We start from the raw sequence: 47909 nt of genomic DNA on the forward strand, positions 1-47909 counted from the left end.
ACGACACCCAGTCCCACCCTCGATCGACGAACAGGCCGATCATGGCAGCCCGGACAACTGTTCATCAGCGGTTTGCGAATTTCCCAACGGAGTCCGTGATAGCCGACAGGGAGCAAAGCGCGAGGCCCGCCGACCCCTCGTGTCCCCCTCTTGCGCTACTCTCCGGCGATGCCAAGCATTGATCGATCTATCGTTCGACACTGGCGGGGCGCGACAGTTGCAGGCATTGTCCTCAGCGTCGTCGCACTGGCCGGCTGCGGTCCAAGTGGTGCCTCTACGGGTCCGGCCGGAGCGGCGTCCCCGCCCGCAAATGCCACGAGCAAGGCGTCGGCGTCGGCACCACCGGCGACAAGCCCTGCCGCGAGCTCGGCGGTCACACCGCTGTCCTTCAGCTACCACGCGCTCGGCACGCAGGAGTACATCGACCAGACGCTCTCCATCAGCAACGACGGACGGACGAGCGTGGTGCCAACCCTGGCGATCACAGCGGTGGACAGCACGGGGAAGGATCTGCCTGACGTGCGGGTCACCACCGCCTACGGGAGCGACCGAGGCAGCCTCGTCGTCCAACCCGGCGGCGGCTACGACGTCCTGGCCTTCAGTGGAGCCAGCGCCAGCCAGGTCGCCGATGTGAAAGTGACCGTCAAAGAGCTTGTCCCGACGGATTTTCCGGCCGATGCATCCGATGTCAAGGCCCAGCCAGCAGACGCGGCCGGTCAGCCTATGAGCAAGTTCGATGCCTTCGACCAGGTCATTCTGAAGAACCCGAACAACACGGCGGTTTCGGTCCGCGTCGTCTATCTGGTCTATGACCAGCCGAAGCCCGGTTTGTCCCAGCAGGCGATTGAGGTGGTCCCGATCGGCGGGCTAACCACAGTTCCGGCCGGAGGCACAATTTCTGTGACTGTATCGGGAGACGCCAAGGCGTCCGTGGAGAAGTACTCAGGCGGTCCGGCCGTCAGCGTCAAGGTCTACTTCTCCCGATAGCCGGTCGCGCGGGGCCGCCGGATGCCGGCCCCGCGCCATCATCTGGGCGATGAGGGTGAATCACCGTCACGGACATGTAGTCTATGAACCATCGCAGTTCAGAGCCGGTATCCGGGCTCCTGCGGTCGGTAAAATCGACGAGATCCACCGACTCAACCCCCGCACCAGCACCGGCGCGGATGCCGCCGACCTGTTGAAAGACCTCACCGAACGCATCCGGGCGACGTTCCTCTACGCCGGTATCGACGTCACCGACACCCCGCTGTTCACCGGCGTGCGCGGACAACAGCTCGCCGCCCGCGCCAGCCTGATCGACACCGGTGCACTGCCGCTTCGCCACGGCACCCGCGAACCGTTCCGCGAGCTGGCCGCCGCCATGGACAACGCCCTCGACCTCGACCAGCACCGCCCCGGCACGCTGCCCCGCCTGGCCGGCTACCTCCACGCCCGTACCGGCGGCAGGATCGGCAGCCTCTCGCGCCTCGTCCGCCAAGCGGCCATCACCACCATCCTGGACGGCACGCAGCGCATCACCCGCGCCGTCCTGGAGGACATCGACCTCGACTACCTAGCCGAAGAGCAGTACCGCCCCAGCCCGCACAGCCCCGCACGCAAAGCCACCGCCCGGCAGTGACACCGCACCCGCCGATCGCCTTCTATGGGCCGCCCGTCACCCCCGGCTGCCTGCGCATCCGGCCCCTGCCCGGCGAAAGCACCGCCTCCTACCTCACCCGCCTGGCACACGCCTACCGGCAGAGCCTGCCCCAGCTCCTCGACGCCCTCGCGATCGCCGTCGACGCGCAAGGGAAAGGCCTCGCCACCGTGCCCGGCGTCGAACTCCACCCCAACCGCAGCGCCCAGGTACGCATCGCGGCCCTCGCCCGCGTCCCGCACGCCCATCTCGCCCGGGCCCTGCCCCACTGGGAACCCGTGGCCAGCACCCGCCCGGCCCGGCCCGGCAGCGGCCACGAACTGCCCCACATCAGCTGGCAGCGCACCGCACGCCACCGGCAGCCACCCATCACCGCCTGCCCCGCCTGCGTCCTACACCACACCCGCGGCGCCACCCGCACAGCCTGGGCCTACACCCCCGACCACCAGCGCCTGTGCACCCGCCACCACACCTGGCCCACCACAGGCGAGCACAACCACATCCTCAACGTCGCCGAGCTGCCCGAACTCCAGCCCGCACAACGCGCCCACCAACGCCTGCTACGCCGCCAAGGCGCGGACCTCGCCTGGAGCTGGGCCCAGACCATCACCACCCGCTGGTACGACCACCAGCAACACGCAGCCCCAAGGTGGCGGCGACGCGCCACCGCCCTGGAAAGGACCAACCCCGAACTGGCACCCACCCACGGCTCATGGGCACTCCTCGCCCGGCCCGCCGTCACCTACCCCGAAACCGTCACCCTCGCCCGCGCCCTCCACCACCACCGCCTGCTCCTCACCCCCGACAACCACAACAGCCCCCGCCGCCACACCCACCCCACCGTCACCGCGTTCCTCCACCACACCCAGGCACGACCCAGCACGGCATCACCACGCCGCACCGCCCACCGGACGGAAGCACGCTCCGGCACCAGACTGAACCCGACCACCTAACGGGCTCTCACCGAAACCGCCACATCCGGGAAACCTCTCGAAGAAACAGCAACCCCCTCACCACACCCGCGAAACCACCAGCCCAACACCCACCGGCTTCTCCACGAGCAACACCGAACACCCGCCAGAGCCGACCCACCCCAACCCGCAACTTTCTCAACCAACCCGCGAAACCCCAGGCCAACCATCACCCCAACCCGCACACCCACCGCCACCCCATAGCAGACCCGCCATCACGTGCCAGGTGCCACGGTCCACGCTGGCCGCGTGCACCCGGACCAGGACCTCGTCGCGGCCGATGCCCGGTACTGCGATGACCGCGCAACGGAGCACGTCCTCGGGAGCGGCCCCGTACCGGTCCTGGACGACCGACTCCATGGTCTGCCCGGCGGCCACCGTCGCCGCGGTCGGCCCTGACAGCTGTTCGGCTTGCATCACGACGCTCCGAAGATGACTCGTCCGAGGACATGATGCCCTCGCCCTTACGACGTAAGGTTGGGCCTTACGCAGTAAGGTGTCAAGCCATCGAGCGGAGCGAACGGAGACCGACATGACTGCACGGCGGGAGCCGCCCCGGACGCCCCGCACCCCGCTCACCCGCGCCAAGGTGCTCCAGGCAGCCGTCGCACTCGCCGACGAGAGCGGGCTGGCGGCCGTCACAATGCGCAGGCTCGGCGAGGCGGTCGGGGTGGAGGCGATGTCCCTGTACACGCACGTCGCGAAGAAGGGCGACCTGCTCGACGGCATGATCGACACGGTGTTCGGCGAGATCGACCTGCCGACCGCCGGAGCGGCCTGGCAGCCCGCGATGCGGCAGCGGGCACTCTCCGTCCGCCAAGCCCTGTCCCGACACCGCTGGGCCATCGGCCTGATGGAGACGCGGGCCACTCCGGGCCCCGCCACGCTGCGCCACCACGACGCCGTCCTCGCCTGCCTGCGCACCGCCGGCTTCTCGATCGAGCTGGCCGCGCACGCGTACTCGGCCATCGACAGCTACGTGTACGGGTTCGCGCTGCAGGAGCGCGGCCTGCCGTTCGACTCCCCGGAGGAGACCGCCCAGGTTGCCGAGGCGATGCTGGCGCGGTTCCCGGCCGGCCAGTACCCGTACCTGGCCGAAATGGCCACCCGGCACGTGCTCCGGCCCGGCTACGACTACGGCCACGAGTTCGAGTTCGGGCTCGACCTGATCCTCGACGGGTTGGCACGGGCCGTGGTTGACGCACCCGGTGCCGCCAAGGACATCGACCACGAGGGGAACACGCCGTGATCCTGCGGCAGTTCGCCCTCCCCACCGGGAGGTCGGGAGGCGTGACCGGGGCGTACACGGCCCGGGGCAACGCCCGCCTGGCGCACGGGTGGTCGACGCACCGGAGCTGACCGGCGACGGGCGCGTCCTAGGTCGGCTACGGACCGAGCGTGAGCCCGCTGCTGTGCACCGGTCCGGCGGCGGGGACGGCCCGTGACTAGCGCAGATGCCGGGCGAAGAACCCGGCCGCGTCCTCCCCTGCGAACTGCGGGACGCCCGTGTGCCCGCCCATATTGGCGTGCAGCGTCTTCTCCTTGGAGCCGAAGGCGTCGAACAGGTCCAGGGACGCCTGCCGGTCGTTGCCTTCGTCGTCCCACTGCAGCAGGACGTGCAGCGGAATGGTGACCCGGCGGGCCTCCTCGAACATGGCGCGAGGCACGAGGCTCCCGGCGAAGAAGCCGGCGGCCACGATGCGGGGCTCGACCACCGCCAACCGGATGCCGATGGAGATCACTCCCCCCGAGTACCCGACCGGGCCGCCGATGTCGGGCAGCGACAGGACGGCGTCCAGGGACACCTGCCATTCCGGGACCGACTTTTCGACGAGCGGGAGGACGAGGGCGTCGATGATCTCGTCACCGACCGGCTCGCCGGCCTCCATGACCCGGCGCAGGTCGGCGCGGGCCTGCTCGGCGGCGGCCCAGCGGGGCCGGTCACCGCTCCCGGGGAGCTCGATGGTGGCCGCGGCGAAGCCGTCCGCCGTACAGCCTCGGGCCCGGGCGACCAGCCGGGGGTACATCCTGCGCAGTCCGAGCGGGGGGAGGCCGAGCAGGATCAGCGGCACCGGTGCGGACGCGGACGCGGATTCAGGCGTCCACAGGACGCCGGGGATCTCACCGAGGGTGAACTCGCGCTCGAGGACGCCGTCGTCGAGACGCTGTTCAGAAGTGAATTGCATGGTCGTGCCTTTCGGGAGTGCACTGGAACGGCGCTCCCGGACGACGACCTATCGCCCGACCGTGACCCCGGAGGAGAGCACCCATGTCGATACTGCGTTCACGGGTACCACCTCCTCGTTCTCTCGCACGGCCTCCGGAAGGCTAGCAGACCAGCCTTCGATGACACAGACCTGCGTCCGCCAGGGCTCGGTGGCACCGGACAACCGGTGTCCCGTGTCATGAGATCTCGACCGTTACGATCTCGACCGCAGGTTTCGATCTCATCCGGTCGAGACTTCTGCTTCGCCACGCCCGGTCGCCGGGCCTTCGGTCCCGCCGAACCTTGCCGGTGCGGCGAACATCGGGTCGATGCCGGTCAGATCGCAGCTGGCCGCCCAGAGACGTGCCGCGCTCGTGGTGTCGGCCAGATGGCTCCAGAGGGGTTCGATCCTGGGCGTACCGCGCAGTCCGAACGCTCGGGGACTCAGCAGCTGGCCGCCGCGCACACCCGGGTCGAGCACGGCCCGGACCGCGGGCCATGCGGCGGCGTCCTTGCCCTGGACGACCAGGCCGAGCGGCAGGCGGCTCAACCGCTCGCCGGTGGTCCGGACGTGGAACGGCGGACGCGAAGGGGTGAGGGAGTCGAGCGCGCCACCGGGATGGACGAGCACGCTCAGTGTCGTGCTGCCGGCGGCACGCAGGCAGCGGTCGAGTTCGAGAGCGAAGAGCATCTGGGCCAGCTTGGAGCGCGCATAGGCGCGCTTGGGCCGGTAGTCGTGCACGCTCTGGAGATCGTCGAGGTCCAGGCGTTCGGACTTGGCCGCGAAGCTGCCGGTGGTGACGATCCGGCTCCCCGGGGTCGCCATGAGCAGAGGGGCCAGGTGGTGGGTCAGCGCGAAGTGCCCCAGGTGGTTGGTCGCGAACATCAGCTCGTGGCCGTCCCTGGTCTCACGGCGCGGCGGGTGGTCGAGCGCCACCCCTGCGTTGTGGACGACCGCGTCGAGGCGGTCCAGCCCGAGCGCGTCCACGGACGCCTTGAGCGAGGCGGGATCGGCCAGGTCCAGGGGCACGTGCTTCACCCTGGCACCGGGCACGCGCGAGCCGATGGAGCCGATCGCGGCCTCGGCCTTCGCCCAGTCGCGGCTGCCGAGAACGACCGTGGCCCCGGTGCTGGCCAGCTGCTCGGCGACGAAATACCCGATGCCCGCGTTGCCGCCGGTGACCAGGAAGCTCTTACCCCGAGCATGAGGCAGTCGGTGAACGTCCCATTGCTGGGCCTGGGGTACGGAGGGCATGGCGGGCTCCCGGAAGCTCGGAGTGGTCTCAAAGGAGAGCGGGCCCGCACCTTCACGGTCGGCCACGCCCGGTTCCTACGGTTCCGGGGGCCACTCACATCCCGCCGACAGGTCGCTGTCCCCACTGACAGCCGACCGACATCGCGCGGGCCCGGCGCGGCAACAGCCGCTGCCTCCCCCCGCCGATCAAGAACAAGTGGCAGAAACCCACTTGCCGCCAGGACACGTGCCGGCGCCCGGTGCCGGCTCCTCGGGTCAGGGTTGCAGCAGTCCCCAGTACAGGGCCCATGGGGCGAAGACCGCGCCTGCGAGCAGCAACACGGCGAGCCGGACCCGGGCCGCGGCCACTAGGGAGCGGCGGGCGGTGGTGATCGCGGTGGCGCAGGTGGCCAGAACGGCGACAGCGGCGAACAGCTGGACTGCCAGCCAGACCACCGGCCGTCCGAGGAGCACCGGTCCGGGCAGCCCGCCCGCGGTGACTGCCAGGAAGAACAGGTAGCCCGTGGCCCCGATCGTGGCCGCCGTGCCGGCCAGCGCCGCCCAGCGCGCGGTGCGCGGCAGCTCGGCGGGCCGGGGCCGGCCTCGCAGGCGGCGGAGCGCGCCGGTCAGCAGGTACCCCGCGAAGCCGACCAGGCAAAGGGCGGCCGAGACGGCTTGCAGCCAAGGCGCCTCGTACCAGGAGAGCGGGGCGAGCGGGCGGCTCGCGGTGTCCTGACGGGGTGCCGGGTCGACGGTGATCGGGGGCGCTGCGGCGGCCAGTCGGCCGATCCAGGCCGCCTCGTACTCCGCGTAGTCGGCGGGCAGCGCGATGGGCCGGTCGTAGCCGTCGGCGAAGGTGCGTTGCAGGTTGTGCCGGACCCCGGGAACGGTGCGGATGGTGTAGTGCGCATTGCCTCCCCGGTCGAGGGCCTGCCGGATGATCCGCTCGCTCTCGGCCGGCGCCGCCTCGCGGTCCAGCGCACCCCACTCGGCCAGTACCGGCTGGCTCACGCGTTGCCAAGCCGGCACCGGGTCGTAGCCGGCCTCCGGGAACAGGCCGGCGGCGGCCAGCTGCCGGATGGCACTGACCTGCATGGCCGGCAGGAGCGAGCCCGAAACTCCCGCGTGGCGCAGGTATCCGCCATAGGCCCAGGCCTGTTGGCGCGCCGGGGTGAGGCCGACGGCGCCGGCGGTGACCACGAAGGCCACGTCGCCGGAGCGGCCGGCCGCCAGTGAGACCACCCAGGCGCCCTCGGAGAGCCCCCACAGGCCCACCCGGGACGGGTCCGCCTCCGGCCGCGAGCGCAGCAGCCGCACAGCGGCGAGGGCGTCGTCGGCCAACTGCCCGTAGTCACGGTGGGTGGTGGAGTAGCCGGCGGTGCGCTTGTCGTAGACCAGCGTGGGGATCCCCTGCCGCGCGTACGCCTCGGCGGCGGGCCGCAGTTCGGCCACCGTGACCGGGCCGGCACCGCCGACCATCACCAGTGCGGGACGCCGGACGGCACCGGGCCGCGCGATCAGTTCGCCGTGCAGGACAGTGCCGTCGGCGCCGGCGAACGTGACCTCGGTTCGGGTCGGTCCGTCGTCGGCGCTCGCCCTGGGCACCGAAACCGCCAGCAGCGTGGCGACCAGCGCCCCGATCAGCCCCCATCGCCCTGCCCCGACCACTCCTTGGACCCCGATCACTCCTTGGACCCCGATCCGCACGCTGTCCTCCATCCCCCGCATCCGGCCCGCAATGGCCGCTGTCCGTCGGGATCCAAGCCTTCCGCCCCGGCACCGGCACCGGGATGGGGCCACCGCCCGGACTCGGCGTGGGGAAAGCCCCCGTCAGCACATGAGTGCCTGACGCTGTCGGGATCTCGGAAATCGGAGGCTCCACGGTGGAGCGCGTCCAGGAGCGCGGTCTGCCGCTCGGTCAGCTTCCCGTCGGCCCGCGCCGAGGCCGGCGGTGCGCAGCTGGAGCCGGACCGGATCGGCGCGGCGGTCGCGGCGGCAGTGGCCGAGCTGTTCCGTTCGGTGCTGGACCAGCCGGGGCCCGCCACTCCCCCGGCACTGTGAGCACCCGCGCCCTGTGCGGCGACGAGAAGCTCCGCCCACCGTTCCCGCTGTCCCGCGCCGACCGGTTCGGCGACGGCCTGGCGGCGCTCGCGGTCTTCGTCGAACGCGAAGGGTACGTCCGGGTTCCGCGCACTGACAGCGAGGGCGGGGGGACCCGGCCGGCAGGCACCACGCGAGACGGCGAGGAGGCGCTCGCCGGTCGGCTACGGCTCGGCGGGAGCGCTGTCGTCCCCGCCCCGGACCGCGGCGCCGAATCGCCACGACTCGATGTCGCGGTAACGGATTGGCCCAGGGCCACGGCCGATGTTACTGCCGACCAGGTGGAGACGCTCGGCCCGCCACGGTCGGCCCACGAACCCGATGAGCCCGGCCGCGGCCTGCGGCACGCTGGTGGAATCGTCGCGACGGGACCGTGCCAGAGTCAGATGGGGCCGCAGCGGACGGTCGCTGAACTCGATCCCGCAGGACCTGACCAGCTCCCGGACGTCGGCGGCGAGCAGGTGCAGTCCCTCCAGGTCCCCGTCGATCCCGCTCCACAGCAGTCGCTCGTCGAAGTGGCCTCCACCACGCAGGCCCAGGCGCAGGGCGGGGTGCGATGCCGCCCGGCCGGCCAGCACCGACCGCAGCAACGGCACTGCTGTGGAGGGCAGTTCGCCGAGGAAGGCCAGGGTGATGTGCCAGTCCTCGATCCGGTTCCACCGCAGCCGCGGGTACATGGCGTAAGCGGGCCGCAAGGCCCGGGCCAGCTCGACCTTGGCGTCGTCGGGCGGAGCCAGCGCCACGAAGACCCGCAGGGTCGAGGGCTCAGGGTGATCGTCCACGAGGGATTTCTAGCACCCCACCAGAACCAGCACCACGGCGCAGCCGACCGGCCGAAACCGCCGCCCCAGCCACTCGCGGCCTTGTTGAAGTGCGGTGAGACTGCCACCGTTGTCGCCGCACAACCATCAACCAGCCGGGGAAGGACCCGGGTTGGGACGGCAGATGGGAGTTCGACATGACGTTTCTCCGCTCACGCGTCGCGGCGGTCGCCGTCGCGGCGACGATCGGCCTCGGTGCATTCGCCTCGGGCGCCGCACAGGCGGTGGCCGCGCCTGCCCCGGCCGCGCGGACCGTGGCCGCCATGGCTGCGACTGACAACGGCGCCACCATCATCCAGGGCAACTCGGTTCTGCCGAAGGGTAGTTCGTGGGTCTCTCCGGACGGCCAGACCGGTGTGGCCATGCAGGGAGACGGTCATGTCGTCCTCTACCACAATGGCGTCGCGACCTGGGCCGCGAACTGGACCATCAACCGCGGCGACCACTTCGTGATGCAGGGCGACGGCAACCTGGTGGCCTACGACGCCTCCAACGCGCCGGTCTGGTGGAGCGGCACCAACGGACACCCTGGCGCCTACCTCGCGGTCCAGGACGACGGCAACCTGGTGGTCTACCAGGGCACCACGCCGCTCTGGTACCCGGCCCTGAACGCCGGCTACCCCCAGCCGTCCATTCCTCCGGTCCACTTCCCCCCGAACTGCCCGACCCCGGGCCTGCCGCTCGCCCAGCCCGGCTGGACCTACAGCCCGTCCTGCCTCGGCTACCCGTTCGCCAGCTGGCCCTACTAAGCGCCCAGTGACCCCGGTCCGGCCGTGACGGCGGGCCCTGCCCTGGCAGGGCCCGCCGTCCTCGCCCGTCCATGCGCCGGACGAGGACCCCGGTGCTCGGCTGCCGGTCGGAGAAGTGGTCCCGGACCGCCGGCCGGTCTGCACGACGTTGACACCGGCTTTCGTCACTCCGGTCAGAAGTAGCCGGCAGCGGACGTCAGCAGCTCGTCCCCGGTCAAGCCGCATCCTCCGCTGACATCACGGTGACGACCATCAACTGGCCATCACCCGCGGACCATCACGGCTCCGAGCACGGCGCGGGCCCCAGACATGCAAGGATCCGCTCATGCGACGGGGGATCAAGGACGCGCGTCTTCCACGGGACCGCCATTGGGCCGCCGGCATACCGCTGGCCGTCCTCGGCATCGGCCTGATCGGCACCATGGTTCACCTGGAGAAGCAGGCCCACGATGTCGAAAGCCGAGCTCTACGCGCCCGGGCCACGATCATTCGCACCGAGCAAGCCCAGGACCATCGGTCGAACCACGCCCGGTACCTGCTGAGGTTCGACCCGAGCACCCACCTGGCGCCTCAGTGGACGAGCGGCGGCAGCGTCACGGGCAACGTCGGCACCACCGTCGACGTGATCTACGATCCGTCGGAACCCACTCACCTCGAAGCGGCATCCGAACTGACCCTTGGGCGCTGGCTTCCGGCGGTCATGTTCGGAGGCGGTGGCGTGACCGCTCTGGGGGTCGCAGCGGTGGCGCTGCACGGTGCGCCGCGACGCAAGAGCTGACCTGTCGGCCTCTGGGCCCACCGTCGAATCCGGCGGTGGGCCCGGATGACGGCCGGCCACGACACGCCGCTCACCCACGGCGGCATCATTGCCTTCCTTCCCGCCGGCACAAGGGGCAGGGAAGGCGACCGGGGACCGGATGGGCCCGACGACTACGCGCGATCACCGGCCGGGTCGTACGGGGCGGACCGACCGGCGAGCAGGCGCAGGGCGTGGTCGGAGGGGCTGTCGGGTTCTGCGGTGGAGAGGTAGAGGGCTTGGTCGGGGTCGTCGGGGAGGGTGAGTGACTCGTAGGTGACCGAGGATCATCGCCGGGGTGTTGGTCAGGGTGTCCAGGACCCGCAGCAGTCCGGGCCGTACCCGTTGGGGTGGTTCGGGGCGTCGGCCGGTGGAGCCAGGCTTGGGTTTGGCCAGGTCGAACAGGTGGGCCCGCTCCGCGGGGTCGAGGCGCAAGGCGCGGGCCACGGCGTCCAGGACGGCGGTGGAGGCGTTCGGGGTGCGGCCGCATTCCAGACGGACGTAGTAGTCGACGCTGACTCCGGCCAGCCGGGCGACCTCCTCGCGGCGCAGGCCGGGCACCCGGCGGCGGCCGGCGTGCGGGCCCAGGCCCGCCTCGTCGGGTCGGATCCGTGCCCTGCGGGAGCGCAGGAAGCCCGCAGTTCCAGGTTGGGTCCGCGCTCCGGTGACGTGCTCATTCCTTCAGGCTAGGACGGTGTACGGGGCCGCGGGCCACGTGAGAGGGGGTCTGCGGGACCCCCGGTGGACCCGGGCTCCTGTACCGGCACGCACGGGGCCCGGGGTGGTGATCTCCTGGAATGCGGCACGACCCAACCGCTTCGAGAGGCATCTCCATGACCAAGCCCCTGATCGTCATCACCGGCGCCAGCTCCGGCATCGGCGCCGCCACCGCGCGTCTGCTGTCCGCGCAGGGACACCCGTTGCTGCTGCTCGCCCGCAGGCTGGAGAAGCTGGAGGAGTTCGCCTTGCCGGAGACGCTGTGCCGCAAGGTGGACGTCACCGACCGCGACGCCGTCGAGAATGCCGTGCGCGAGGCGGAGGAGCGGTTCGGCCCCACGGACGCCATCGTCAACAACGCCGGCGTGATGCTGCTGGGCCGCATCGGCGACCAGCCGGTCGACGAGTGGGACCGGATGATCGACCTCAACGTCAAGGGCGTGCTGTACGGCACCCGCGCGGTGCTGCCCGGCATGCTCGCCCGCGGCACCGGCACGGTCATCAACGTCAGCTCCATCGCGGGCCGCAAGACCTTCCCCAACCACGCCGCCTACGTCGCCACCAAGTTCGCCGTGCACGCCCTGTCGGAGAACCTGCGCGAGGAGGTCGCCGCGACCGGCGTCCGCGTGGTGACCATCGCCCCCGGCGCCGTGGAGACCGAACTGCTCTCCCACACCAGCGACGAGAAGATCAAGAGTGACTACGAGGTGTGGAAGGAGTCCGCGGGCGGCGCCCTGGAGCCGCAGGTCGTCGCCGCGGCCATCGCCTACGCCTACAACCAGCCGCAGAACGTCACCATCCGCGAGATCGTCCTCGCCGCCACCGGCCAGGAGGCCTGATCCGGGCCGAGCCGGACCGCCGGGCACGACGCTTTCAGTCACTGTCGGTTCGCGGTCAACCCACCCGCATCACATGAAGCTGCCCGAACCCGATCCCTCGCCCTGCCGCCGCTGCTGCTCGCGCTCCTCGAACCAGCGCTCGAGGTCCTCGTTCCAGCGAGCCGCGTTGCTGCCGTCCAGCTGACCGGCGAAGGCCCGGTAGGCGGCCGGCACCAGAGCCTCGCGGTCGGCGGGCTCCGCCGAGGCGATCGCCCAGAGCGCCTCGGCGGTGTCGTCGTCCAGCCCGGTGCAGGAGTGCGGTCCCCCGCCGGCGAGCACGCGCTCCAGTTCCTCATGGAAGATCTGCCGCAGCTCCTGGTCGGTCGGCCACCCGTGGCGCATCCCAGCCCCTCATCGACGTCGAACCCGAACTCCAGCCCTCCGGAGAAGACTCGGTTGCCCAGGCATCTGGTTCCACCTGTCCGGAGGGGGCCGGTGGCGGCGTGGTCGAGCTGGGCGTGCCCGGTCGACGGCCCCGTGGAACCGCGGCGTTGACTCGGCCGGGTGGCAGCGCTCCGGAAGCGGACCAGGCCCAAGCGGGAGTCCGGCTAGAGGTGGGAGGCCATCAGGTCGTGGTCCACCGTCAGGGTGCCGCGGTCCAGTGCGGGCAGCCCCAGGTGGTCGCAGATCAGCTTGGTGAGCTGCTGCTCGAAGTCCCTGCTCTCGTGGTCCAGTCCGGCCGCCGTGATGACGGGGGCCAGTTCGTTGGGCCAGTGCTCCCCTACGTGTTCGGGTCCCTCGTAGTCGATGCAGGACGAGGTCCGGCCGTCCTTGTAGTGGTAGGCCTTGGGTCCGTGGGCCTTGGCGATGCACGGGTTGGGGACGAACACCACCAGCTCGGCGCCCTGAGGACACAGCTCGCGGTAGTCGATGTCGTCGTAGTCGTCACGCGACGCATTGACCAGGTTGTGCACGATCACACCCCAGTCGCCGGGTGCCACGTCGTTGCCGTGGGCGAGCGGCGGCCGGTGCAACGCGACCAGTCCTTCCGCCATGGAGGCCAGGCTGGTTCCCCTGAAGTACACCAGGACGGATTCGTCGTCCCCGTAACGGTCTTCGCCCAGCCACGCGATGACGCCGCACTTGATCCAATCGGTCATGCCCGGCACCGTAACCCGAGCCGCCGACACACCCGGCTGCCTGTCGGCATCGTGGGTACGGTGGCGGCGGCGCGGTGTGGAGTGGGCGTAGCCCTGCGCGGCGGCCGGGACCGGCGCCTGGTCCGGCGGTCGACTATCCGTCCGCGACATGGATGACGACCTTGCCGCGCCGGTGTTCCTTCTCCAGCGCCTCGTACGCGGCGCGGGTCTGCGCGAGGGGAACGACCCGGTCGACCTGCGGGAGCAGCCGTTCGCTCGTGATCAACTCGCTGATGGAGTCGAGCCCGTCACGGTCCGGCTCGACGATGAAGAACACGCCGTGTGCGGCAGGGTCCCGGGCCGTGCCGGGGTCGGGCGGCGCGACGATGCTGACCAGGACGCCGCCCGGGCGCAGCACGGCCCACGACCGGGTCTGGGTGTCGCCGCCCACTGTGTCGAGCACGACGTCCACGTCGGCCACCTGGTCCTCGAACCGGCCGCCCGCGCAGTCGATGACGTTCCGGGCGCCGAGGCCGGCGACGAATGCGGCGTCGCGGGCCGAGGCGGTCGCGGTGACCCGGGCGCCCAGTGCGGCCGCGATCTGGACGGCGAACGAGCCGACGCCTCCGGCGCCGCCGTGGACGAGGACGTGCCGGCCGGGCTCCAGGTGGGCGTGGTCGACGAGGGCCTGCCATGCCGTGAGCGCCGCCAGCGGGACGGCCGCCGCGCTGCGGTGGTCCAGTCGGGCCGGCTTGGCGGCGAGGACCCCGGCCGGCACGCCGACGTATTCGGCGGCGGCCCCGTCCTGCAGGAACGGAATCAGTCCGTACACCTCGGCACCCAGCGCCGGGGCCGTGACACCTGCCCCGTGCTCGACCACGACGCCGGACACCTCGTGCGCGGGGATGACGGGCGTCCGGTCCCGCCCGGAACCGTCGAAGCTGTCGGTCCAGGTGGCGTCCCAGGAAAGCTCGCCCGTGGTGATGGAGGCCGCCCGGACCGCGACGACGACCTCACCGGGCCCCGGCTCGGGACGCGGCGCGCTCTCGTAGACCAGCTCTTCGGGGCCTCCGCGTCGGTGAGCGCGTACCGCGCGCATCGTGCTCATGAGGCCCTCGCTTCCGGATCGGGGCGGGGCCGTGCCGAAGGCCACGCCGTCACGACCAGCATCACAGGCAGCGCCGCAGCCCGGCATCGCCCATTCAAGGGATCTTCAGCGAACCACCGACCCATCCCACCTGAGAAGCCGGCTCGTGCGGCCGTACGCCTTGCGATCGGGGTGGTTGCGGGCGCGCTGGCGCCTGTCCTCGCACCCCGGGCGCTCCAACCGGTCCGGGCCGGTTTCCTCCCGCAGCTCCGGCTCCGAGCCCGTCTCGCCACCGATCGAACCCCGGTGCGTCCGACACGGGCGCAGGGAGGCGTTCGCCGTGCGGGCGGCGTCCAGTTGTTCCTCGGCCTCCCGTTGCAGCCGTTCCTCGCGTTCCTGGTGGCAGGGCCGGCAGCGGCCGCCGGGGCGGCGGGTCCACCTGCGGCTGCCGTACGCCCTGGGGCGGTCGGTGGTGCGTGCACGGCATGACCATTCCCCGCCGCCTACGGCGCCGCGCCGCAACCGTCCTGCTCGCGCTGTCCGCCCGCCGGCGGGCGGGCGGGGCCTGCTCAGGCCGCGCAGCGTGAAGGCCACGCTACGGGCGCGCTCCAGCCGGTCGCGGCGCACGGGCCGACGGGTGGTCACCAGGGGATCGGGCGGCCCTGGCGGAAGAATCCACCGGTGGGGCCGGAGTCGGGGAGGGTGGCGGCCCACAGGACGCTGGCGGCACCGGTGGAGACGGGGGCACCGCCGGCACCGCCCATGTCGGTGGCGATCCAGCCCGGGCAGACCGCGTTGACCAGCACGCCGTCGGAGCGGAGTTCACCGGCCAGGGTGCGGGTGAGGGCGTTGAGCGCGGCCTTGGAGACGCCGTACGCCGGGGTGCCGCCGCCCATGGACGCGAGGGAGCCGCCCTCGCTGGAGACGTTGACGATCCGCGGGTGGGCGGAGCGCCGGAGCAGCGGGACGAAGGCCTGGGCGACCTGCCAGGCGCCGAAGAGGTTGGTCTCCATGGTGCGGCGCACCTCGTCGAGGTCGACGTCGACGGCCCGGCGGCCCGTGTCGTAGTTGATCGCCGCGTTGTTGATCAGGACGTCGAGGCGGCCGAACTCGGTCTCGACCGAGCGTGCGAGTTCCAGGGCACCGGCGGCGTCGGTGATGTCGAGGGTGCGGGTCAGGAGGGTGCCGCGCAGGCCGCGGCTGCGGGAGAGGTCGGCGGCGGCGTTCTTGGCGGCCTGCGGGTCGCGGGCGCAGAGCAGCACGGTGTGGCCGAGTTCGGCGAGTTGGCGTGCGGTTTCGCGGCCGATGCCGCGGTTGGCGCCGGTGACGAGGGAGATCGGTGCGGAGGTGTCCATGGCCGGTCCCCTTCCCCGGTCGTCCACGGATCATCCCGGCGGCCTCGGACGGTACGGACGGGAAGTTCGGCGGGTGGGTCAGGCGAGGGTTTTGTAGAAGAAGGTGCAGGAGGCGAGGGTGCCGTCGGGGTCCGCGGCGTAGCCGGGGACGAGCCCGTACGGGGTCCAGCCGGCCGAGCGGTAGAGCCGTTCGGCGGGGCTGTCGGTGCGGGTGTCGAGCATCAGCAGGGTGGCGGAGGCCGCGGCGGCGGCGCGTTCGGCGGTGTCGAGGAGGCGGCGGGCGAGGCCCTGGCCGCGGGCGTCGCGGTGGACCATCAGTTTGACGACCTCTGCGCGGTGGCGGCCGTTGTCCTTGTCGCCGAGGACCAGGCTGACGGTGCCGACGATCCGGCCGCCGGGGTCGCGGGCGATCCAGCCGAGGCGGTGTCCGGCGGCCAGCGCGTCCTCGTACTGGAGCCACCAGCGGGCGGCCTCGGTGCGGTCGAGGCCGTCGAGGAAGCCGATCGACGCGCCGTCGGCGACGGCGTCGAGCAGCAGGTCGGCGAGCCCGTCCTGGTCGGCCGTCAGGTCGGCGGCGGCGAGGCGGACGATCTCGGTCATGGCGGGTACCGCCTGGGGCGCGGCGGTCGAGGCGGTCACGGTTGTCACGGCGGTCCGGGCAGTCCCGGCGATCGAGGCGGTCATGGCCGTCACGGCCGTCACGGCAGGACGACGGCGAGGGCGTAGCGGACCGGCCGCGGGCCCGGGCAGTGGAAGCGGGACGGGCCCCAGAGCCGGAAGCGCAGGCAGTCGCCGGTGGCCAGCTGGTGGGCCTCGCCGCGGACGGTGAGTTCCAGGGTGCCGTCCAGGACCCACAGGTGCTGTTCGAGACCGGGGACGGGCGGGGCGTCGTAGTCGATGGCGGCGCCGGGGTGCAGGGTGCCCTCGATCAGTTCGCCGCGCAGGCCCGCGTGCGGCGGGGAGACGGAGCGGCGGACGAAGCCGGATGCCGGGTCGCGCCAGAGCGGCTGGTCGGCGGCGCGGAGCAGCTGGGGTGGTTCGGCCTCGACCTCGGCGAGCAGGCGGGACATGGTGCGGCCGTACGCGGAGCAGAGCCGGCCGAGCTGGGCGGCGGTGGGGCTGATCTCGGCGCGTTCCAGGCGGGAGAGGGTGGAGCGGCTGACGCCGCTGCGACCGGAGAGGTCGTCGAGGGACCAGCCGTGTTCGGCGCGGAGCGCGGCCAGGCGGGCGGCGAGTCGCAGGTCCTCGGGGGACGGTTCCGGTTCTCTCATATTCGGGAGGATATCCCGGATTGGGGATGCGACGGCTGGCGGGGCGGTGCGCGGCTCCATCACCGGGCAGTTGCGCCGGCCGCTGGCGGTGCGGGCCGGTGACGCACGATGCTGCTGATGCGCCTGATGCGCCAGGAATCGGGATGAGACGCTCGGTCACCGATGCTCCCGGTGCGGGCCGAGCCGCTTGTGTCCCCTCGGCCCGCAACCGGCCGCCGCTCAGCGGGTTCAGTCGGCGAGCTGGGCTTGGAAGACGGCGCTGTTGAAGTACGCCTTGGCCTCCCGGATGAGGCCGGTGTCATCCAGCTCGTAGATGTTGATGCCGGACCAGTTGACCGGTTTGCCGTCCAGGGCGACGGCGGCGCCACGCCAGGAGACGGCGACGTGGTTGCCGATGGTGTGCGCCTCCATGGGCGTGAGCCCGAGGAAGGGTTGGAAGTTGGGCAGGACGGAGGCGATGAAGTCGCGGATCGCGGTGCGTCCGGTGATCGGAGACGTGCCGATGGGGTCGTGGAAGACGCCGTCCTCGGCGAAAGTCTTCGCCCAGGTGTCGGCGTCGCCTTCCTGGGAAGCGCGGAAGAACTGCAGGACAGCAGGAGGCATGGCCGGGAATGTCATGGAGGATCCTTCGAGACGGATGCTGGCTTCGGGGCGGGGAGATGAGCGCGAAAGCGGCGGTGGCGCCCGTGTGGACGTGCGATCGCCGTTCACCTCGGTGAGGCCGCCGAGCGCCTGACCGGCGGCGCGGACGGCGTGTCCTTGCGACCGCGGTGACGTGGGCGGCGGTCGGCGAGACGGGCGGTGAGAGCGGCGGCCGCGGCAAACGCGATGAGGGCGCACACCCCGGGCCAGCCGAGATGGGCGTAGGTGCGGATGCCGAGCCAGGATCCGGCGCTGCCGCCGAGGAACGAGCAGGTCATGTAAGCGGTGTTCAGCCGGCTGCGGGCCTCGGGGCGCAGGGCGAAGATGCGGGCCTGGTTGGCGACCTGGCTGCACTGCACCGCCACATCCAGCAGCAGGAGGCCTCCGGCGAGGGCGGCCAGGCCGATGGGGCCGCCCGATGCGCCCGCGGCGAGCACCGCGGCCGCGGCGAGGGTGGCCCCGATGCACCAGCCGTTCACCCGATCCGGGCCGTGCCGGTCGACCCGGCGTCCGGCGGCCGGAGCGCAGAACATGCTCGCCGCTCCGATCAGGGCCAGCACGCCGACCGCCTGGGCATCCATGCGGTAGCGAGGGCCGGTGAGCAGGAGGGCGAGTGCGGTCCAGGCCGCGCTGAAGCCGCCGAAGAGAAAGGCCTGGTAGAGCGCGGAACGGCGCAGGCCCGGCTCGGTGCGCAGCATCCGCACGGTGTCGGCGAGCAGGACCGGATACCGTACGCGGGCGGCCGGCGCGGTGGCGGGCAGGGCCAGGCCAACAAGCGGGCGATCTACGACTACTTCGGCGACAAGAACAGGCTCTTCACCGCTGTCCTCGAACGCCTCATGGCCGACCTCGCCCGGGCCGTCCCGCCCGGCGACGACGACCTGTCCGCCTACGCCGAGCGCCTCTTCGACTACCACCGCGCCCATCCCGAGGCTCTGCGGCTGCTCATGTGGGAAGCCCTCGAACTCGGTGACCAGCCCGTGCCGGGCGAAGAGACCCGAACCCGCCACTACCAGGACAAGCTCCAGGCCACACAAGCCGCCGACGACAAGGGCGACCCTCGGACGCGCCTGTTCCTCACACTCGGCCTGGTCGGCTGGAGCCTGGCCATGCCCCAGGTCCGCCGCATGATCCTCGGCACCGACCACAGCCTCGACCAGCTCCGCTCCGACATCGCCCGAGCCGTCCAGGCACTGCCCACCGGAGACGGGCTTCCCGAGCAGGCATAGCCGCGAGCACCCCGCGCCGGCGCAACGGCACCAGGGCGGACAGGGGGGCACGGCCTGGACTGCGGCCGGACGGGCGGGCCGGGGCCGAGGCCACGCCCCGGACGGCCGCCGGGGCGCAGCGGCGGGCAGTGAGCACGAGTCCGCCGGCCTCGGCAGGCCCGCTACTCGCCCCCTCCCGCCCCATTGGCGGGTGCGGCGTTGGTGGCGGCCACCGCACGGTGCAGGGCCCGTGCGATCTTCACGGCGTCGCCGACGGCCCAGACGTGGATGAAGAACATGCGGGGCGAGTCGACCAAGCCGTGGTTGTGCAGTTCGACGATCCCGATCCCGTCGCGCTGGAGTACGCCCAGCACATGCTGCGCCTCCCCCGCCAGCACGGCGACGTCCCCGCTGAGCGCGGCGCGGCCTCCCCCCACCGGCTGGAAGCTGAAGGCCGTGGTCGCCCCGGAACCGGGCGGCAGGACGTATCCGCCGTCGGTGATCGTCTCGCGGCGCAGGAAGGCGGACTTGTAGACACTGCCGTAGACGGTGCCCGTGGTACCCAGGGCGGCGTCGATGCCCGCCGTGTCCAGCTCCAGCTTCTTCGGGGGAGTCGTCGAGGACTTGGCGGGCGGCGTGCCCGTGTGAGCGAACGCGGCGCGCAGGCCGCGGGCCAGGGCCACGGCGTTCGGACCGTGTCCGTGCGTATGGATCCACACGAGACGGGGAGTGTGGGCGGGCAGGTGGTTGTGAATGGCCACCTGCCCGATGCCGTGTGACTGCAGCGCGCCGATCACCGGGGGCAGTTCCGCCTCGGTGACGGCCAGTTCTCCCATGGTCAGGGTGGTGTTGTCGGCATAGCGGATGAAGGACACGTGCGAGCCGACGGCGAGTTCCGGCGAAACGGTGACGCCGTGGGAGAGGACATGCAGGTCGGTGCGCGGGAAAGCCGTCCGGTAGATCAGCTTGCCCAGCATGCTGCCCTTGCGGCCCAGCTCCGCCGCGACCTGAGTCCAGTCCCCCGCGGTGCTCTCAGCCGGACGCACCGGCGCGCCGGCCTCCCCGCCGTCAGCGCCCGCCTCGCCTCCGTGGGCGTGATCCGTGCCGCCGTACGCCCCTTCGGCCAAGGCGTCCTGCCCGGCACCGACGGCCCGTCCCGGCAGTGCCGCGAATGCCGATCCCAGCACGGCCGTGGTCAGGACGCGGCGCCGTGATGCCCCGGCGTCTGTTCCGGTCGGTCCCGGTCTCGCTTGAGTAGCCACGTGTTCGCCTCCCGACGTGCCGCGTCGTGAAATCAAAACACCGTTCGTCGTGCGGACGACGATTCGACACACGCGGACCGACCGGTCCACCCCCGGATGGGGTGTGTCCAGGCCGGCGCCGACGGGGACCTGGCCCGGGCGGTGCCGGCGGACTCCGCGATCGTGCGGGCCCACCGACACGCGGTCTGGGCCCGCAAAGGGGCCCCGGCCGGCGGGCCCGACCATGGCCACCTGTCGTCGGGCCAGGGGAAACCGCAGTCGCTGACGGCACCGGCCGTCCGTTGCACACGTACGGCGCTCGGCCACGCGCGCCCCTCCTCAGGAGCTCATAGCCTTGGTTCATGGCGGAGGCCACATCCGACAGCGGGCCGGACAACAGCCATGAGAAGGGCGACATCTCCGGGCGCCCCCTTCCGGTGGCTCGGCGCTCACGGCCCCCGCAGCCGGGAGCGGCGCCGGAGCCGACCAGCTCCCCACCTGGACCAAAGCCCTCGGCTGGTGCGGTGTCGCTGGGCTGATCTACCTGCTGATCTGTGCCGTGAGCATCATCAGTCGCGGCTTTGCGGGGCTGGGCAGCGACGCGGCGCACGCCATGTTCGCCTTCGCCGCGCACCCGTGGGTCGGTCTGAGCGTCGGCATTCTCGGTACGGTCCTGATCCAGTCGTCGACCACGACGACGGCCATCGCCGTCACCGCCGTAGGGTCGGGCGCGTTGCCCATCCAGGGCGCGATCCCCATCATTCTGGGCGAACGTCGGCACCACCGTGACGACGAGCCTGGTCGCCCTGACCTTCATCGGCGACCGCACAGAGTTCCGCAGGGCGCTGGGCGCCTCGACCGTCCACGACTTCTACAACTGGCTCGCGCTGCTGATCTTCTTCCCGATCGAGCTGATCTGGCATCCGCTGAAGCACATCAGCGGGACGTTGACCAATGCGCTGTACGGCACGGACTGGCTGCCGAACCCGGCCCACTTGAACTTCATCCGGGCGGCCACCAGACCGGTGGAACACGGAGTGATCCACGCGACGTCGCACATCAGCAGCACACTCGGTCCGCTGTTCACCATCGTGATCGGCGCCGCGCTGATCCTGGTCGCCGTCCGCTACCTGGGAAAGCTGCTCAAACTGCTCATGGTCGGCAGGGCCCGCGACATCCTGATCAAGGCCGTCGGCCGCAACGCCTACCTCGCCATGGCGTCAGGCATGGGAGTAACCGTCGTCACCCAGTCCTCGACCATCACCACGTCCGTGCTGGTCCCCTTCGCCGGAACAGGCATCCTGACACCGGCGCAGGTGTATCCCGTCGTCGTCGGCTCCAACCTCGGCACGACGTTCACGGTGGTCTTCGCGGCGTTCGCAGGCGTCGGACAGGACGCGAAGATCGGCCTGCAGGCGGCCTTCGTGCATCTGATCTACAACCTCTTCGCGATCGTCGTGATCTACGTGATTCCGCTCCTGCGCCCCGTGCCGCTGTTCTGCGCCGAGAACCTCGCCCGCATCGCCTCCGAGCACCGATGGGTCCTCGCCGTCTACCTCGGCACCGTCTTCATCGCACTGCCCGCCCTGGTCATCGTGCTGGTGGGCGTGCTCTGAGTACCTGGTGCGTCCTGCGCGGCCTCGGCCCTTGAGCTCGTACATCTTCCGGTCCGCCCGGCCCAGCGCCGCCGACAGGTCGTGGGATCGTGACACCCGGGCCGTTCCCAGCGACACCCCGACCGTGAGGGGCACGCCCTGGTGTGTGACGGGAGCGCAGATGGCGGTGCGCAGCGCGGTCAGCCGGTCCTGCACACGCGGGTCCCGCCGCGCGAGGACCACGAACTCGTCACCGCCGAGCCGTGCGGCCACCCGCGGCGGGGCCACCACCGGAACCAGCGGGTCAGCCGGTGCGGGGTCGCTGCGTGTCGGCACCGGGGTCGACGCCCGTGTCGGCGGCATCGTCGGGGCGGTTCGCGGCGACCTGCCCGGCGCGGTCGGCTATCTGCTGGAGCGCGGTCACGTGCGCGCGCAGCCGCTCCCGGCCGTCGGCGGTGGCCCGCACCCAGGTGCAACGCCGCTTCCCGACATGACCCTTGCGGATCTCGATGAGATTGGCGCCGCCGAGCGTGGTGATCTGCTTGGACAGCGCCGAGTCGCTCAGCCCGGCATGGTCGCGGACGAAGGCGAACTCGCACCAGGTGGTCGCGGACACCAGGGAGACGATGGTCAACCTGGTCGGATCCAGGAGGAGTTGCTCCAAACCGGGAACGACGTCGGCAGCCGGTCCGGTCTCGCTCATCGGATCGCCGCGCGACGGGCCATACGCCGCAGCACCGCGCTGAACAGCAGGCCCACGGCAACGTAGAGGACGGCGTACGGGAGCGCCGCGGTGGTGTGCGGGTGCTCGCGGATCCAGGCGGGCATTCCGGATCCGGCCAGCATGCGGTACGCGGCGGGGCCGGCGAAGTGCTCGACGATGACGGCGATGAGGCCCACCAGCAGAACGGGCAGCCAGGCGTACCCGGGAAGGGCGCTGCGGTGCAGGGCGCCGGAGGCGGCGGCCACACGCGGGCTGCGCCGCCCGGCGACGACCCAGGCGACGGCCAGGGCACCGAAGCCGAGATTGACGACCACCTTGACGGCGGAGCCGAAGTCGTTGGCGGCGAGGACCGGCGCCACGACAGCGGCGGCCGCCGCCCACAGCCACCAGGGCGTGCGCAGCGACTCGGCGGCGCCGAGACGGACCGCGCGGACACGGGCCAGCGCGTCCCGGGCCTCGGCGGGGCTGGGCGTACTCATGCTCTTCTCCTCTCGGGTGCGTACTTTCCTATAGGGAAAGCAGCACCTGCTTTCCCGCCAGGAAAGTAGGTGGCGAAGGCGATCCCGTCCCCGGCGCCGGCGTGCCGGTCGACGGTGCGCTCGTCGTCCCGGGCCCGGTGCAGGGGCTGCCCGACGTTCTCCAGGGTCATCCCGGCCGCCCCGCGGCGGACCACCGGGCCAGAAGCTGAAGATCTTCGTCGGGATGGGCGGTAGGGGCGGCTGCCCCGGCAACACCGGACCCAAGTGCGACTGTTGTCTCGTCCGCTGGACCTGGCCCGGCCTGCGCTCGGGTGACTCCCGCCTCCGCCGCGCGCATTGCGCTTATCCGCTGGGATACCTACCGGTGAACATGTGTCACGTGAACACTGACCCCGCTCCCGGGAAGGCCCTCATGCCCGCTGACGACGAACTCCACCGTTTCCTCGCCGCCCTCAGCCCCGCCAGCCGCGAAAAGGTGCAGGCGCAGCCACGCGAGCGGCAGGAGCAACTGGCTGCGGCCTGGGAGACCGAACTCAGCGAGGACACCGATCTGGACACGCTCGATGAGCTGTCGCCGGAAGCAGCCGCGGACGAGGCGGCCGAGCGGGTGGTACGGGACTTCTTCGAGCAGTGACCCGCGGGGCCGATCGGCCCTTGGGGAAGATCGGAACTCACTACCGGGTCCCGTCGGCGGGCGGCCCCGCCGGGCGGGGACGTGCCGGGGCCGGACGAAGGCTGGAAACCAGGGCCGCGGGGTTTCGCCGGTCCGCCCGGCAGGGGACCCGTTCGGAAGCGAATCCACAGCCGCCCGCACCCCTGCGGGCGGCCCGAGGACAGGAACGAGCCCCTTGAAAGCAACCACCCGGTCCGACGCGGCGGCCATCCCGCCCACCGAGCTGAAGGCATCGCCGACGTACCGCCAGGACGGCGCCGAGCGCATCCTCGGCATCTCGTTGGAGTGGACCGTCGGCCAGAACAACGGCTCCGGAGCGCCGGGCGACTGGACGGAGGGCAAGGACGGCCGCTACCCGCGCCAGTACGAGGTCCGGGTGAACGACGGCGAGCTGGAGCAGACCTTCGTCATCGGCTTCAACAGCCTCCCGACCTGGGGCACGTACTGGAACCTCGCCCGCACCCACTGGGTGAGCCTCGGCCCCGCCGCCACCGGCCGCCACACCATGCGGATCCGCGCCAAAATGAACGGCGGCTGGAGCGAGTGGACGAACACCGCCGAGGCCGACCTCGCCGACGCCACCGCCTACCGCAACCCCTACTCCGAGAGCGGCGCCCCCGCCCGCGCCGAGGCCCCCACCCCGCGGCACGGCACCGTCTGCCGCCCGCTCTCGCGCACCTACCGCGCCCTGGTCCGCAAGGAACAGGACCCGGTCTGCCAGGCCGCCCTCCAGCAGGTCGACAACCCCGGCGACTGGGCCGCGGTCGTCCCCGCCGTCACCGCGGACAACAAGCCCTGGAACGGCCAGTACCTCGAATACCGCAAGTACTTCGCCCCCAACGACCCCGTCATCCCCTCCGCCGGCCGCCGCGAGTTCCGCGGCCTCGCACTGCGCCCCGCCGACGTCGCCGGCGCCGACTGGCCCGTCGACCGCCTCGACACCGGCCAGGGCGAGCTCACCCTCACCTACGGATACTCCCAGCCCCACACCGGCTGGACCTGGACCCACCAGTGGTTCGTCACCCGCGACGGCTGGCAGCCCGAGGACGGCATCTCCTGGGACACCCTCGACCCCATGCCCTTCCTCGTCGACCTCTACGGCGGCGACGACGTCCCGATCGACGACCCGGACCTGAACCGGACCGAGACCCGCACCATCCACACCGTCCCCCGCAAGACCGGCCGCCACGCCCTGGTCAACATCTGGGGCGGCCACGGCGGCCACGGCGGCACGGGCGAGTACTTCGTCTCCGTCTGCGACGTCCACTTCAACTGACCCACCCGCCCTGCGGCGCCACACCAGCAGTGGCGCCACAGGGCGGGCGTCCGGGACGACCCGACATCCGGGCCACCCTCCACCAGCTCACACCGGGCGCCACGGCGGGCAGACTCCCCTCGCAGCGAGCGGCGAGGCGCAGCCCGGCGCGTCGTAGCGGCGCGCCGGGGTGTGGGCGGTGTGTCGTGCAGGCGCCGCCAGGCGGCCAGGGCGTCGGCCGCGGTGGCGGCGCCGGACTCGCGGCCGACATCGGCGTGCTGATCGGCGCCACGCTCTTCGACCTGGACCGCGTTCCCATCCGCCTGCCCGAACCGCTTGCCCGGCTCACGGCCCGGCTCACGCGGCCCTGGGCGGACGGCTCGCCGCCCAGGACATTCCCATGTGCGTTCGCCCACCAGCGGACCTTCGGGGGCCCGCTCCTCCCCCACCCCGGACTCGGGGCAGCGCTGAGGACGATGCCAGCCGCATCACCGCGGGTCGAGACGGTTTCAAAGGCCTCCCGTCGTCCGGTGCGAGCCTGCCGCCCACGGACGCGCGGGAGCGGGACCGGCGGCTGCCCTGTCCTGCGGCGCTTCAGCCGTGACGATGCGCCGACGCTGGCCCGGTACCGCTCCGATCCCCGTGTCGCCCGCTACCAGACCTGGTGCTCGCCGATCGGCCGGACGGAAGCGGAGGCGATCATCGCCGGCTACCTCACGGAGGATCCCGACGGGCCCGGCTGCTTCCAGTACGCGATCGAGCTGCGCCGGCGGCCCGGCTTGATCGGGGATCTCGCTGTCGCGATCGAGTCCGGCCGTGATCAGGCACAGATGGGCATCACGCTGGCGCCGGACATGCGGCATCGGGGCTACGCGACCGAGGCGATGACCGCAGTGGCGGACCGCCTCTTCGCCACGGGCGTGAACCGGATCAAGGCCGCCTGCGACGACCGCAACACGGCGTCCGCGAAGCTCCTCCGCCGCGTGGGCTTCGAACAACGGGGCCGGGAGAGCCGGTACGTGGAACAGCGTGGCGCCCACGCCGATTTCCTGCTGTTCAGGATGTCGAGCGAGCAACTGCGCCGCGCCTCATGAACCTGCCGGAACCAATCGGGTTCCAGCGGTAATCACCCCGCGCACTCACGCGCGATCACAACAGGAGGACACCATGGTGGACCCGGGCCGCGTATCGACCCGCATCGCGCCGGTCGACGAGACCGAGGGCAACGAGGACAGCACCGACTCCGTGGACACGCCGAGCCAGCCGCAGGAGCAGGGCGGCCCGGCGGAGTCGGAGGCGTAGTCCTCGGATCATCCGCGGCGCCTTCCGTCGCGGACGGCCTTCTCGGCGGTGTCTCTCCGCCGAGAAGGCCGCTGATCACGGACGTCGCCAGAACCGCCTGTCGGCGTGAGTGGGAACGGCCGGCCCAGTGATCCGGTGCCGCGGGGCCCGCGGGCTCAGGCGAGGGCGGAGACCAGCAGGGCGAAGGCGGCGATGATGACGGCGACGCGGACGTAGTGGAAGCGGTCCCAGCGGTTCATCTGCTCCTTCCAGTCCTCGGGCCGGTTCTCGGGGGTCCAGTTCTTGTTCCGGTTGTTGATCGGGACGAGCAGCAGGATCGACATGATCACGCTGACGATCAGCAGCGCGGCGGCGGTGACGACGAGGCCGGTGCCGTGGTGGTGCCATCCGGCGACGGCCCAGATGCCGGCGAGGACGAGTGAGCCGATGTACCAGAACGGCATCACGGCGCCGAGCATCCGGCCCCCGTGGGAGTGGGCCAGCTGGTTGCTGTCCTCCGGGAGGGCGTTGAAGATCGGGTTCATGACGAAGGCGACGGAGAACTCCACCCCCACCATCACGCCGACGACCACGGTGGTGATGACCTCGAGTGCGCTGAGCATGGTGCCCCTCCCTGGATCTAGCGCCGCTAGCTGATGTGGTCAACGCTAGTACTGCTTCCGCTTGATTGTCTAGCGGTGCTAGGATTCGAGTTATGTCGGTACAGGAACGCAAGGCACGCGAACGGGCGGTCCGCGAGCGCCTCATCGTGGCGACGGCCCGTGAACTCGCCGAGCAGCAGGGCTGGGACGCGGTCACCACGCGCCGACTGGCGGAGCGCATCGAGTACAGCCAGCCCGTCCTCTACAGCCACTTCCGCGGCAAGCGGGAGATCATCGGCGCCGTCGCCGTGGAGGGCGCCACCGAGATGGCCGCGGCGGTGCGGGCCGCGACCTCCGTCGCGGACGGCCCGCGCGCCCGGGTCGTCGCCCTCGCGCACGCCTATCTCGACTTCGCCGCGCGCAACTCGGCGGTCTACGACGCCTTGTTCCAGCTCGACGGCGGCCTGGCGTACGCGCAGGAGGACACCCCGGAGCCGCTGAAGGACGCCTTCGCCGCACTGTTGGAGAGCCTCGGCGAGGCCGCCGGGGACGGCGTCGACCCGGGGCTGTTCACCGAGGTGTTCTGGGCGTGCCTGCACGGCATCGCGACCCTGACCCGGGCGGGACGGCTGCCGCCGGAGTACGCCGAGCAGAGGGTGGAACTCCTGGTGGACCGGCTCGCCGTGCTCTGACACGCCATCCCGGCCGGGCACGCGGCCGGGCCCCCGGACCCCGCCGCCGCCCGCCTACGGCAACGCTTCGGGTCACTCGCGTCCGCACGGCGCAGCCGCGGATCGCCGGACCCCGCGCCCCGGACGGGCCCCCGCCCCGGGGAAGCCGCGGTGCTCATCGATCACGCGACGCAGCCGGCGGCCTGCACCCTCGCGTGTGCCCGCTCACGGGCCGTGGGGAAGCCGCCCGCCCGCTGCGCCTTGGCGTCAGGACTGGAGGGTCTCCAGCAGGTGGCGGGCGCGGGCGACCAGGTCGGCCGCGCGGGTCGGGTCGGGGGCCACCGAGTGGAAGACCAGGGCCAGCATCACGGCGGTGTCGAGCCGGTGCAGGAGGGCGGCTCTGGAGTGCAGGTCGGGCAGGTCGGCGTAGCCGGCCAGGATGCCGTCCGCGTCGATGCCGTTGTCCGCCAGCCTGGCGTACTCGGCGACCCGGGCCAGCTCCATCAGCACCGGGCCGACCAGGGCGTTGGACCGGTCGACGACGGCGGTGAGCCGGCCCCCACTGCCCAGCAGGTTCTGTCGACGGACGTCCGGGTGCAGCAGGCGCGGCTCGTCCGGCTCGGCTTCGAGCACGGCGCGGATCCCGTCGGGGTCGGGCAGCTCGGGCAGGTCGGCGGCGAAGCCGCGCAGGGTCGTATGGCGGGTCGTCAGCCGCTCGGCGAGGAAGGACGGGAAGTCCCCGGGCTCCTGGTAGGCGAACTTGATCGACGGCGGCTCCGGCCGGTGGAGAGCCGCCAGGAAGCCGCCGACCTCCTTCGGGGAGACGGGGAGCCCGTCGTGCTGGACGTAGCCCGCGAGGGAGACGACGAGACCGTCCGCCGTGGTGATCAGCTCGATCGCGGTGGCGGCGGGAAGGCCTTGGCGGGTGAGGAGCCAGGCGATCTCGTGCTCCTGACGGACCAGGTCACCGGCGTCCACCTGCCCGTAGGGCGCGGAGTAGACCCGGTGCCAAGGGATGCCTCCAGCAGGGCGGACTCGGTGGCTGCGGCGGCGAACCCGGCCGGCCCCCACCGGTCCCCGACGAAGGCCACCGGACGTCCCCAGCCGAGTGCGCCGAGCGAAGACTCTGTCCGGCGGCCCGGACACGGCCGGCCCGCGCCGTGCCCCGGGGCTTCGGCCGCCGGGCCCCGGGAGGCCGGTGAAGTCGGCCTCCCGGGGGCGGTTCTCAGCCCGCGTGCGTGCAGAGGTAGAGCTGCTGGCCGGTGACGCCGCCGTCATCGGCCCGGCCGCCGCCGGCCGGCGTCGTGCCGAGCACGTCGGTGGTCGGCACCTGGGCGCAGGCGCTCCGCACCCAGGACTGGATCTGCGCCGTCGTCGTCGCTCCCGCCGACTCGCCGCCACCGTCACCGCCACCGCCACCGCCACGCCGGTCGGCGCCGAGCAGGACGTAGCGCAACTCGCCCTTGCCGACGAGCTGTTGGAACTCCGCCAGGGTCGGCGAGGGCGCCGAGCCGCTGAAGCCGCCCATCGGCAGGACCTCCTCGCCCGTCGCCAGGATGAACGGCGATGCGGCGCTCCAGCTGGAGGCGGCCAACAGGTAGCGGGTGCCGCCCCGGTGAGCCTGCAGGTAGTCGAACAGGGCCTGCTCGGGCGCCGTCAGGTGCTCCGAGGAGCCGCCGAACCTGCCACCTCCCCCGCCGTACTGCGCGCGCAGCGCGGCCATGGCGGCAGTGGACCCCTTCGGCGACGTGTGCCGCCCGCCCCCGCCGTGCCCGCCCCCGGAGGGGCCGACGGTGCCCATGCCCGAGTTGCCGTACGCCGAGCTCAGCACCGACGACGCCCAGGCACCCGGCGCGACCAGCATCGCCGCGACGCCCGCCAGCAGCCCCGCCAGCGCGAACCCCCGCCCGGTGACGCGCTTGAGCGCGACCGCCGCGAGCAGCGCCAGCGCCACGACGCCCAGGCCGATCACGGTCGGCGCCAGCCACGGCAGGAAGGTCGGGAACTCCCGGGCCAGGTAGGCCGACCAGGCGACCGTCCCGGCAATCGCGACGGGAAGCGCCCACGCCCGGGCGCCGCCCTCGCGGAAGCCCCGCCACAGCAGGACCGTCCCCGCACCGCCCAGGACCGCCAGGGGAACGGCGATCACACCCATGTAGTAGCTGTGGCCACCGACGCTGCCCGCGCTGAAGACCAGGAAGAACACGCCCAGCCAGGCGCCCCACAGGACGTAGCCGGCCCGCAGCACGTCGGTGCGCGGCTCGCGCCGCCGCCAGGCCAGCCCGCACACCAGCGCGACGGCGGCGAGCGGGTAGAGCCAGCCGGTCTGCGGAGCGAACTGCGAGCCGAACATCTTCGTCCAGCCGCCGTCGTTCGCGCCGCCGCCCTGACCGCCCCAGCCGCCGGGGCCCTGGCCCTGGGACGAGGCCTGCGCCTGCGAACCCTGAGAACCCTGCGTGCCCTGAGATCCCTGCGTGCCGTGACCGCCGTACGAGCCCTTACCGGCACCCGCACCGCCATCCGCACCGGCTCCGCCGGCGCGGCCCCCGCCCCCGCCGCCACCCCGGACCGCCCGCACGCTGCCCGTCTGCGCCGCGCTCATCCCCAGCGAGGAGAACCGGTTCAGGAAGTTGTGGCCGACCACCATGCTGAACGCCGAGTTGTCCGTCGTGCCGTCCACGTACGGACGGTCCTGCGCCGGGGTCACCGTGACCGCCAGCATCCACGAGGCCGACACCACCACCGTCACCAGCCCGGCCAGCGCGACGTGCCCGACCCGCCGCCGAAGACCGGTCGGCGCCGCGAGCAGGTACACCGTCGCGAGCGCGGGCAGCACCGCCCACGCCTCCAGCATCTTGGTCTGGAACGCCAGTCCCACCCACACCCCGGCCAGCAGCAGCGGACGCAGCCGCGCCGTGTGGGCGGCCCGCTGCACCGCGTCCGCCGCGAGCAGGAACAGCAGCTTGACTGCTCCCCCGCCTGGAAGGCGGGGGATTCCGCCTTCGTCTGGGGGATTTCTGACTCGTGCTGCATGGTCCCCTACGGAGACCGGTGTCCTACGCACTCAACGTCAGCAGGGCACAGACCAGCCCTGACGCGCATCACACGGGCGGAGTTCTTGTCTCTCGGTGAGACGGCTCCGCACGCGGTGCAGGTATAGGTGCGCTCTCCCAGCGGCATGCGGTGCTTGGCTCTCGCCCCGCAGTGCGCGCAGTCCATCGTCGTGTGCGCGGGGTGGATCATGTGCACGCTCCGGGCGTGCTTGCGGCCCATCTCGATCAGGGCCGTCTTGGTCGCGGAGATGGCTCCGTCTGCGGCCTTCTTGGCCATGGTGGTCTTGGCGAGGAACTTCGGACGGAAGTCCTCCACTGCTATGGAGTCGTGGTCGCGGACAACGGACTTGGCCCACTTGCGTCCGGTGTCCTGGCGCTGCCGGGCGACCTTCTTGTGGGCCTTCGCCGTCTGCTTCTGTGCGCGCCGGTATCCCTTGGACGCGGGCTTGCCCTTCGGAGGGCGGCGGCGTGCCATACGGCGCTGGTACTTCGCCAACGCGGCAGCCGCCTGCGCGCCGTGCTGCGCGTGGGGGAGGTCGTGGGCGTCGCTGGTGGTGGTCGCGGTCTCCTTGACGCCCCAGTCGATGCCGATGCACCGGCCGACCGCCGGGAGCGGATCGGCCCGCACCGGAACGACGAACGACACGTACCAGTGGTCGAGGCTGTCCTGGTAGACGCGGACACTGGTCGGGTCGGCCGGGAGGTCGCGGGACCACACCACGGTCAGGACGATGCCGCCCGCGAGGTGCAGACGGCCGTCCTTGATCCGGAAGCCGCGCCGGGTGTAGTTCAGCGACGGCCGGGAGTCCTTGAGCTTCTTGTGCCTCGGCATCCCGGCGCGCTGCCGCACCGGCAGCTTCGCCTTGATGTCCTTCTGCGCCTTCGCCCGGGACTTCGCGAAGTCCCGGATGATCTGCTGCTGCGGCACCGAGGAGCCCTCCCGGAGCCACACCATGTCGGCGCGGGCCGAGGTCAGCATCTTGTCCAGTTCGGCTGGACCGCACGTCACCTTGTCCGCGTCTTCGGGGCGCGCCCGGTTGGCGCTGTGCCGTTGCCGGGACTTCGCCACACACTCGTTCCAGATCCAGCGGCACCGGCCCCACTCCGCAGACAGCAGCGCGAGGGCGGTGGACGACACGCGCACGCGGTAGGTGTACCGGGCATGCCCGGCATCCTCGGCCACTGCTGCGGTCGTCATAGCATCATGATCCGTTTCGCTCTCAGACTCCCCGAAGACTTGCACACACGACTGACAGCCCAAGCCCCACACGACCGGCGGTCCATCAACTCCGCGGTTATGCACCTGCTTGAGGTCGCTCTCACCACCGTCTCTCCCGAGATGCCGGACCGCCTTGACTGCGGTTCGGCTGCCACTGCCCCTCCCCCAGCCTTCGGCCGGGGGTACCCCCAGCGCGGGAAACCGGATTCCTCCCCCGGCTGAAGCCGGGAGCATCCTCCGGTTATTCGGTGAAAAATCGGTGCGCCTCCTGGTCGGGCCCCTCACCCCACTCGCCCGCGCGCCGCCAGGGCGGCGCGCGGGCGTGCAGCGGAGCTCGAACGTTGACCTTCTCGGTCGTCGGCGCCCTCAGCGGGCGGCGGCTCAGGCCTGAGGCGCCTGCGCCTGGGTCTGCTGCGCGGTCGGCTGGTCGCCCGCCTTGTCGACGATCGCGCGCTTCACCACGGCGGCCTGGCCGAAGACCGTGCCGGGAGCGCCGAAGTCGCTGCCCTGGTCAACGACTTCGGCGCGCTGGCCGAGGAACGCGTAGCTGTCCCTGTCAAAGATCCATTCCATCCGGGCGCCGTCGGCGACCCGCGCCACCGCGATGCCGTGCCGCCCGGTGATGTCCACCACGTCGTTCTCCAGGGTGACGCCCGGGATCTTCGACGCCGCCTGGTAGAGCGCGGCGGTGACGGCCGGCGGCGCGATCTGCTCCTTCAGCAGCTCGTTGATGGCCTTGAACGCCCGCTCCTCCTTCGGGCGCTTGCCGACGGTCTCGTCGTAGAGCTTCTGCAGCAGCACGTCCGGGTCGGTCGGGAGGGTGGCCAGGTACTCGTACGTCGGGCTCTCCAGGCCGGCCTGGCGGGGCGCCGCCAACTCGGTGTCGTGGCCCGGCAGGCTCGGACTGGCCGCCTCGACGAGCCGGCCGTCCTGCTTGCCGTCCACCGAGAGCCAGATCTCCCGCTTGTGCGGCGTGCTGTCGATCTCGGGCTTGCCGGAGGCGGTGAGCACGTTGTTGGTCACCATGGACTCGATGTAGACGAACTGACCGGGCTTCACATCGCCGGCCGGCCGGCTCGCCGCGACCTGGGCGACGTGGTCCAGCAGCTCCACCGCGCTGGCCGGCGTCACCTGAGCCTTCCCGCCGGACGGCGCCGGCGCCGCGATCGGCGCCTGCGCGGGCTTCACCGGAGGGGTGCCGCCCCCGCTGCTCAGCACGGCCGCCAGCGCCAGGCCGCCGGCCAGGGCCGGCACGGCCACCCAGCCGAGCCGACGCCGCTTCGGACGGACGGTTGCGGTGGTGTTCTCCCGGCTGATCTCGCTCATCAGATGTCCCCTCAACAGCTGGTGGCGGTCGGGGGGGAGCACCGGCTCCCCATGGTCTGGCATCCGGTTCATCGGCTGTTCCCCTCTATCGACCGGACCGCTCCGACGCGGTCATTGCGTACCTGTCCGCCGCCGCTGAAGGGTTCCGTACGTTTTTCCGCCGCGAGTTCCGCGTCCACCAGGATGCGCAGCCGGGCGCGGGCGCGGGACAGCCGGGAGCGCACCGTGCCGACCGGCACGCCCAGCGCCTCGGCGGCCGCGGCATAGTCCAGCCCGGCCCAGACGCACAGGCTGAAGACCTCGCGGTCGCCGCGGCGCAGCTGTGTCAGCGCCCGTCGCGCGGCGGCCAGCCGGCTGCTGTCCTCCAGCCGCCCGACCAGCTCATCGGCGAAGTCCGGTACCGTGTCGCGTTCCGGCAGCCGCTCCATCGCGGCTCGGTGCCGGCGTGCCGCCCGGGCGGTGTTGCGCAGCACGTTGGTGGCGATGCCGAACAGCCAGGGCCGGACGCTCTCGCCGTCCTCGTGCAGCTTGCCGCGCAGCCGCCAGGCCTCCAGATAGGTCAGCGAGACGACGTCCTCCGCCGCCGCCCAGTCCCCCAGTCGCCGTACCGCGTATCCGTAGACCGCCTGTGCGTGCTCATCGAAGATCTCCCCGTACGCGTGTTGGTCGCCGGCGCGAAGGCGCGCCCGCAGTGACAGTTCCACACCTCTCCCTGTCCGCCCGCTCCGGCCGGTTCCCGGTGATCCGCGTCACACGTCTGCGCATGGCCGGGGACGGCTCTCGCAAGGGTCCGCTGGGCGGGTCCGCTGACGGCGGCGCGCCCTGGGACGGACGGGCGAGGCCTGCTCTGCGCTTCCGGCCTCCCCGTCTACATCGCCGGCCCGGGCCGTGGAGTCGCATGCCCGGGGGTGCGGGCGCGAAGCTGGTAGTGGAGGTCGTCGAGGCGGCCCGCGCCGCGGCTGCTGCGGTTCTTGATGCCGCGGCGGATCTCGTCGAGGACCGGCGTGCCGCGTTCGTCGCCGCGCAGGGCCAGGGCGGCGGCGGCTTCGAGGCGGGCGTCGAAGTGGGGGTCGGTGAGGTGGGCCGCCAGCACGCCGCGCAGGTCAGGGGTGTCGACGGCAGAGCGGGTGAGGGCCTGGAGCGCGCTGGTCCGGATGACGGGGGCGGGGTCGTCGGCCAGGCACAGGAGGACGGCGAGGGCGTCGGGGCGGTCGGTCAGGAGGGCGGGGAACGCCAGGGCGACGCACTGGCGGACGCCCGGGTCGGGGTGGTCGGCGTGGGCCAGGACGGCCGGGAGCTCCTCGCGGGAGCAGTAGCCGATGAAGGCCGCGACGACGGCGCGCAGGGCGTACGGGTCCTGCTCGGTGCCCAGCCGGGGCCGGAGGAACTCGGCGGCCTCCCGGTCGAACGGCGGCTCGTCGTTGCCGTTGTCGGGGTTGAAGCCGAAGCCGAGGAAGTTGATCGCGTCGAGCGCGAAGCGCCGGCGGTCGAGCGAGCCGGCCTCCCCGGCGCCCTCGGCCACCGCGCGGGCCCAGTCGAACCTCTCCTGGCTCTCCGGCTCGGCGATCCGGAACAGCGACACGAACCAGTCGTCGTGCTCGGGGTCGGCATGAACCAGGGCGCGGGCCATCAGCTCGTCCGGCGTGCGGTGGACGCCGAGCTTCGCCTCCAGGTCGGTGATGACCGCCCGGTGGGCCGGGGGCGGCACGGACCCGGCACCGGCTCCGGACTCCAGGGCCGCCCGCGCCACCCGCAGCGCGCGGCGGTGCGGACTGTCGGCGCGCAGCGGGTCGCGGTCGGGGGACAGCAGCGCGTTCAGGACCCAGTAGGCGCCGTTCTCGGCGGCCCAGGTGACCGGGTCGACGCCGCCGGCCCAGGGGCGGGTCGGGTCGACGTCCCACACGACCAAGCGGTCGACGACTTCGTGGCGCCCGGCGTACGCGGCGGCGGCCAGCAGGGTGCTGCCGTCGTCGCCGGTGAGTTCGTCGTCGTTCGCCACGTCATCCAGGAACTCGAAGACCGCGGTGTCGTCGCCGCGTTCGATGGCGGCCAGCAGGGCAGGCAGATCCACCGGCCGATCATGCCCGCCGCCCGAACGCCGGGGCGAACGGTTTTCCGCCGGCCGGGGCCGGACGCACGACGGCCGCCCCCGGCGATCGCTCGACCGGGAGACGGCCCTCGGCGGTCGGCCCACACCGGCCGGCGGGGCGAGGATGATTCTCAGCAGGTCACCAGCGCGCGCACGTTCGGGTCGCCCATGACGATGTTGTAGTAGGTCGTGTCAACGCTGGAGTTCGGGGCGATGGTCAGGCACTCGCTCGGGGAGCTGTACACCTTGTAGGTGACCTGCACCCGGACGGTGTCGGCACAACCGTTGGCCACCGTGACCTTCGTGAAGCCACCGAACATCCCGTCGTAGTGGTCGACGTAGCTGACACAGCTCGGCGCAGGCTGGCCGGTGGTCGTCGTGGCGGCCTGGGCCGACCCCTGGACCGCTCCGATCAGGGCGATCGAGCCCACCACCGGGGCGACGATCTTCGCGATCTTCCTCAAGTTTCTCTCCCTCGGATCCGTATGGCATAGGACTGCACAGCGGAAGAAAGGGATTCACATACCATCGGGAAAGGAGCCCCCAGGTGAATCCGACAGCCACGCTAGTGCGGACGCGTCAGCCCGGACAGCGCGCTTCGAGCTTCTCTATTGAGAGGTTTGCTGACGAAGTTCTGGCACCCCAGGATTCACAGCACCGCCTCCAGGCGCACCTTGCGCTTGCCCACCGAACCGTTCCGGTGAGGACCAGCGCGACGGGCGGATAGCCCCGCGGGGATCGCAGGCGGCGCGTCAGGTGGATACGGTCGCATTCAGGCAGGTTGGAAGAATGCGAGCATCTTCTGACTGGCGTCCGGCGACGCCAGGATTTCCTGGACGTGCGCGGACTGCCGGCCGGCAGTGCTGGCGCGTTCGAACATCTCGCGTTCGTATTCGTTGACGGCTGCGGGAAAGTCGTCCCGGTGCGCGGTCAGCGCGAGGCCGAGCAGGGCCCCGTCGAGCAGCGCCATGTTGGCGCCCTGCCCCACCGGCGGCATCAGGTGCGCGGCATCGCCAAGCAGCGTGACGCCTGGCATCGACGGCCAGGTCAGGCCGACCGGGAGAGTGGTGATCGACCGTGGCAGGATCATGTCGTCGCAGGCCGCGATCAGTGCGGTGAACCGTGAGTCCCAGCCGGCGAACAGGTCGATCAGCCGCACCCGGGCAGCGGCCGGGTCGTCGAACGGGATCCTGCTGGTGGCGAACCAGTCCTCGGCGGTGTTGTAGAAGCTGAGGTAGACGCGTACGCGGCCGTCGCCGTTGCGCTGCGCCGACAGGGATTGTCCGTTGCCGAGCACCCAGTAGTTGCCGCGCCCGACCATCGCCGCGAGGTCGGGGTGGGTGCGGTCGATGTCGGGGATGCCGAGTTCGACGACGTTTTGGCCGGTGTGTGCCGGTCGGGCGGCGGTGAGCAGTGCGCGGACCCGGGACTGCGCGCCGTCGGCGCCGACCAGCAGGTCATACGGCGCACTGCTGCCGTCGGCGAAGTGCAGCAGGCCGTTGTCGGCGGATTCGAACGCGTGCCCCCAGTGCACCGTGCGTTCGGGGAGCGAGTCCAGCAACAGGTTGCGCAGATCGGCACGGTCGACCTCGGGTCGCTCGAGCGGGGCGTCGTCGGGCGTGTCCTCCTGCAGCAGCAGGGTGCCGTCCGGCTCTAGCAGACGCAGGTCCTGGCCCGCGCGACGGGCAATCGCGTGGAACCGGTCGATCAGGCCGGCCTCGCGCATCGCTCGCTGCCCGGTCCCGGAGTGCAGATCGAGCATGCCGCCCTGGCCGCGCGCGCCGCGCGACGATTCACGTTCGTACACGACAGCGTCGATGCCGTTCACGTGCAGCACACGGGCAAGGGCCAGGCCGCCCAAGCCGGCTCCAACGATGGCGATGACCACGGGGCCCCCAAATTCACCGTATCGCTCGATACACTGTATCGGCGAGGTCACCGTATCACCCAAGCGATGTATCGTCAGCGGCATGTTGGTGTGGGAGCGGCCGGAGCCGCCGGATCGACCAGTACTGGCCCCACTGAGCCGGGAGCGGATCGTACGAGTGGCGGTCCGACTCGCCGACGAGGACGGCCTGGCGGCGGTGTCGCTGCGCAAGGTCGCCGGCGCACTGGACGTCGGGCCGATGCGGCTGTACGGCTACATCGCCACCAAGGAGGAGCTGCTCGAGCTGATGGTCGATGCGGTCTACGCCGAGATCCGGCCGGCCGGCGACGGTTGGCGGGAGGTGCTGCATTCCCTTGCCGTAACCACCCGACACGCCGCTCACCAGCACGAATGGTTCGCCGACCTGATCGGTGGGCGCCCGCAGCTCGGGCCGCACACGCTGGCCACCGGGGAGGCCGTGGTGGCCGCGATGGGCGGCGTCGACCTGGACGCAAGCGTGCCGGCGATCGCCGCGGTCAACGCGTATGTGATCGGCGCGGTGCGCCGGGAGGTTGCCGAGCGGCGCGCCGAGCGGGCCACCGGGACGGACAAGGAGCAGTGGCAGGCCGCCTTCGGGCCGTACCTGGAGCGAACCTTCGCAACGGGCCGGTTCCCCACGATGGCCACGGTCGTACGCGATGGCCCTCACCTGGACGCCGACCAGACCTTCCGGACCGGCCTCGACTTCCTCCTCGACGGCATCGAAGCCCGCATCTCAAGCTGACGCGCGGCCGAGCGGGATCGTTCGGTCCCCCTCGCGTCTCTTCGGAGTCGGCGGACCGTCGCCCAGCCCGCCGCAAAGGAAGATGAGGCGGGCCGGGCATTCTGTTACGCGAGGTGTGACGGGCCGACCCGGCTGGCCCGGCCTGGACCGGACCAGCCGAGGGTGTCACCCGTGGCGGTGATGGTCGCAGCAGTCGGAGAGCTGGAAGGAGGCGATACGGGTGTTCCAGTTTCCGGTGCCGTCAGCCGGTTGGTACTGGTTGGTGTACCAGAACGTGCACTCGTCCACCGGGTCGATCGCCATGGAGGTGTAGTCACCCCAGCGGTTGCTCCCGGTCTGGGAGCCCGCGCCGGTCCACACGGTTGTCTCTTTGAACGTCATCAGGTTCGGCGGGTCGTCCGCCAGACGTCCGGTGACGCGGATCGAGGGACGGTCCTGGGAGGACGACGCCGAGTATCCCAGGGCGATGTCGCCGTCCTTGTCCTGGGCTGCGGAGCCCATCCACCGGTAGTTGGGCCCCGGAGCGTAGGTGCCCTGCTGGCGAACGACCGGTCGGCCGTGCTTCAGCCGCAGTTCGTACCAGCGCACCCCCACGCCGCCGGGCGCGTCGACCGCGTGGTTGACGACCAGGGACTGGTGGTCGCCGAAGTTGCGGTAGGCGAGCCGGTACATCGCGGAGTAGGAGAGCGAGTCCAGTTTCTGGGTGGTTCCGGCCTGGGGGACGCAACGGGTGGGATCGGTGTTCTGGCAGGCCGGGGTGTAGGGGGCCACCGGCAGCTCCCCCGGGCCCGTGACGGTGGTGCGGGTCTGGTCCGCCCAGTCGACGTGGAACCGCCAGTACTGCAGGCTGTTGTCGGCGGGGTTGAGGGCCATCAGCAGGTTGGGCTCGCCCTGTGGGGGCGGGGTCGTGCCGTCGAGGTCCGAGCCGAGCGGGATGGTCGGTGACGGGATGATGTAGCACTGCTGGTCGGCGTCGGCTCCGCGCAGCATCCTGTGCCGGTCCCAGGCGCACGCCTCGAAGTACGGCCCGCCGGTGAAAGCCGCGTAGTAGGCGTCCGGCCACACCGAGACCTTCGGGTGGTCGATGAAGTGCTGGTATCCGAACTCGTACCGGTAGTACTCGCCGGTGGCGTCTTCGGTGGTGGACACGCCCACGCACAGTCGATTCGTGTTGCCCGTCTCGTCGAGGGCGAACTGGTTGATGATCCAGCGGCGGGCCAGGGAGTCCCAGCGGACCACGGGATCCCCGATGTCGACGTTCTGAGACGTCTCGCACGGTCCGCCGAACCCGGTGAACAGGGTTTGGGTCGTCAGCGGCCCCAGCAGCGTGGCACCGGTCTTGGAGTACACCGCGAGGTCGTAGTTGGTGATCTCCACGATCTGGCTGGAGCCCACCGAGGCGTTGGGGTCGGGAGGGACGCCCCCGGCTTCCCGGATGCCATCGAAACCGACGCCCAACTGGATCGGGTCCCGGTTGCCGTCGTGGTCCTGCACCACCTGATCCGGACGGGAGCCCTTGGTGAGGGACGGGCGCGGCACCTTTCCGGGGGGCATGACGCCGGGGGTGGACCGGCGCTCCCCTGATCTCTGCCCCAGTTCACGCAACGGTGGCGAGGTGTCATGGTGCAGCGCGGGTCCGGAGTCAGGAGACCGAGCAGCCTGCTGCGAGTGGCCGGCCGGCTCGAGTACGGCTCTGACGGCAGGCGTGGCGGACCACGCCGGGGCGGCCACCAGCGCGGCTCCCATCGAGGCGACGGCGACGATCGAACGCAAGGCACGGGATACGTGCATCAATCCTCCGAGCGGGTCGGTGAACCAACCCGCTCGGCCGTCTGGTGACGGCATCGTACGAGCAGCCCCCATCCGCGTACGGCGGCTGTCGCGACCTCCCGGCGCCCCGGGCACGCCGGGGCACGTTTCCAGGCCGCAGCATGAGGGCGGACGACTCATCTGCGGGTGTGGCAAAGCCCAGTTATCCACCTCGTCCACCGGACGCCGGGGTGATCGGTGCCGTGTCGGGTGCGGCTCAGCCTTATGGCGCTGCCTGCATGACGGCCATTCGGGAACTCACCGCCACGTCCTGTGGTGGGCCTGGATTTCACATTCGTACGTGCAAAGTGCGTCACGATCTCATCAATTTCTTAAGGAAATATTCAGAATCTGGACTGATTTGCCCCGAATTATCGCGATCACCGCCCTTGGTGATCTTGCCTATGCTCCGGATCGCTTCGACCAAGAGTGAGTCAAGGAGCCCCCATGTATGTTCCAAGGCGGACCCTCGCCGGTCCGCTGTCCCTCGCGGTGGCGCTGTCACTGTCGCTGTCGCTGGCCGGCGGAGCGCCGATCGCGTTCGCGGCCAAGCCGCAGCCCAAGCCCTCCCCCGGCAAGCCGCCGACGGCGGCCGCCATCGACCCGACCGGCAGCATCGCCGCCGCCCGGGTCGCCGCGCGCACCACCGGCCAGCGCGTCGAGGCGGTGTCCGAGCGCAGCGAGGTGTCCACCACCTGGGTCAACCCGGACGGCACGCTCACCACCGAACTTGCCGCCGGACCGGTGCGCTTCCTGCGCGACGGCACATGGACCGACGTCGACCTGACTCTCAAGCGGGCGCCCGACGGCTCGGTGGCCCCCGCCGCGCACCCGCACGCGATGAAGCTGGCCGGCCCCGGCGGCAAGCGGCCCCGCACCCTCGCCGAGTCACAGGCCCTCACCGCGCCCGCCGCCGCGGAGCCCGCCTGCACCCTGGTGTCGCTCGGCTCCGGCGACGACGAGCTGGCGCTGGAGTGGAAGGGCGGCCTGCCCGCGCCCGAGCTGGACGGCCCGCGCGCCGTCTACCGGGACGCCGTCGGCGACGGCGACGGCGACCTCGTCGTCGAGGCCAACCGCAACGGCTTCGAGCAGTTCGTCACGCTCAAGAAGCGCCCGGTGAACGGGAGTTACTCGTACACCATGCCGTTCCGGGCCAAGGGTCTGAAGGCCGTGGCCCAGCCGGACGGCGGCGTGCTGTTCACCGACCGGAAGAACGGGCGCAAGCGCGCCGTGCTGCCCGCGCCGGTGATGTGGGACGCCACCACCGTGGCCGGGTCGAGCGAGCACCCCCGGCAGGCGAAGGTGGACCTCAAGGTCGTCCAGCACGGTGACGACGTCGACCTGGTCTTCACCCCCGACGCCGCCTTCCTGGCCGACCCGGCCACCGCCTACCCGGTGACCGTCGACCCGTCCACCAGCGGGCTCGGCAACGCCCTCGACACCCGGGTCCAGAAGGGCGAGACGGTCGACTGGTCGGCCGACGTCGAGCTGTACTGGGGCAACCCCGGCACCAAGAACGCCGACGGCAGCTCGCGCGAGGCCCGTTCGCTGATCAACTGGAACACCTCCTCGATCGCGGACGCGCTGGTCCAGAACGCCACGCTGTCGCTGTACAACATCCACTCCGGCAACACCGACTGCCTGCCCTACACCTGGGAGGTGTGGGACACCGGGCTCGCCTCCACCGCCTCGCGCTGGACCAACCAGCCGGCCTGGAACGCAAAGAAGGCCAGTTCCACCGAGACCAAGGGCCGCGACAACTGCGGCGGCGACGGCTGGATCACCGCCAACGTCACCGACCTCGTCCAGACCTGGGCCTCGGCGAAGAACCAGGTCTCCGGGATGGGCCTGCGGGCGCCCGACGAGGTCAGCACCAAGTACTGGAAGGAGGTGAACTCCGCCAACGCCGCCACCAACGTGCCCAAGCTGACGGTCAACTACAACTACCGTCCGCGCACCGGCACCAAGCAGGAGGCCGGTCCGCCGTTCCTCCAGGACGGCACCGGCACCTGGCGGGTCGACACCACCACCCCGGTGCTCCGGGACACCTTCGTCGACCCCGACGGCGACAAGGTGACCGGCACCTTCCAGCTGGTCGACGCCATCTCCGGCGCCCAGGTCGGCAACGTCAACGTCTCCGGCTACGTGCCCAGCGGCACCCCCGCCGAGGTCACCGTGCCGGCGGGCCTGCTCCAGTACGGCCACACCTACCGGTTCCGCACCTCGCCCTACGACGGCCTGCACTACAACCTGGGCTGGTCCGCCTGGGCCACCTTCAGTGTCAGCCCGCTGCCGGACGTGCCGAGCCAGCTGCAGACCGGCGCCCAGCAGACCCTCACTCCGGTGCTCTCCGCCCTGGTCACCAACCCCAACCAGGGCCGGGTCCGGACCGAGTTCGTGCTCAAGGGCCGCAACGGCCAGCCGCTGCCGACCTCGATCGCCCCGGTGTGGGCGGAGAGCGGCACCCGGGCCTCCGTCCAGCTGCCGGACGGCGCGGTGAGCGACGGCGGCGACTACACCTGGACCGCGCGCGCCTGCGCCGCCGTCGGCTGCTCCGTGTGGACCCCCGACCAGCCGCTGGCCGTCCGCGTCCAGGCCCCGCCGGTCCCGCCCGCGCCGACCACCGTGGTCCTCACCGGCCCCGCCCTCGCGGACGCCTCAACAGCCACCGCCGGCGGCGGCTGCGACACCGGCACGTGCCCGGCCGCCGACACGGGCGAGCTGCGGATCGGCACCACGCCCGACGGCAGCAGCTGGACCAGCTGGCTCAAACCCGACCTGTCGGCCGTCCCGGCCGGCTCCCGGGTGATCGGCGGCAAGCTCGCCCTGACCCGCTCGGACTGCGCGGCCGGTAGCGCCGGCTGCGACGAGACCGCCGTGGACGTCTTCCAGCTCGGCAGCGCGTGGGCTCCCGGCCAGGGCGGTGCGGCGCTGACCACGGCCGCCGGCGCCGAGAGCTACGCCTCCGCCGCCAAGCTGTCGGAGACCGACCTGTCCGCGCTGGTCGGCTCGTGGATCGAGAAGGGCGAGGCCTACGGCCTGGCGCTGCGTGCGCCGGCAGGCTGGACCGGCACGGCCCGCTACTTCTCGGCCACCGCCGCCGACCCGGCGCGGCGGCCCAAGCTGACCCTCGACTACCTGGCGCCGACCGCTCCGGGCGCGGCCGAACAGGTCACCGCCGTCGGTGGCGACACCGCTCTGGTCGTCACCTGGAACGCCCCGGCCGACCGTGGTTCGGTCGGCGACGTCGGCTACACCGTCCGGGTCGAGACCTCGGCCGGCGTCCCGGTCCAGGAGGTCACCACCGGCGATCTGCGGGCCACGTTCACCGGCCTGGACAACGCCCGCTCCTACCGCGCGGTGGTCACCGCCAGGAACAGCTACGGCGCCGCCGCCCCGGTCGCCTCGACAGTGGTCCAGGGCACCCCGACGGCCGGCGGCCCGAACCAGTACCGCGGCTACGTGCAGGAGTACCTGGACGCCCGCAACAAGATCAAGATGAAGGCCGGGTTCACCGCGCCGGACGCCGCCGCCGAGGCCGCGCACGGCACCGTCTTCGTCGACTTGCTGGCCACCCAGGAGGCCTCGCTGGTCGCCAACCGCGAGGCGCTGGCGACCCAGAACCAGCTGTACACGGCTGCGGCGGTCACCCTGACCGACGTGGTGGTCGACCAGCAGACGGCCGGCAAGGTCGTCGTACGGGCCACCGTCAAGGACTCGGTGATGATCCGGTCGGGCGGCGTGGACTCGCCGAGCGAGAGCGTGGGCGCGAAGCGGTTCGAGTTCACCGTCGGCACCGCCGCGGTCCTGGTCTCCGAGGCCGACGACCTCGCGGCCCAGCAGCAGCTGTCCTCCTCCGCGACCGCGCAGGCCCAGGTCGAGGTGGCCGACGCCGCGCAGCCCGACCCGGCGGACGCCCAGAAGGCCGTGCCCCTGGACGCCAACGGCTTCCCGCTCCAGCCGGCGCAGCCGACCGCCGGCGCCGTCCAGACCGGGTACAACTACAACGGCACCGCCGACTGGGCCCGCCGCAACGTCAACATCGGCTGGGACTTCCCCCAGGACTGCACCAACTTCGTCTCCAAGGCCCTGTACTACGGTGGCGGCATGCGCACCCGGTACGGCTTCAAGACCTGGGACGGTGCCTGGTGGACCAACGACTACTGGTTGTTCGGCTGGCACAAGAACCGCAGCTACACGTGGGCCGGCGCGGCCAACCTGCACCGGCACCTGCTGAACTACCGGTACTCGACCTGGCTGCGCTGGACCTCCGAGGCCCGCCCGGGTGACGTGGTGTTCTTCAAGTGGCGCGACGAGCCGCGGATCAACCACGCCGCGGTCGTGGTCAGCTGGGGCGCCCAGATGGAACTGCGCCAGCACGGCCGGAAGGGCGTCACCACCCTGAACGAGGTGCTGTCCTACTACCGGCAGAAGGGCGAGCCGATCGAGTGGTTCGTCGTCGTCCGTCCGCTCGGGACCAACTGATGGCGGCGGGGCGGCCGGTGACGGCCGTACTGGCGGCCGCGCTCTCGGCCGCCCTCCTGGCCGGCTGTTCGAGCGGCGCCGAGGAGGCCCGGCTGGAGCACTCGGCCGACTACTCCGCCCATCCGCACCTGAAGGTCACCGGCTACCCCGTGCCGGAGACGCTGGGCCTGGCACAGCAGGTGGTGTGGCGGCTGGCCGACGGCTCCGCGGACCGGCTGGTGAAGCTGGCCGCTGCGGAGGGCACGGCCGACGCGCGCCGGGCGGCGGCCGAGGAGTGGGTCCGCGCCTACGGGCCGGGCGCCGCCGGGGAGGTCACCGCCGACTTCGGCGACGACCCGGCGAACCGGCAGACCGTACGGCTCACCTTCCACGGGACCGGCCAGGTGAAGGAGCTGACGCTCCGCCTGGACGGTCGTGACGGCGGGGGCGGCTGGCGGGTTCTGCTGACCTGATCCCGCCGGGGCGGCCGGTCGTGGCCCGGACGCGGAAACGAACGGTCGGGCACTCCTGCACGGAGTGCCCGACCGTTCGGCGTTTCCCGGCCGGGACGAACCCGGCCAGGAGTCTGGTGAAGACCTTGAAAACGCGCGAGCGGGGCGGCCGCCGCTACTGCAGGATGCCGACCGCCCTCGCCACCACCAGCACCACCGTGATCAGCGACACGGCCGACTGCGTCATCATCAGCAGCTTCGCCCAGACCGACAGCGGCATGGTGTCCGTCGGGCTGAAGGCGCAGGCGTTGGTGAACGCCACGTACAAGTAGTCCGGGTAGGAGGGCTCCCAGCCCGGCTCCGCGATGCCCTCCTGCTGCATCTGGGGGAAGAGGAAGTCCGGGTACGACTTCACCCCCTGGGCGCGGGCCGCCGGGCCGCCTCGGTCCCACTCCCAGTACCAGAGCGAAAAGGCGATGATGTTGGTCGCCCAGACCGCGCCGCCGGTACCGAGCAGCGCCAGCGCGCCCGGTGAGGCAGAAGTGTGGATCAGGTCGCCCACCAGCTTCACCGCCGACCAGCCGTTGGCCAGGCTGATCACGGCCACCAGGGCCAGGCTCAGCGAGCGCAGCAACTGCGACGTCTGGTCGATGCGCTTGTGCGGGTTGAGGACCACCAGGGCCACCAGCAGCGCCAGCTCCAGGGTGGGCAGCATCCAATGCGGGTGGATGGTCAGGCGGGTCGGCAGGGCCAGCTGCAGGCCCACGGCGACCAGGATGGCCACCGACACCGCCCAGCGTTGCTCACCGAGTGTGACCGAGCGCCACGCCGGACGCTCCGGCTTCTCGGGCTCCAGGAGCCGCTCGATCCGCTCCAACCTGCGGTGCAGTGCCTCGGAGAGCTGCGCCGAGGCATGATGTTCCTGCTCAGTCATGGCGCACAGTGTGTCAGGCGTCCACTTTCACGATCGCAGTGGTCTCGGATGCGGGGAAGAGCCCGCCGAGGCGCCTGCTCGGCGGGGCGGCTACCGGGTGTCGCCAGTGGAAGACGAGGCGGACGGGGGCACCCCGGCCGGCGCCGTTGCCGGCGACCAGGCGGTCCGGGCCCTGGTCCTCAGGGGGCCGGGCTACCGGTGCGCTGGCTCAGCCGGACAGGACCGCCGAGGTGGTGATTCGCCAGCCGTCCGGCGTGCGGGCGAGGAAGTAGAACACGCGGGGGCGCTGGAACTCGGCGCCCGAGCGGTCGTAGCGGGCCCAGCTCACCTCGATGGTGACCGCCCGTTCGTTCAGCTCCCGGACGGCCGGGTCCAGTGCCTCGCTGCCGCCGTAGTCGAGGTCGCGCAGGGCGGCCAGCTCGTGGGCGAGCCCGGCGGTCAGCTGCTCGGCCGAGGTGAGGACCGTGTGCGCGCTGCCGGTGGTCACGGTCAGGGGCACCGCGAAGTACTCCAGCAACGGCGCCGGGTCGGTCCCGCCGGCCGCGGCGAGTTCGATGAAGGTGGCCGCATAGCGGTCGAACAACCGCTTCGCGTCCGTTGCGGCGCGCGACAGGTCTGCGGTGGACACGGGCGGATCTTCTCCTCGTCGTTCAGCGGACCCAGGCACGGGTGAGGGCCTGGACGGCGGAGCCGTCGAGGTCGGCGAGCGTGGTGGCGACGAAGTCGCGGGCCCACTGCGAGGTCTGGACGCGGAAGGCCGGACGGTCGGCGGTCAGGGCCTCGATGATCGGGGCGGCGGCCTCGGCCGGGGTCTGGGCGTTGCCGTAGGACTGCTGGATGTGGGCGATGTACGCCTGGAGGGCCGGGGCGTAGGGTCCGGCGGCGGCGATCAGGGCGGGGATGTCCAGGCCGATGTTGGCGACGAACTCGCTGGAAACCGCACCGGGCTCGACGACGGTGACGTCGACGCCGACGGTGGCGGCGGCGGGGGCGAGGGACTGCATGAAGCCCTCGACGGCGAACTTGGCCGCGCAGTAGGCCTCGTTGAAGGGCTGGCCGACCACGCCGCCGATGCTGGTGACGGTGATCACCCGGCCTTGGGCGGCGCGCAGGTGGGGCAGGGCGGCGCGGGTGGTGGCCACCACGCCGAAGAAGTTGACCTCCATGGCGGAGCGGACCTCGTCGACGCTCATCAGTTCGATGGTGCCGACCTGGGCGGCGCCGGCGTTGTTGATCAGCGCGTCGAGGCGGCCGTGCTCGGCGATCACCTCGTCCAGGCAGGCGGCGATGCTCTCGGGGTCGACCACGTCCAGGCGCTTGACCTGAATGCGGTCGGCGACGTCGTTCTCGGCGGCGGCCTTCAGCAGCGCATCGGCCTTGCCCGTGTCGCGCATGGTCGCGATGGCGGTCCAGCCGGCCTGGGCGGCGCCGACGGCGGCGGCCAGGCCGATGCCGGAGGACGTGCCGGTGATCAGAACCGTCTTCGGGGAGGTCATGAGGGTCTTCCTTGCGTGTGGAGTGCGACGGAGCGGACAATGCCATAACCGGGGAGTTCCCCGGTTAGCTGCCAACGTAACCGGGGAACTCCCCGGTTGTCCAGATAGACTGATCCCGACGAAGGGAAACAGCCTTGACCACCCAGCCGAGCGCGTTGCGTGCCGATGCCCGCCGCAACCGGGAACGCATCCTCGAAGCGGCCGTGCGTGCCTTCTCCGAGAAGGGCGCGGACGTTGCGATCGACACGATCGCCAAGGCCGCGGGCGTCGGCTCGGCCACGCTCTACCGCCACTTCCCCACCCGCGAGGCGCTGGTCGAGGCCGCCTACCGCAACGAGCTCGCCCGCGTCTGCGACCGCGCCGCGAAGCTGCTGGCCGACAACCCGCCGGACCGGGCGATGCGCCTGTGGATGGACGACTTCATCGACTACCTGGCCGCCAAGCAGGGCATGGCGGACGCCCTGCGGGCCGCGGTCGCCTCCGGCGCGGACCCCTTCGCCGAAACCCTCGACAAGCTCGCCACCGCGATCGCCACCCTGCTGCACGCCGACACCGAAGCCGGCCTCCTGCGCCCGGACATCGACCCCCTCGACGTCGGCTTCAGCCTCAGCGGCATAGCGCTGATCACCAGCGACCCCGCCCAACGCGAACGGGCCGGCCGCCTCCTCGACCTGCTCCTCGACGGCCTCCGCCACGGCACAGGCCGATAGCCCATCCCCCGGGCGCGCCGCACGACGGGCGGCCGGCAGAAGCGGAGCGTCGGACCACGCACGCCGTCCCGGCCTCGGATCCGGCCGCGGCGCGCCGCCGGCCTGGAGGGCGGGAGCTGTTCAGCGCCGCGGGGCGCGAGTGCCACGGGGCCCGGCCGGTGGGAGGCGAGCTGCGCCGAAGGCACGGCGTGATTGCGCTGGCCGGCGGCCCGGTGGTGCTGTGGCGGGCCGCCGTGACGGGAATGCTAGACCCGCGCGTCGACGGTGGCCAGGGCTTTGGCCTGCCATCTTTCGGTCGGCGTTCGAGGTTGTCGGGGAACGGCACGAGGGCCTGTGCCCGCGCGTTTCGCGCGGGCACAGGCCCTCGTGGGTCACCCCGGTGATCCCTGTCCGGTCCCCGAGGCACGGGGGGAAGCCGAATCCTCGGCTTAG

Annotated in this window: 47 protein-coding genes and 2 pseudogenes; 19 read left to right on the forward strand and 30 right to left on the reverse strand. The window is 71.8% G+C overall.

Features of this window, described 5'->3' with window-relative positions; translation table 11 throughout:
* Positions 1 to 168 precede the first annotated feature (168 nt).
* The 4 genes from ACIRYZ_RS39075 to ACIRYZ_RS39090 all read left to right on the forward strand — a co-directional run bounded on the left by ACIRYZ_RS39075 (position 169) and on the right by ACIRYZ_RS39090 (position 3859).
* A complete protein-coding gene (locus ACIRYZ_RS39075; RefSeq protein WP_402953396.1) occupies positions 169 to 987 on the forward strand; it encodes a hypothetical protein in 819 nt (272 codons plus the stop codon).
* Between the two features lie 193 nt (positions 988 to 1180).
* Positions 1181 to 1621: an ATP/GTP-binding protein gene (locus ACIRYZ_RS39080; RefSeq protein WP_402953397.1), complete on the forward strand. Its 441-nt coding sequence runs from the start codon at positions 1181 to 1183 to the stop codon at positions 1619 to 1621.
* A complete protein-coding gene (locus tag ACIRYZ_RS39085) occupies positions 1618 to 2592 on the forward strand; it encodes a TniQ family protein (RefSeq protein WP_402953398.1) in 975 nt (324 codons plus the stop codon). The genes ACIRYZ_RS39080 and ACIRYZ_RS39085 overlap by 4 nt, the downstream gene beginning before the upstream one ends.
* A 550-nt stretch (positions 2593 to 3142) precedes the next feature.
* On the forward strand, positions 3143 to 3859 hold the full coding sequence (locus ACIRYZ_RS39090; protein ID WP_402953399.1) for a TetR/AcrR family transcriptional regulator C-terminal domain-containing protein: 717 nt from the start codon (positions 3143 to 3145) through the stop codon (positions 3857 to 3859).
* 196 nt (positions 3860 to 4055) lie between these two features.
* Here the strand turns inward: ACIRYZ_RS39090 and ACIRYZ_RS39095 are convergent, their stop codons facing one another.
* The 4 genes from ACIRYZ_RS39095 to thpR form a co-directional block, all read right to left on the reverse strand.
* Complete coding sequence (locus tag ACIRYZ_RS39095) at positions 4056 to 4796, reverse strand: alpha/beta hydrolase (RefSeq protein ID WP_402953400.1); 741 nt, start codon at positions 4794 to 4796, stop codon at positions 4056 to 4058.
* Between the two features lie 261 nt (positions 4797 to 5057).
* Positions 5058 to 6071: an SDR family NAD(P)-dependent oxidoreductase gene (locus ACIRYZ_RS39100; RefSeq protein ID WP_402953401.1), complete on the reverse strand. Its 1014-nt coding sequence runs from the start codon at positions 6069 to 6071 to the stop codon at positions 5058 to 5060.
* A 255-nt stretch (positions 6072 to 6326) separates the two neighbouring features.
* Positions 6327 to 7757 carry an alpha/beta hydrolase family protein gene (locus ACIRYZ_RS39105; RefSeq protein WP_402953402.1) on the reverse strand — a complete coding sequence of 477 codons (1431 nt, stop codon included), beginning with the start codon at positions 7755 to 7757 and terminating at the stop codon, positions 6327 to 6329.
* A gap of 557 nt (positions 7758 to 8314) precedes the next feature.
* Positions 8315 to 8932 carry an RNA 2',3'-cyclic phosphodiesterase gene (thpR, locus tag ACIRYZ_RS39110; protein WP_402953403.1) on the reverse strand — a complete coding sequence of 206 codons (618 nt, stop codon included), beginning with the start codon at positions 8930 to 8932 and terminating at the stop codon, positions 8315 to 8317.
* A gap of 176 nt (positions 8933 to 9108) precedes the next feature.
* On the opposite strand from thpR, the gene ACIRYZ_RS39115 reads away from it, so the two are divergent.
* Entirely contained in the window at positions 9109 to 9720 is a 612-nt protein-coding gene (locus ACIRYZ_RS39115) for a hypothetical protein (RefSeq protein WP_402953404.1), read from the forward strand.
* Between the two features lie 325 nt (positions 9721 to 10045).
* A complete protein-coding gene (locus tag ACIRYZ_RS39120; RefSeq protein WP_402953405.1) occupies positions 10046 to 10498 on the forward strand; it encodes a DUF3592 domain-containing protein in 453 nt (150 codons plus the stop codon).
* 162 nt (positions 10499 to 10660) lie between these two features.
* Here ACIRYZ_RS39120 and ACIRYZ_RS39125 read toward each other — a convergent pair whose 3' ends face one another.
* Positions 10661 to 11146, reverse strand: a complete 486-nt coding sequence (locus ACIRYZ_RS39125; protein WP_402953450.1) for a helix-turn-helix domain-containing protein — start codon at positions 11144 to 11146, stop codon at positions 10661 to 10663.
* A gap of 203 nt (positions 11147 to 11349) precedes the next feature.
* On the opposite strand from ACIRYZ_RS39125, the gene ACIRYZ_RS39130 reads away from it, so the two are divergent.
* A complete protein-coding gene (locus ACIRYZ_RS39130) occupies positions 11350 to 12072 on the forward strand; it encodes an SDR family oxidoreductase (RefSeq protein WP_402953406.1) in 723 nt (240 codons plus the stop codon).
* A gap of 69 nt (positions 12073 to 12141) precedes the next feature.
* Here the strand turns inward: ACIRYZ_RS39130 and ACIRYZ_RS39135 are convergent, their stop codons facing one another.
* From ACIRYZ_RS39135 to ACIRYZ_RS39170, 8 genes are all read right to left on the reverse strand, one after another.
* On the reverse strand, positions 12142 to 12453 hold the full coding sequence (locus tag ACIRYZ_RS39135; protein WP_402953407.1) for a hypothetical protein: 312 nt from the start codon (positions 12451 to 12453) through the stop codon (positions 12142 to 12144).
* 206 nt (positions 12454 to 12659) lie between these two features.
* Complete coding sequence (locus ACIRYZ_RS39140) at positions 12660 to 13211, reverse strand: hypothetical protein (protein WP_402953408.1); 552 nt, start codon at positions 13209 to 13211, stop codon at positions 12660 to 12662.
* A 133-nt stretch (positions 13212 to 13344) separates the two neighbouring features.
* The gene (locus tag ACIRYZ_RS39145; RefSeq protein WP_402953409.1) at positions 13345 to 14298 is read right to left on the reverse strand and encodes an NADP-dependent oxidoreductase; all 954 of its coding nucleotides are present in this window, start codon (positions 14296 to 14298) and stop codon (positions 13345 to 13347) included.
* A 620-nt stretch (positions 14299 to 14918) separates the two neighbouring features.
* Positions 14919 to 15632, reverse strand: a complete 714-nt coding sequence (locus tag ACIRYZ_RS39150) for an SDR family NAD(P)-dependent oxidoreductase (protein ID WP_402953410.1) — start codon at positions 15630 to 15632, stop codon at positions 14919 to 14921.
* 78 nt (positions 15633 to 15710) lie between these two features.
* Complete coding sequence (locus tag ACIRYZ_RS39155; RefSeq protein ID WP_402953451.1) at positions 15711 to 16316, reverse strand: GNAT family N-acetyltransferase; 606 nt, start codon at positions 16314 to 16316, stop codon at positions 15711 to 15713.
* A 14-nt stretch (positions 16317 to 16330) separates the two neighbouring features.
* Positions 16331 to 16903: a helix-turn-helix domain-containing protein gene (locus tag ACIRYZ_RS39160; protein WP_402953411.1), complete on the reverse strand. Its 573-nt coding sequence runs from the start codon at positions 16901 to 16903 to the stop codon at positions 16331 to 16333.
* A gap of 228 nt (positions 16904 to 17131) precedes the next feature.
* Positions 17132 to 17521, reverse strand: a complete 390-nt coding sequence (locus tag ACIRYZ_RS39165; RefSeq protein WP_402953412.1) for a nuclear transport factor 2 family protein — start codon at positions 17519 to 17521, stop codon at positions 17132 to 17134.
* Positions 17522 to 17610: 89 nt separating this feature from the next.
* The gene (locus ACIRYZ_RS39170; protein ID WP_402953413.1) at positions 17611 to 18243 is read right to left on the reverse strand and encodes an MFS transporter; all 633 of its coding nucleotides are present in this window, start codon (positions 18241 to 18243) and stop codon (positions 17611 to 17613) included.
* A gap of 141 nt (positions 18244 to 18384) precedes the next feature.
* Here ACIRYZ_RS39170 and ACIRYZ_RS39175 point away from each other — a divergent pair, with 141 nt between their 5' ends.
* Positions 18385 to 18774: a TetR/AcrR family transcriptional regulator gene (locus ACIRYZ_RS39175; protein WP_402953414.1), complete on the forward strand. Its 390-nt coding sequence runs from the start codon at positions 18385 to 18387 to the stop codon at positions 18772 to 18774.
* 161 nt (positions 18775 to 18935) lie between these two features.
* Here the strand turns inward: ACIRYZ_RS39175 and ACIRYZ_RS39180 are convergent, their stop codons facing one another.
* Positions 18936 to 19940: a DUF1259 domain-containing protein gene (locus ACIRYZ_RS39180; RefSeq protein WP_402953415.1), complete on the reverse strand. Its 1005-nt coding sequence runs from the start codon at positions 19938 to 19940 to the stop codon at positions 18936 to 18938.
* 613 nt (positions 19941 to 20553) lie between these two features.
* Here ACIRYZ_RS39180 and ACIRYZ_RS39185 point away from each other — a divergent pair.
* A pseudogene (locus ACIRYZ_RS39185) lies at positions 20554 to 20703 on the forward strand (thymidylate synthase); the annotation flags it as partial.
* A 76-nt stretch (positions 20704 to 20779) separates the two neighbouring features.
* The gene (locus ACIRYZ_RS39190; protein WP_402953417.1) at positions 20780 to 21610 is read left to right on the forward strand and encodes a Na/Pi symporter; all 831 of its coding nucleotides are present in this window, start codon (positions 20780 to 20782) and stop codon (positions 21608 to 21610) included.
* A gap of 30 nt (positions 21611 to 21640) precedes the next feature.
* On the opposite strand, the pseudogene ACIRYZ_RS39195 reads toward ACIRYZ_RS39190, so the two are convergent.
* The 3 genes and pseudogenes from ACIRYZ_RS39195 to ACIRYZ_RS39205 all read right to left on the reverse strand — a co-directional run.
* Positions 21641 to 21952: pseudogene (locus tag ACIRYZ_RS39195) on the reverse strand (GGDEF domain-containing protein); the annotation flags it as partial.
* Positions 21894 to 22292: a transcriptional regulator gene (locus ACIRYZ_RS39200; RefSeq protein ID WP_402953419.1), complete on the reverse strand. Its 399-nt coding sequence runs from the start codon at positions 22290 to 22292 to the stop codon at positions 21894 to 21896. The pseudogene ACIRYZ_RS39195 and the gene ACIRYZ_RS39200, both read right to left, overlap by 59 nt.
* Entirely contained in the window at positions 22289 to 22792 is a 504-nt protein-coding gene (locus ACIRYZ_RS39205; protein ID WP_402953420.1) for a hypothetical protein, read from the reverse strand. Before ACIRYZ_RS39205 ends, ACIRYZ_RS39200 begins: the two co-directional genes overlap by 4 nt.
* A gap of 412 nt (positions 22793 to 23204) precedes the next feature.
* On the opposite strand from ACIRYZ_RS39205, the gene ACIRYZ_RS39210 reads away from it, so the two are divergent.
* From ACIRYZ_RS39210 to ACIRYZ_RS39225, 4 genes are all read left to right on the forward strand, one after another.
* The gene (locus ACIRYZ_RS39210) at positions 23205 to 23426 is read left to right on the forward strand and encodes a hypothetical protein (protein WP_387626702.1); all 222 of its coding nucleotides are present in this window, start codon (positions 23205 to 23207) and stop codon (positions 23424 to 23426) included.
* A 214-nt stretch (positions 23427 to 23640) separates the two neighbouring features.
* Complete coding sequence (locus ACIRYZ_RS39215; protein WP_402953422.1) at positions 23641 to 24741, forward strand: lytic polysaccharide monooxygenase; 1101 nt, start codon at positions 23641 to 23643, stop codon at positions 24739 to 24741.
* A gap of 185 nt (positions 24742 to 24926) precedes the next feature.
* Positions 24927 to 25814, forward strand: a complete 888-nt coding sequence (locus tag ACIRYZ_RS39220; RefSeq protein ID WP_402953424.1) for a GNAT family N-acetyltransferase — start codon at positions 24927 to 24929, stop codon at positions 25812 to 25814.
* A gap of 73 nt (positions 25815 to 25887) precedes the next feature.
* Entirely contained in the window at positions 25888 to 26022 is a 135-nt protein-coding gene (locus ACIRYZ_RS39225) for a hypothetical protein (RefSeq protein WP_402953425.1), read from the forward strand.
* Between the two features lie 155 nt (positions 26023 to 26177).
* Here the strand turns inward: ACIRYZ_RS39225 and ACIRYZ_RS39230 are convergent, their stop codons facing one another.
* The gene (locus tag ACIRYZ_RS39230) at positions 26178 to 26624 is read right to left on the reverse strand and encodes an anthrone oxygenase family protein (RefSeq protein ID WP_402953427.1); all 447 of its coding nucleotides are present in this window, start codon (positions 26622 to 26624) and stop codon (positions 26178 to 26180) included.
* 92 nt (positions 26625 to 26716) lie between these two features.
* On the opposite strand from ACIRYZ_RS39230, the gene ACIRYZ_RS39235 reads away from it, so the two are divergent.
* Positions 26717 to 27295: a TetR/AcrR family transcriptional regulator gene (locus ACIRYZ_RS39235; protein ID WP_402953429.1), complete on the forward strand. Its 579-nt coding sequence runs from the start codon at positions 26717 to 26719 to the stop codon at positions 27293 to 27295.
* Between the two features lie 246 nt (positions 27296 to 27541).
* Here the strand turns inward: ACIRYZ_RS39235 and ACIRYZ_RS39240 are convergent, their stop codons facing one another.
* The 8 genes from ACIRYZ_RS39240 to ACIRYZ_RS39275 form a co-directional block, all read right to left on the reverse strand.
* Entirely contained in the window at positions 27542 to 28252 is a 711-nt protein-coding gene (locus ACIRYZ_RS39240; RefSeq protein ID WP_402953431.1) for a phosphotransferase family protein, read from the reverse strand.
* Between the two features lie 247 nt (positions 28253 to 28499).
* Positions 28500 to 30338, reverse strand: coding sequence for a glycosyltransferase family 39 protein (locus ACIRYZ_RS39245; protein WP_402953432.1), 1839 nt, complete (start codon positions 30336 to 30338; stop codon positions 28500 to 28502).
* Positions 30314 to 31525 carry an RNA-guided endonuclease InsQ/TnpB family protein gene (locus ACIRYZ_RS39250; RefSeq protein WP_402953433.1) on the reverse strand — a complete coding sequence of 404 codons (1212 nt, stop codon included), beginning with the start codon at positions 31523 to 31525 and terminating at the stop codon, positions 30314 to 30316. Before ACIRYZ_RS39250 ends, ACIRYZ_RS39245 begins: the two co-directional genes overlap by 25 nt.
* 402 nt (positions 31526 to 31927) lie before the next feature.
* Positions 31928 to 32944, reverse strand: coding sequence for a CU044_5270 family protein (locus tag ACIRYZ_RS39255; protein ID WP_402953435.1), 1017 nt, complete (start codon positions 32942 to 32944; stop codon positions 31928 to 31930).
* The gene (locus ACIRYZ_RS39260) at positions 32941 to 33576 is read right to left on the reverse strand and encodes an RNA polymerase sigma factor (protein ID WP_402953437.1); all 636 of its coding nucleotides are present in this window, start codon (positions 33574 to 33576) and stop codon (positions 32941 to 32943) included. Before ACIRYZ_RS39260 ends, ACIRYZ_RS39255 begins: the two co-directional genes overlap by 4 nt.
* 164 nt (positions 33577 to 33740) lie before the next feature.
* Positions 33741 to 34943, reverse strand: a complete 1203-nt coding sequence (locus ACIRYZ_RS39265) for a HEAT repeat domain-containing protein (protein WP_402953439.1) — start codon at positions 34941 to 34943, stop codon at positions 33741 to 33743.
* A 149-nt stretch (positions 34944 to 35092) separates the two neighbouring features.
* On the reverse strand, positions 35093 to 35425 hold the full coding sequence (locus ACIRYZ_RS39270; RefSeq protein ID WP_402953440.1) for a hypothetical protein: 333 nt from the start codon (positions 35423 to 35425) through the stop codon (positions 35093 to 35095).
* 308 nt (positions 35426 to 35733) lie between these two features.
* Positions 35734 to 36849 (reverse strand): FAD-dependent oxidoreductase, encoded by a 1116-nt coding sequence (locus ACIRYZ_RS39275; protein ID WP_402953441.1) that lies wholly within the window; start codon positions 36847 to 36849, stop codon positions 35734 to 35736.
* Between the two features lie 82 nt (positions 36850 to 36931).
* On the opposite strand from ACIRYZ_RS39275, the gene ACIRYZ_RS39280 reads away from it, so the two are divergent.
* Positions 36932 to 37612, forward strand: coding sequence for a TetR/AcrR family transcriptional regulator (locus tag ACIRYZ_RS39280; protein WP_402953442.1), 681 nt, complete (start codon positions 36932 to 36934; stop codon positions 37610 to 37612).
* 165 nt (positions 37613 to 37777) lie between these two features.
* Here the strand turns inward: ACIRYZ_RS39280 and ACIRYZ_RS39285 are convergent, their stop codons facing one another.
* Positions 37778 to 39166 carry a hypothetical protein gene (locus ACIRYZ_RS39285; protein ID WP_402953443.1) on the reverse strand — a complete coding sequence of 463 codons (1389 nt, stop codon included), beginning with the start codon at positions 39164 to 39166 and terminating at the stop codon, positions 37778 to 37780.
* A gap of 702 nt (positions 39167 to 39868) precedes the next feature.
* On the opposite strand from ACIRYZ_RS39285, the gene ACIRYZ_RS39290 reads away from it, so the two are divergent.
* Both ACIRYZ_RS39290 and ACIRYZ_RS39295 read left to right on the forward strand, forming a co-directional pair.
* The gene (locus ACIRYZ_RS39290) at positions 39869 to 43906 is read left to right on the forward strand and encodes a DNRLRE domain-containing protein (RefSeq protein ID WP_402953444.1); all 4038 of its coding nucleotides are present in this window, start codon (positions 39869 to 39871) and stop codon (positions 43904 to 43906) included.
* A gap of 17 nt (positions 43907 to 43923) precedes the next feature.
* Positions 43924 to 44358 carry a hypothetical protein gene (locus ACIRYZ_RS39295; RefSeq protein WP_402953445.1) on the forward strand — a complete coding sequence of 145 codons (435 nt, stop codon included), beginning with the start codon at positions 43924 to 43926 and terminating at the stop codon, positions 44356 to 44358.
* Positions 44359 to 44512: 154 nt separating this feature from the next.
* Here ACIRYZ_RS39295 and ACIRYZ_RS39300 read toward each other — a convergent pair whose 3' ends face one another.
* The 3 genes from ACIRYZ_RS39300 to ACIRYZ_RS39310 form a co-directional block, all read right to left on the reverse strand.
* A complete protein-coding gene (locus ACIRYZ_RS39300) occupies positions 44513 to 45271 on the reverse strand; it encodes a hypothetical protein (RefSeq protein WP_402953446.1) in 759 nt (252 codons plus the stop codon).
* A 208-nt stretch (positions 45272 to 45479) separates the two neighbouring features.
* The gene (locus ACIRYZ_RS39305) at positions 45480 to 45899 is read right to left on the reverse strand and encodes a hypothetical protein (protein WP_402953447.1); all 420 of its coding nucleotides are present in this window, start codon (positions 45897 to 45899) and stop codon (positions 45480 to 45482) included.
* Positions 45900 to 45921: 22 nt separating this feature from the next.
* Positions 45922 to 46767, reverse strand: coding sequence for an SDR family NAD(P)-dependent oxidoreductase (locus ACIRYZ_RS39310; RefSeq protein WP_402953448.1), 846 nt, complete (start codon positions 46765 to 46767; stop codon positions 45922 to 45924).
* A 134-nt stretch (positions 46768 to 46901) separates the two neighbouring features.
* On the opposite strand from ACIRYZ_RS39310, the gene ACIRYZ_RS39315 reads away from it, so the two are divergent.
* Entirely contained in the window at positions 46902 to 47477 is a 576-nt protein-coding gene (locus ACIRYZ_RS39315; protein ID WP_402953449.1) for a TetR/AcrR family transcriptional regulator, read from the forward strand.
* Positions 47478 to 47909 lie beyond the last annotated feature (432 nt).

Source organism: Kitasatospora sp. NPDC101155 (assembly GCF_044768305.1).
Classification (GTDB): Bacteria; Actinomycetota; Actinomycetes; order Streptomycetales; family Streptomycetaceae; genus Kitasatospora.

Bases quoted from the DNA above. Each gene is read 5' to 3' on its own strand.
- ACIRYZ_RS39145 (WP_402953409.1), bottom strand. From the start codon at position 14,298: ATGAGCACGATGCGCGCGGTACGCGCTCACCGACGCGGAGGCCCCGAA.
- ACIRYZ_RS39120 (WP_402953405.1), top strand. From the start codon at position 10,046: ATGCGACGGGGGATCAAGGACGCGCGTCTTCCACGGGACCGCCATTGG.
- ACIRYZ_RS39200 (WP_402953419.1), bottom strand. From the start codon at position 22,292: ATGAGCGAGACCGGACCGGCTGCCGACGTCGTTCCCGGTTTGGAGCAA.
- ACIRYZ_RS39225 (WP_402953425.1), top strand. From the start codon at position 25,888: ATGGTGGACCCGGGCCGCGTATCGACCCGCATCGCGCCGGTCGACGAG.
- ACIRYZ_RS39170 (WP_402953413.1), bottom strand. From the start codon at position 18,243: ATGCTGCGCACCGAGCCGGGCCTGCGCCGTTCCGCGCTCTACCAGGCC.
- ACIRYZ_RS39150 (WP_402953410.1), bottom strand. From the start codon at position 15,632: ATGGACACCTCCGCACCGATCTCCCTCGTCACCGGCGCCAACCGCGGC.
- ACIRYZ_RS39300 (WP_402953446.1), bottom strand. From the start codon at position 45,271: ATGACTGAGCAGGAACATCATGCCTCGGCGCAGCTCTCCGAGGCACTG.
- ACIRYZ_RS39235 (WP_402953429.1), top strand. From the start codon at position 26,717: ATGTCGGTACAGGAACGCAAGGCACGCGAACGGGCGGTCCGCGAGCGC.
- ACIRYZ_RS39095 (WP_402953400.1), bottom strand. From the start codon at position 4,796: ATGCAATTCACTTCTGAACAGCGTCTCGACGACGGCGTCCTCGAGCGC.
- ACIRYZ_RS39155 (WP_402953451.1), bottom strand. From the start codon at position 16,316: ATGACCGCCTCGATCGCCGGGACTGCCCGGACCGCCGTGACAACCGTG.
- ACIRYZ_RS39175 (WP_402953414.1), top strand. From the start codon at position 18,385: ATGGCCGACCTCGCCCGGGCCGTCCCGCCCGGCGACGACGACCTGTCC.
- ACIRYZ_RS39165 (WP_402953412.1), bottom strand. From the start codon at position 17,521: ATGACATTCCCGGCCATGCCTCCTGCTGTCCTGCAGTTCTTCCGCGCT.
- ACIRYZ_RS39090 (WP_402953399.1), top strand. From the start codon at position 3,143: ATGACTGCACGGCGGGAGCCGCCCCGGACGCCCCGCACCCCGCTCACC.
- ACIRYZ_RS39255 (WP_402953435.1), bottom strand. From the start codon at position 32,944: ATGAACCGGATGCCAGACCATGGGGAGCCGGTGCTCCCCCCCGACCGC.
- ACIRYZ_RS39250 (WP_402953433.1), bottom strand. From the start codon at position 31,525: ATGACGACCGCAGCAGTGGCCGAGGATGCCGGGCATGCCCGGTACACC.
- ACIRYZ_RS39160 (WP_402953411.1), bottom strand. From the start codon at position 16,903: ATGAGAGAACCGGAACCGTCCCCCGAGGACCTGCGACTCGCCGCCCGC.
- ACIRYZ_RS39210 (WP_387626702.1), top strand. From the start codon at position 23,205: ATGCCCGCTGACGACGAACTCCACCGTTTCCTCGCCGCCCTCAGCCCC.
- ACIRYZ_RS39075 (WP_402953396.1), top strand. From the start codon at position 169: ATGCCAAGCATTGATCGATCTATCGTTCGACACTGGCGGGGCGCGACA.
- ACIRYZ_RS39205 (WP_402953420.1), bottom strand. From the start codon at position 22,792: ATGAGTACGCCCAGCCCCGCCGAGGCCCGGGACGCGCTGGCCCGTGTC.
- ACIRYZ_RS39285 (WP_402953443.1), bottom strand. From the start codon at position 39,166: ATGCCCCCCGGAAAGGTGCCGCGCCCGTCCCTCACCAAGGGCTCCCGT.
- ACIRYZ_RS39100 (WP_402953401.1), bottom strand. From the start codon at position 6,071: ATGCCCTCCGTACCCCAGGCCCAGCAATGGGACGTTCACCGACTGCCT.
- ACIRYZ_RS39130 (WP_402953406.1), top strand. From the start codon at position 11,350: ATGACCAAGCCCCTGATCGTCATCACCGGCGCCAGCTCCGGCATCGGC.
- ACIRYZ_RS39140 (WP_402953408.1), bottom strand. From the start codon at position 13,211: ATGACCGATTGGATCAAGTGCGGCGTCATCGCGTGGCTGGGCGAAGAC.
- ACIRYZ_RS39290 (WP_402953444.1), top strand. From the start codon at position 39,869: ATGTATGTTCCAAGGCGGACCCTCGCCGGTCCGCTGTCCCTCGCGGTG.
- ACIRYZ_RS39280 (WP_402953442.1), top strand. From the start codon at position 36,932: ATGTTGGTGTGGGAGCGGCCGGAGCCGCCGGATCGACCAGTACTGGCC.
- ACIRYZ_RS39310 (WP_402953448.1), bottom strand. From the start codon at position 46,767: ATGACCTCCCCGAAGACGGTTCTGATCACCGGCACGTCCTCCGGCATC.
- ACIRYZ_RS39135 (WP_402953407.1), bottom strand. From the start codon at position 12,453: ATGCGCCACGGGTGGCCGACCGACCAGGAGCTGCGGCAGATCTTCCAT.
- ACIRYZ_RS39230 (WP_402953427.1), bottom strand. From the start codon at position 26,624: ATGCTCAGCGCACTCGAGGTCATCACCACCGTGGTCGTCGGCGTGATG.
- ACIRYZ_RS39115 (WP_402953404.1), top strand. From the start codon at position 9,109: ATGACGTTTCTCCGCTCACGCGTCGCGGCGGTCGCCGTCGCGGCGACG.